Source organism: Actinomadura rayongensis, assembly GCF_009831215.1.
In the GTDB taxonomy this organism is placed as follows: domain Bacteria; phylum Actinomycetota; class Actinomycetes; order Streptosporangiales; family Streptosporangiaceae; genus Spirillospora; species Spirillospora rayongensis.
Genome location: NZ_WUTW01000009.1, coordinates 1 through 55,895, shown reverse-complemented (window position 1 = coordinate 55,895; position 55,895 = coordinate 1). Strand labels below are relative to the sequence as shown.

The window sequence follows — 55,895 nt, the reverse complement described above, 5'->3', positions numbered from 1 at the left end:
GATCGTCAGGGAACGCGCGACGTAGGCGGCGACGGTCTTGCTCAGCGTGTCGAGCGAGGCCGCCGTGACCCGCGTGCCGGCCGACTGCTGGACGAGGAAGTAGGTGAGCGCGGCGGTGCAGGTCGCGGCGGCGGCGCGCGGCAGCGTGCAGACGATCCAGCGCGGCGCGGGCGTGCCCTGCTCGAACGACAGCGTGGTGAGCCCGACGCTGCCGCCCGGGACGGCGTTCTGAGCGGCGATCGAGATCGTGCCCGTCGCCGCGTAGAAGTCGGGCGCGCCGGTCGGGAGGTTCGTGGTCCCCTTTTCGCGCCGCGTGCAGCCGCCGCCGTACGCCGGGGCCCGGAGCTGGGATGCGATGCCGCCGAACACGCTGCACGCGATCTCCGTGCGCGGCGTGACGCCCCCGGCGGTGAACTGCGCCTGGACGCCCTCGCCGCTGTCGCTCCCGATCCACGCGCCCGTCCCGGCGGAGAGCCCCAGGTAGGAGTTGTCGCAGACGGCGGCCGGTCCGATCAGGTACTCGGCGACCGTCCCGTACATGCCCGCCGCGTACACGCGGGCGCGGGGCGGCAGGACGACCTGGCTCGGCAGGCGCACCGACGTCGGCGCGGGCTTCGGCTGCTGCGCCCCCTCCACCGTCTTCTCGCAGGGCTCGGCGGTGACCGTCCGGGTCGGCACGGCGATCGGCTGCAGCTCACCCGACGACGGCACGGTCAACTTCTTCAGCGTGGCGGTCAGGTCGGTGCGGTTGTCCACGAACGCCGGAGGGGTCCCGCCCGCCGACGCCAGCCGCGTCAGCGCCGCCTGCTCCTGCGGCGCGACCTTGTACCCGACGAACCGGAACTGCAGGTCCAGCCCGGCCTTCCGCGCCCGCGCCTCGATTGTGCGCCGCAGCGCGGCCGTGTCGGACGAGCACGCGTCGGCGCCGTGGCCCGTCACGACGACGATCCGGTTCCGCTTGGTGCCCCGCTGCGGGAACCGCCCGGTGAAGTCGTGGATCGCCGCGAGGACGCCGCCGCCGAGCGTGGCCCGTCCGGCGGGGACGATCCGGCGCACGGCGGCGCCGATCTTCGCCCCGTTGCCCGTCCCGCTCCTGACGAGCTGGGCCGTGGCGTGCGGATCGCCGCACGTCCCGCCGAACCGGCGCAGCGCGAGCGCGTCGTGATCGCCCGCGTTCTCCGCCACGGCCGCGACCGCGCCGCGCAGCGCGTCGAAGTCCGCCGCGTTCGTGGCCGAGGCGTCGACCAGCAGCGTCGTCCGGTACTCCGGCGCCATCGACCGGACGACGAAGAACCCGATCGCGGCGACGACCGCGAGGACCCCGGCGACCGACCCGGCGATGATGAGCCGGCGCCTCACGCGTACCCGTCCACAACGCCTCCCGGCCGCGCAGAAGGGCTTCAGCGTAACGACGCACGGCCCGGCGGACCGGCCCTGGCTGGAACCGGCCAGCCCGCGCCTCGGCGACGCTCCGTGATCGCCGTGTGTCGGCGGTGCGGGGCCGGGTACGGGCGCGGACGTGGGAGATTCCAGGGGCCTGGTCCTCAGCGCGGGCGCCCATGGCGGCGCGCTGTGGGAGGTCGGCATGATCATCGGCCTGCGCCGCGCCGGGGTGGACCTCGGGGCGGCGGACCTGATCGTCGGCACCTCGCAGGCCGCGTTCATGGCGACGCTGACCGCGCTGACGGACACGGCGGACGAACTGGAGCACGCCGTCCGGACGATCGGGGAGCGGCGCCAGCAGACGTACGTGCCCGAGGTCGAGGCGGACCAGTTCATGCACACGCTCTACACGGCGTCCGACACCTCGCCGTCCGCGCGGGAACGCCGACAGCGGCTGGGCGCGCTGGCCTGCGAGTCCGACACGGAACGGGCGGCACCGCGCCTGGACATCGCGATCGCCGGGCTGCCGTCCGACCGGTGGCCGGACGACCGCGACCTCGTCCTGCCCACGGTCGAGACCGAGAGCGGCGAGCGCGCCGTCTGGCGGCGCGCGGACGGGGTGCCGCTGCCGACGGCCCTGCGCGCGGCCTGCACGATCCCGACGGTGTTCCGCCCGGTCGAGATCGCCGGCCGTCACCACATGGACGGCATGGCCTACTCGCTCGCCAACGCCGACCTCGCCGCCGGGCACGACCGCGTCCTGGTCCTGCTGCCGCTGCGCCCCCTCCTCCCGGACGCCGTCGTGCGCCGCGAACTGGCCGCGCTGGACCCCGGCCGCACCACCGTGATCGGCCCCGACGCCGAGTCGGTGGAGGCCTTCAAGACGAGCCTGTTCGACCCGCGCATCTGGGTGACGTTCCTGGAGTTCGGCCAGCGGCAGGCCGCCGCCCGGGCCGCCGAGATCGCCGCCGCCTGGACCGGCTGAGCCCCGGGCCGTCCGACCGCCGGTGCGCGCCGCCCGGGAATATACCGGCCGGGGGTATCGTTCGGCCGGGCTGACGGTTCGACGCACCCCGGGAGGCACCATGAGCGACCACCATTCCCACGCGGCACCGGCGGCCGTGGGCGCGACGTGGGCGGCGGCGGCCCAGGCCACCTTGCACTGCCTCACCGGGTGCGCCATCGGCGAGGTGCTCGGCATGGTCCTCGGGACGCTGTTCGGCTGGTCGAACGTCCCGACCTTCGCGGCGGCGGTCGTCCTCGCGTTCGTCTTCGGCTACGGGCTGACGATGCGCGGCGTGCTCCGCGCGGGCCTGTCGGTGCGGGCCGCGCTGAAGGTCGCGCTGGCCGCCGACACCGTCTCGATCGCCGTGATGGAACTGCTCGACAACGCGACCGTCGTGGCGTTCCCCGGCGCGATGGACGCGGGACTCGGCGACGCGCTGTTCTGGATCTCGCTGGCCGTGGCCTTCCTGATCGCCTTCCTGCTCACCACGCCCGTCAACCGCTGGATGATCGGACGCGGCAAGGGCCACGCGGTCGTCCACCGGTACCACCACTAGGGGAGCGGCCGGGCGCCCCGCAGGAACTGTTCGGTCGCGGTCTCCACGAGGCCGTCCCGCATCTCCGGCGGGACGACGTCGCCGTTGACGAGCGCGGCGATGCCCTGGAGCGTCGCGAACAGGATGAGCCCGGCCTGCTCGGGCTCGCCCGCCTGCAACGCGCCCTCCGCCTGCCCCTGCACGATCAGCTCGTTGACCAGCGCGAACGCCCCCTCGGCCGCCCGGGCGACCCGCTCCCCGCCCGGCCGGTGCTTGCTGCGGAACATCAGTTCCAGGAGCGCGGCGTTCTCGGTGGCGAAGCGCGTGTAGGCCGTCGCGACGGCCTGGAGCCGCACGGCGAAATCGTCGGCCGTGTCGGCGAGCGCGGCGCGCAGCACGGTGTCGAGCCGGGCGAACCCGGTTTCGGCGAGGGCGTCGAGCAGCGCCCGGCGGTCCGGGAAGTGGCGGCGCGGCGCGGCGTGGCTGACGCCGAGTTCCCGGGCCAGGTCGCGCAACGACAGCCCGTCGACGCCGTCCTCCCGCAGTCGGCGCTCGGCCGCCTGGAGCAGGCCGGCACGGAGATGTCCGTGGTGGTAGGGCCGCTCACCGGTTTCTGGCACGCGGCACATCGTAGCAAGATGTTTCCGTTGCCAACTTTGTTGTCACCGTCTACTTTGTAGCTCATGACTACATTCAGCGTTTCCGACGTCCCGTCCCTCGACGGCCGCACGGTCGTCGTCACCGGCGCGAACAGCGGGCTGGGCCGCGCCACCGCCCGGGTCCTGGCCGCCAGGGGCGCGCGCGTCATCCTGGCCGTGCGCGACACCGCCAAGGGCCGGGAGGCCGCCGCCGCGATGCCGGGCGCCACCGAGGTGCGGCGGCTCGACCTCGCCGACCTGGCCTCGGTCCGCGCGTTCGCGGCGGACGTCACCGAGTCGGTCGACCTGCTGATCAACAACGCGGGCGTCATGATCCCGCCGTTCTCCCGCACGGCGGACGGCTTCGAGCTGCAGTTCGGCACCAACCACCTCGGCCACTTCGCGCTCACGAACCTGCTGCTGCCCCGGATCACGGGACGGGTCGTGACCGTCTCGTCCAACGCCCACCGGACCGGGACGATCGACTTCGACGACCTCAACTGGGAGCGCAGGCCGTACCGACCGATGGCCGCGTACGCGCAGTCCAAGCTCGCCAACCTGCTGTTCACGTCCGAACTGCAGCGGCGGCTCGCCGGCTCGCCGGTCATCGCGACCGCCGCGCATCCCGGCCTCGCGGCGACCGACCTGCTGCGTCCGGACGGCCGCAACCGCGTGCGCCACCTCGCCGAGAAGGCGGCGGTCCGGCTGCTCGCCCAGAGCGACGAGGCCGGCGCGCTGCCGACGCTCTACGCGGCCGTCGCCGACGTCCCGGGCGACGGCTACGCTGGCCCGCGCGGCTTCCTGGGGTGGCGCGGCAGGCCCAAGCTCGTCGGACGCTCGGCGAAGGCCCGCGACGCCGAGGCCGCCCGCCGCCTCTGGACCGTCTCGGAGGAACTGACGGGCGTCACGTCGCCCCTGACCGTCTGAGACGCCCGGCGCCGACAGGTTGGTACGAGAGTTCGCCGAAAAGCCGTCCATGCGTGGTTGCGTTCTGTCATCCTGTGAACACAGGAGGTTCGATGGTCGCTGGGCTGCCACGGCATGTGGCCTGCGTGATGGACGGCAACGGACGCTGGGCCGAGCAGCGCGGGCGGACCCGGACGGAGGGCCACCGCGTCGCGGAGGGCTCCGTCATCGACGTCATCGAGACGTCCCACGCGTGCGGCATCGAGTGGCTGACCCTGTACGCGTTCTCGACGGAGAACTGGACGCGTCCCGACGCGGAGGTCGCGTTCCTCATGCGGCTGGTGCAGCGGGCGCTGCGCAGGCACGCGCCGTCGCTGCACCTGCGCGGGATCCGCTGCCGCTTCCTCGGCGGCGACGACCCGCGGATCCCGCGGTCCCTCGCCCGCGACATCGCCGAGCTCGCCGAGCTGACCAGCGGGAACACGCGGATGACGCTGACCGTCGCGTTCGACCACGGCGGCCGGGACGCGATCGTCCGCGCGGCGCGGACGCTGGTGCGCGACGGCCTCACCGAGGACGCCGTCACCGAGGAGGCGCTGGCCGCGCGGTTCCAGCACCCCGACACCCCGGACGTCGACCTCGTGATCCGGACGTCCGGCGAGCAGCGCGTCTCGAACTTCATGCTCTGGCAGATCGCCTACGCCGAATGGATGTTCCCCCCGACCCTGTGGCCCGACTTCCGGGCCGCGGAGTACCGCGCGTGCCTGGAGGAGTACCGGCGGCGCAAGCGCCGGTACGGAGGTCTCGGCCGCTTCGACGCGATGGAGATGATCTGACGTGACGGAACCCCTCGACCACGAACAGCGGATCGCGCTCGTGCGCACGTTCGGCACCGGGTCGCTGCTGCGGAAGCTGACCAGCGAGCTGCGCTGGGGCCTGGCCGCCACCCGCGCCACCGTCCTGGAGGCCGCGCATCCCCAGGTGGGCGGCGCCCTGCTCGACCACTCGACGTTCGTCGCGCACCCGTGGCGGCGGCTGTTCAACACGATCACCAGCGTCGACCGCCTCGTGGACGAGGACGTCGCCGTCCAGCTGCGCGAGGTCGACCGGCTCAACCGGCTGCACGCCCGCATCACCGGGACCGACGAGCAGGGCCGCCCCTACAGCGCCCTCGACGCCGACGCCCGCGCCTGGGTGATCGCCACCCTGTACGACTCGACGGTCGAGGTCTGCCGCCTCACCGGAACGCCGCTCACCGCCAAGGAGGAGGCGCAGCTGTACGAGGAGTACAAGGCGGTGCTGACCGTCCTCCAGGGCCGGGACGACCTGCTGCCGCCGACGCTGCGGGAGTTCCGCGCGTACTTCGACGCGATGGTCGCCGAGCGCCTGGAGGACAACGCGGCGGTCCGGTCCATCGTCGACGGGCTGTTCGCGACGGTCCCGGCGCCGCCGCTGCTGCGGGCCCGGCCCGCGCTCTGGGCCGTCGCGCGGGCGATGGTCAGCCCGGTCGCGTCGGCCGTCACGCTCGCCGCGCTCCCCGAGACCTACCGTTCCAAGCACGGCTTCGCGGTTCCGTTCGGCGCGGACGCGCTCATGCGCGGCGGCTACTTCGGCGTGGGCGTGATCACGCTGCTGCTCCCGCCGTCGATCGGGCGCACCAGCCTGCTGATCGACCTCCTGGACCCGTCCCGCGAGTCCACGCTCGGCCCGATCAAGATGATGGGCCTGCTGATGGAGCAGGCCGCCAAGGCGCAGGCGCTGCTGCGCCCGCGGCACCGGGCCCCCGCGTCCCGGGACGCCGACCGGCTGTTCCACGAGGTCCTCGACCAGACCGGCGACGGGCGCCTGACCTGGCCGGACCTCGCCGCGATGGCCCGGGAGATCGCCACCCGGCTCGACCTCGACGAGCCCGCCGAGACCCGCCTGTTCGGCGCGTTCGCTGCCTGGTGGCGGGAACTGCTCACCGCGATGGACGCCGACGGGGACGAGGTCGTCACGCGCGAAGAGTTCGCGGCGGGCGCCGCCGGCCTGTCCGGACCGGCGCTGGCCCACGTCGCCGAGGTGCTGTTCGAGACGGCCGACAAGGACGGCAGCGGCACGATCTCGGCCGAGGAGTACCGCCTGCTGTTCCGCTCGGGCTTCCAGCGGGACGTGGAGACCACCGCGACCGGCGACATCACCGCGGGCGCGTTCGTCGCGGAGTTCCTGTCCTTCATGACGGGCCGGACGCCGTCGTCGGCCTGCGACAACCTCCTGGCCACCGCCTGACGCCTGGCCGGATGCTGCCGCGCGGACGCGTCGGGCGGGCCGCCCGTGCCCGTCGCCGTCCGTGCGTTGTCCCCGCGCTGATCACCTTCGCGCGAGCGGCACGACGCGTCCGCACGGCCGCACGATCGTTTTGCGCTCCGGTTTGGTGAGCGAGAACTCCCTCGAAATTGACGCAATCGCCAGATGGTCACATCTGCGCTGCTCCGGAGCCACCTCATCCATGCCCGACCGGATCCGATCTTCGCCTTACCGTCTGTTCGGGCGGTTGCGGAAGCCGCCTCCGGATGGCCGGAACGTGTCGTAGCGAGGGAGTTTCCTGTGGCGGACGTCGATCTCGGATTAGCCAGCGACTGGGACGAGGGGGACACCCACGGCCGCGTGCGGCTGCGGGACAACCAGGTCTACCCGAACACGCAGAAGAAGGACGTGGTCGTCAGCTCGCCCTGCAGCATCGAGCTGAGCGTCAACACCAACTACTCGACCTCGCAGGAGGCCGACAAGGTCATCTTCACGACCTACCACGGGACCGAGAAGAAGATCATCGCGATCCTGGACTCCAACGGCGACCTGTACGTCGCCGGCCGGGTGATCCAGCAGGCCGGGAACCTGTCGTACACCTAGACCGGACCGGTCCCGCGGGGCGCCCTTCGCCGCGAAGGGCGCCCCGCGCGCTTCGTCGGCCAACTTTCCGGCCCGGCGGCGTGTCTCACCCTCCGTGCAGTCCCGACGAGAGGAGTTCCCGGATGACGCGTCGAGTCCGTGTGCCGGTGGTGACCGCCCTGCTGCTGGCGGGCTCGGTCGTATCGGCCGCGCCCGCGTCCGCCGTCATCGGCGGGTCGAGGAGCACGTACGCGCCGTGGGCCGTGCGGATGCTCATCGACGGGAAACCGGCCTGCACCGGGACGGCGATCACGCGGCAATGGATCCTCAGCGCGTCCCACTGCTTCTACGAGCAGGCGCAGCCGGTCCGTGACAAGCGGATCTCCTTCCGGGTGGGCGACCTCGACATGCGCAAGGGCGTCACGGTCCGTCCGGTCGGCAGGCGGGTGGGGAGCGCGCACGCCGACATGATGCTCATCAAGGTGGCGCCGATGAACGTCCCGACGGTGCGCCTGGCCACGGCGCACGTCCGTCGCGGTCAGCTCGTGCGGCAGTACGGCTGGGGCGCCACATGCACGACGGACGAGAACGCCTGCCAGTCGCCCGTCCTGAAGCAGTCGACGCTGCGGGTGGTGCGGCCGGACGACCCCCGGTGCAAGGGCTACACCGCCCCGGGAGGCCCGGACTTCTGCATGGAGAAGGTGTCCGGGATCCCCGCCGGCGGCGACTCCGGCGGCCCGGTGACGAGCATCGGGCCGCGCGGCACCGAGGTCCTGCTCGGCGTGTTCGACGGCTCCGACCGGGAGCGGACCGCCGAGGCCGGGGAGATCGTCCAGCAGCTCGCCTGGATCCGCGCGGTAGTCCGGCGGTAGCCCCCGCCGCACGAGGCGTGCCGCAGGGCTCAGGCGTCCAGGGGGCGGTGCTTGGCGAGGCGTGCCGCGATGAGGGCGCCCGTGCGGGCCGTCACCGGTTCGCCGGCGGCCAGGCCGAGCCGGTCGGCGAGGTCGCGCAGGTGCAGGTCGACGGTCGTCTCGACCAGGACGGCGACGGTGTCGGCGGCGGTGCGGGCCTTCGTCCAGGCGGTCGCGGCCGTCACGGCGGCGATGAGCAGGGCGGGCCACCACCACGGGGCCAGCACGAGGTAGAGCAGCGACCAGCCGAACAGCAGCGCGGCGCGTTCGTAGGCGTCCTGCGCCGCCGCGACGTCGGCGCGCAGCGGCTCGGACGCCAGGCTCCACAGGTGCGGCCACGCGCTGTCCAGGCCGAACCCGTACGTCGTCCGGACGCGTTCGGCGGCGGCACGGAGCCGGTCGGCGATCCACGTCGGACGGTCGGGCTCGACCAGGCAGACGGCGTCCCGGCGGTCGGTCGCGCGCCGCGCGGCGACGGCGTGGCGGGCGGCGGAGTGCGGCGCGGCGTGGCGGGCGGCGGAGTGCGGCGCGGCGTCGTACTCGCGCGCCGCGGCCTTTACCGCCTCGTCGGCGGCGAACCAGCGGCGACGGCGCCACGCGCGCAGCAGCGACCAGGGGAGACGGCGCCCGGGAAGGTTCCAGAGCCGCCGGACGGCGTTCCCCGCCGCCGTCGCCGCGAGCCCCGCCGCGGCCGAGCCGATGAGCACGCCCGCGGCTGCGACGAGCACGGCCCCGGTGCTGCGGGCGGCGGGCTGGGCGGCGAGCGCGTCCAGCCAGTGCGCCAGCCGCCGCGCCGACAGGGCGTGGGTCTGGCCGAGCCGGGCCGCGAGCGCGACGGCGCCGAGGAACAGCAGCCCCGGGCCGAGCAGCGCCGTGACCCACCGGTCGGCGAGCTTGGCGCCGATCGCGCCGAGGAAGGCGGTCACGTCGGCAGGCGCACCAGGTCCAGCGCCCGTTCGCGGAAGGAGCACTCGTGGGGCCCGGACGGCGCCGGACGCGTCTCGACCCGGCTGCAGATCCGCCCCGGGCACATCCACACGTCGAGGCCCGTGCTCGGCGCGATGTCGATGCGGGGCAGCGCGCGGTGCGTGCCGCCGAGCCCGTCCAGGACGGTGTCGGCGGCGGCTTCGAGGGCGTCCAGGTCGGCCTCCAGCGCGGCGCGGTCGAACGATCCGGACGCCACTGCCGCGCGAATGCGGTCGAGCGCGTCGGACACCGCGAGGTCGCGCGCCAGGTCGTCCAGCGCCCCGCCGCGCGCGTAGCGGCACAGCCGCTCGATCCGTGCCGCCAAGCCCATCGCGGTGCCTTTCGCGGGTGTGAACGGCGATCCCGGCCAGCCTAGGCACCTTCGGACGCGCCGGGCCGGTTTTGACCGGATGCTGCCGTTCGAAGCGCGCACCGCATCGCACGAGCGACGATGTGCGCATGACCGCCGACGAGACCGACCGGCTGCGCGCGGCCGTCGCCGCGGGCCGGACGGCGCTCGCCGCGATCGAAGGCCCCGGACGGCGCCGGTACCTCGCCGAACTCGGCGACGACCTGGCGCTGCTCGCGGCTCAGACGAAGGACGCGGCGCTGGCGGACGAGGCCGTCCGGACGCGGGAGGCGGCGCTCGACGCCGTGCCCGAGCAGGACGACACCGAACGCGTCACCTATCTCGACGGGCTCGCCACGGTCCTCGGCGTCGCCTACGAGGTCGGCGACGATCCCGCGCTGCTGGCGCGGTCGGTGGAGGTGCAGCGCGCGGCCGTCCGCGCCGCCCCCGACGACGCGCGGCGCGAGAACCTGCGGACCAGCCTGCGGGACCTGTGGGACCACCGCCCCGACGCCGCGCTGCTGGAGGAGGCGGTCGCCCTCGGACGCATCCTGCCGGCCACGACCGAGTCCCGCGCGGACCTCTGCCTCGACCTGGTGAAACTGTTCGACATGACCGGCCGGGAGGAACTGCTGCCCGAAGCGGTCGCGGCGGGCCGCGAGGCACTGGGCGCCCCGCCGGACGACGGGATGCGCACCTGGGCGCTTTTCGCGCAGGGCCAGGCGCTGATGCGGCTCTACCAGCGGCGTCCGGACCCCGCGACGCTGGCGGAGTTCACCAAGGTCAGCCGGGAGTGGGTCACCGCCACGGCGGACGATCCCGACGGCCACGCCCAGGCTCAGACCGCTTACGCGACCGCCCTCGTGCGCGTCCACGAACGCACCGGCGACCCGGACGCGGCCCGCACCGCGCTGGAGACGGCCCAGGCGGCGGCAGCGCACCCGACCGACGACGCCTTCCTGCGGGCCTGGGCACTCGACGCGCTCGGGAGCGCCCGGTTCCGGATGTTCATCGCTGCGGACGATCCGGACGAGCTGCGCGCGGCCGTCACCGCCCAGAACGAGGCGCTGGCCCTGGCGGCCGGGAAGGACATTCTGCGCGCCCAGGTCCTCACCAACCTCGGGCTGGCGCTGATGACGCTCTACGGACGGCTCGGCGATCTGGACGTCCTGCGCCAGGCCGTCGCGGTGGCCCGGGAGTCGGTGGCCGCGACCCGGGTCGCCGTCGTCGAGCGCCACCTCGTCCTCGGGCATCTCAGCGGCATGCTCCAGCTCCTCGCCCGGCGGACCGGTGACCTCGCGACCGTGCGCGAGGCGATCACGGTGGCGCGCGCGGCGGTCGCCGTCACGACGGCCGCGCACAGCGACCGCGCCGTCTGCCTCCTGCGGCTCGGCGACGCCCTCGACCTGCTGTACGACCGGACCATGGTCCCCGCCACCGGCCGGGAGGTGATCGCCGTGCGGCGCGCGGCGGTCGCGGCGCTGCCGGACGAGCACCCGGCCGCGGGCTTCGTGCGGGCCGGGCTCTGCTCGGCCCTCGCCCGGCACGCCCGGCGGACGGGCGACGCCGCCGCCCTGGCCGAGTCCATCGCGGTCGGCCGCGCCGCCGTGGCCGCCCTGCGCCCGGGAACGAGCGCGGCCGACCTCGCCGAGCACCATCTCGCGTCCGCGCTGGTCACCGACTACGAGCGGGGCGGGGACCGGACGCGCCTGGACGAGGCGCTGCGCGGATACGAACGGGTCCTGGCGTCGCCCGACGCGCCCGTCGCCGACTGGTCGATCGCGGGCCGCGCACTGGCGGTGGCCGCGCTCACCGCCGGCGACCCCGGCAAGGCCCTCGCGGCGATCGAGCGGGTGGTCGAGGTCGTGCCGCGGCTGGCGTCCCGGGACCTGCGCTCGTCCGACCGCGCGCACCGGCTGGGCGAGCTGGCCGGCACCCCGTCGATCGCGGCCCGCGCGGCGATCGCCGCCGGCCGTCCCGAGCGGGCGGTGGAACTGCTGGAGCAGTCGCGCGGCGTGCTGCTGACCGAGGAGACGAGCGCGGCGGGCGAGATCGCGCGCCTGCGCCGCACCGACCCCGAACTCGGCGCGGCGGCCGAACGGCTGTTCGCCGACCTCGCGCGGCTGGACGGAGCGGACGCCGCGACCGCCTTCGACGCCGCCGAGGACCGGCGCGTCGCCCGGGAACGCTGGGACGGCCTGCTGCGCCGCGTCCGGGACCGTCCCGGCCTGGCCGGCTTCCTGCTGCCGCCGTCGATCGGGACGCTGGCGTCCGCGGCCGAGGACGGGCCGGTCGTCATGGTGACCGCCCTCGGCGACGCGCTCGTGCTCACCGGCGGGTCGGTCCGCCACGTCCCGCTGCCGGACGCCCCGGAGCACGAGGTGATCGCCCGCACGAACGCGTTCCTGCGCGCCCGCCGCCGCGCCCAGGACCCCACCGAGCCGCTGCGCGCCCGGCGGGCCGCGCAGACGACGGTGCACCGCACGCTCGAATGGCTCTGGGACGCGATCGCCGCCCCGATCCTGGACGACCTCGGATACACGGCTCCGCCCACCGGGCGCTGGCCCCGCGTGTGGTGGTCCCCGGTCGGCAGCCTGAGTTCGCTCCCGCTGCACGCGGCCGGGTACCACGGGGACGTCGTCGACGGGACGCCGCAGCCGCGCACGGTCCTGGATCGCGTCGTGTCGTCCTACACGCCGTCCGTCGAGGCTCTCCTGCACGCGCGGCGGCCGGTGCCGGACACGGCGCCGCGCGCGCTCATCGTCGCGGTGCCCGATCTGCCCGCCACGCCGCCGCTGGACGGCATCCGCGCCGAGATCGCCGACCTCGCCCGGCTGCTCGGCGACGCGGACGTCCTCGACGGGCCGGCCGCGACGGGCCGGGCGCTGCTGGACGCGCTGCCCGCCCACCCGGTCGTCCATCTGGCCTGCCACGGGATCAGCGACTGGACGTCCCCGTTCGAGGGCCGGCTGCTGCTGCACGGCCACGCCATGACCGTCGCGGCGCTGCGCGGTCGTCAGCTCCCGGACGCGCGGCTCGCGTTCCTGTCGGCCTGCGAGACGTCCGACGCGGCGCCGCGGATGCTGGACGAGGCGATCCACCTCACCGGGGCGTTCCAGCTCGCCGGGTATCGGCACGTCGTCGGGACGCTGTGGCCGGTGAACGACGGGGCCGCCCACCAGATCGCCACCGACGTCTACGACCGGCTGACCGGCCACGGGACCCGCCCGCCCGACGTCGGCGCGACCGCTCTGGCGCTGCACCACGCCGTCCGGCGCCGCCGCGTCCACGACGGACGGCTGCGGGCGCCGACGCAGTGGGCCGCGCACCTGCACACGGGCGCATGACCGGGCACGAGACGCCGGCGGAGGAGATCCTCGCCGCGTTCCCCGAGCCGGGCACCACGGACGTCGTCGCGCTGGTCGTCCGCGCCGGCGTGCACCGCGACGCGGGCCGCCACGCCGACGCGCTGCGCGACCTGGACCGCGCGATCGACGTCGAGCCGGACAACACGTGGGCGCTCGCGACCAGGGCCGCCGCCCTGCGCGCCCTCGGCCGCGACGCCGACGCGCTGCGCGACCTGGACCGGGTCCTCGCGCTCGACCCGGACGACGCGTGGGCGCTGTCGGAGCGCGGCGAACTGCGGGCGGAGAACGGCGATTCCGACCACGACCGCGCCGTCGCGCTGCACCCCCGGTCGGCGTGGGCGCTCGCCCATCGCGGCGCCGGGCACCGCCGCGCCGGCCGCGACGCCGACGCGCTCGCCGACCTGGACGCGGCGGTATCCCTCGCGGCCGACTGGCACTGGCCCTACGGCGAGCGCGCGCGGGCGCACCACGCGCGGGGCCGCCACGAGGACGCGCTGCGCGACCTGGACGACGCCGTGCGGATCAAGCCGGACGACGCGCTGAACATGGCGCTGCGCGGCCAGGTCCACCGCGAGCTGGGCCGCCACGCCGACGCGCTCGCCGACCTCGACCGCGCGCTCGCCCGCACCCCCGGCGACGCCGGGATCGTCGGCGGCCGGGGCCGGACGTGGAACGCGCTCGGCCGCCCCGACCGCGCGCTCGCCGACTTCGACCACGCGCTCCGCCTCGCGCCCGACCTGGTCTGGGTCCGCTACGAGCGCGCCGCGACCCACGTCCGCGCGGAACGCGACGACGCGGCCCTGCCCGACTACGACCACGTCCTGCGGCTCGACCCGGACCACCTGGCGTCGCTGCTCGACCGCGGCAGCGTGCACCTGCGGCGCGGCCGGTTCGCCGCGGCGCTGGCCGACCACGAGCGGGCCGTGCGGCTCGCGCCCGCCTCCGCCCAGGCCCGCGCGCGACGCGGGGAGACGCTGCTGCTGGCGGGACGTCCCGACGACGCGCTGGCGGACCTGGACCGCGCGATCGACCTCGGGGACGCCTCCGACGCGACCCTCGCCTGCCGCGCGGAGGCGTGCCGCCTGCTCGGCCGGCATGAGGAGGCACTGCGCGACTTCGACCGGGCGCTCGCGCTGCGCGACGACGTCGGCTGGGTCCACGGCGCGCGCGGCCTCGCGCTCTGGGAGACGCGCCGTCCGGCCGAGGCCGTCGCCGGCTTCGACCGCTGCATCGCCCTGAACCCGACCCTGTACTGGGCGTTCGGCGTCCGGGGCGAGTGCCGCCGCCTGCTCGGCGACGACGAAGGCTCGCTCACCGACTTCGGACGCGCGCTGGAGCTGAACGCCGAGTACCCGTTCGCGTTCGGCTCGCGCGGCCAGGCCCGCACGGTCCTCGGCCGCTTCCCCGACGCGCTGGCCGACTTCGAGCGCGCTCGCGAACTCGACCCCGACGCCGCATGGATCATCAGGGAGCACGGCCGGTGCCGTCTCGTCGCCGGAGACCCCGGCGGTTCCCTGGCCGATCTCGACGCCGCCGTCGGCCTGCTGCCGGACTACGGCGAAGCGCTCGTGGACCGCGCGCTGGCCCGGCTGCTGTTCGGCGACCGTCCCGGCGCCGCCGCCGACCTCACGGCCGCCGCCGCGCTGCTCGACACGACCCCGCTCGACGACGTCGCCGCGTTCAACCTGCTCGTCGTCCACGCCGCCGCCGGGGACCGGGCCGCCGCGGAACGCCTGCTGGACGACGCCGCCGGGCGGCCCGTCCACGCCCCGCGACGGCGCGCCGTCCAGAGCCTGCGCGTTCTGGCGACCGCGCCGGGCGTGGACGAGCCGTGGATCACATCCCTGATCGTCCGCCTGGCCTGAGCGCGGGCCTCACACGGTGAGGGGCGTGCCGTTCCTCCACACGGCGCGGGTCTTGAGCGTGTCGCCGATGGTGGTCGTCGGGTCGCCGTCGACCAGGAGCAGGTCGGCGCGCAGCCCTTCGGCGATGCCTCCGCGGTCGGTCAGGTGGAAACGGCGCGCGGTCGTCGCGGTGGCCGCGCGGAGCGCCTGGACGGGCGTGAGCCCGGCGCGCACGAGGTACTGGAGTTCGTGGTGGACGCTCGCGCCGTGGGCGAGGCCGCCGAGGAACGGCAGGGGCAGGGACGCGTCCGTCCCGGCCAGGATGTCGACGCCGGCGTCGGCGAGCGCCTTGACCGAGGCGAGCACGTCGTCCAGGACGCCCTGGGGGTAGTGGCCGAAGCTGGAGCGCAGCGCCTTGTCCCAGGCGGGGTCCAGCCGCACGGCGACGCGCGGGTCGTCGGCCAGCTCACTGCCGTCGATGCCCATCATGGACGCGTTGAGCACGACGCACGGCACCACGAAGACGCCCGCGTCCCTGATCAGCGCGATGATCTCGTCGGTGTGGGGGCGGTCCATGAACAGGTGGGCCAGCCCGTCGATGCCCGCCTCGACGGCCATGCGGGTGGCGTCGATCGTCAGGGCGTGGGCGATGGTGAGCATCCCGTGCCGCTTGGCCTCGGCGACCCCGGCGTTCAGCGTGGCCTGGTCCAGCATCGGCAGCCCGGGGTGGCCTTCGACGGTGCCGTCGTCGACCATGAACTTGATGTAGTCCGCGCCCTGCTCGATCAGCTTCGGGACGAACGCGACCGCCTCCTCGGGCGTCGAGGAGAACGGCATCAGCGGCGGCCGGCCGGACCGGGCGCCCGGCGGAGGCCCGGGCCGGAAGTCCTCGGGGAACAGCTCGCTCGGGTGGCCGCCCGGGGGAGTGATGGCGAAGCCGGACGAGCGGACGTCGGCGACCGAGTCGTCGGCGCTGATGTCCGCCCGGTTGTTCCGGGTGTTGGTGCCCTGCATCTCCAGTTCGGTCGTGACGCCGAAGCGCAGCGCCAGGGCCAGCGACTCGCGCTGGGTGTGGACATGGGCGTCGATCAGGCCGGGCAGCAGGGTCGCGCCCCGCGCGTCATGGATCCGGGCTCCGGCCGGCGGCTCGCCGCCGACCTGCGTGATGCGCCCGCCGTCGAGGACGACGGTGGTGACGCCGAGCGGCGTCTCTCCGTCGAAGACCCGGGCGCCGGTGATCGCTGTCGGGGACATGAGGGCTCCTTCGTTCGTCGTCCCCTCCAGGGTACATAGCTTTGGGTATGCATATGTCATTCGAATGACATATGTGGCCGTCTAGAATGGGCGACATGCCGCATCCGCACGACGCCAGCACCGAAGCCCTGCTCGACCAGGTCGGACCCGCGCTGTCCCGGCTGCGCCGCCGCACCGCGCGCGATCGCGGCGACCTCACCCGCAACCTGGTCCTCAACGTCGTCGCCGACGCCGCCGGGGAGATGACCGTGGGCGGCGTCGCCGCCGAGATGGGCGTCACGCAGCCGGTCGCCAGCCGCACCATCGCGGCGTGCATCGCCGACGGCCTCCTGCGCCGGGCCGCCTCCCAGGAGGACGGGCGGCGGATCGTCCTGCGCCTCACCCCCGAAGGCGAGGCCGAACGCCGTCGCTTCGCCGCCGCGCAGCGGGCCGCCTTCGAGGCCATCACCGCCGCGTGGGACGCCGACGACCGGGAGCGCTTCGCCCGTTACCTCGTCCGCTACGGCCAGGACGCCGCCGACTGGGCCGCCGGGCGGCGCGTCTAGGGTCAGCCGAAAGCGCGGCGGTACGCGGCGGGACTGACGCCGGTGGTCTTCTTGAACCGTTCGCGGAACGCGGTGGGCGAGCGGAATCCGACCTGCGCGCCGACGCGTTCGACGGAATGCCGCGTGGCCTCCAGAAGGTGCTGCGCCCGGCGGATGCGCGCGCGATGGAGCCACTGAAGCGGGGTGGTTCCGGTCTGCTCGCGGAAATGCCGGATCAGGGTCCGGGTGCTCGTTCCGGCATGGGCGGCGATGTCGGCCAGGGAAAGGTCGGAGTTCAGGTTCTCCTGCAGCCAGACCAGCAGCGGTTCGAGCGACGACCCGTGGGGAGCGGGCGGGTGGTCGTGGACGATGAACTGCGCCTGCCCGCCCTCGCGCTCCAGCGGCATGACCGACAGCCGGGCGGCGTCGGCCGCGACGGCCGAGCCGTAGTCGCGGCGGATCATGTGCAGGCACAGGTCCAGGCCCGCGGCGGCGCCGGCGGACGTGAGGATCTGGCCGTTGTCGACGTACAGGACGTCCGCGTCCACCTCGACGTTCGGATAGGCGGCGGCCAGGAGACCGGCCGCGGCCCAGTGCGTGGTGGCCCGCAGGCCGTCGAGGAGCCCGGTGGCGGCCAGCGGGAACGTGCCCGAGCAGATGGACGCGATGCGCGTGCCGTTCGCGGCGGCCTCGCGCAACGCGGCGCGGACCTCGGGAGCGGGCGGCGTCGCGGGGTCGGCGGTGCCGGGGACGATGATCGTGTCCGCGTCCGCGAGGCCGTCCAGCCCCCAGGGCGCGCGCACGGCGAAGGCCCCGGCGGCGACCTCCGGCCGCTCGGCGCAGACGCGGATGCGGTAGCCGGGCCGCCCGTCGGGGAGCCGGGTGCGCGAGAAGACCTCGATCGGGGTGGACAGATCGAAGGGGATCACCTGGTCCAGCGCGAGGACGGCGACGGTGTGCATGTCCAGAACGTACCGCTGCGCCGGGGTGATTTCCCGGCGCACGCGACGCTTTTCGGCAGGTCGCAGCTTTCTCCGGGCCCTTGGCATTTTCCCGTTGGAAGGTGTCGCTCACGCCACTGGGGGACGCGATGGCGCCCGGTTAGCGTCGGGATCGATTCCGGCACGCCTCCCGAAAGGACTTCTTCATGCGCGTTCAGATCGTCCTGTTCGACGGCTTCGATCCGCTCGACGCCGTCGCCCCCTACGAGGTCCTGTACGCCGGCGGGACCGCGTCCGGCGGCGCGGTGACCGTGGAACTCGTCACCGCCGAGGGACCGCGTCCGGTGGCCGCCGGGATCGGCGGTCTGGTCCTCCAGGCCACCGCCGCCCTGGACCCCGACCGCGCGGACCTGATCCTGGTCCCCGGCGCCGCGGGCCGCCTGGAGGAAGGGGAGGAGGGACCGGACGAACTCGTCCACGTCCTGCTCGCGCGCGCCCTGGAGACCGAACTGCCCGCGCTGCTGAAAGCGGCGAAGGACGACCCCGGCGTGACGCTCGCCAGCGTGTGCGGCGGCTCGATCCTCCTGGCCCTCGCCGGCCTGCTGGAAGGCCGCCGCGCCACGACCCACCACTCGGGCCTGGACGTCCTCGCCACCACCGGAGTCCACGCCGTCGACGCCCGCGTCGTCGACGACGGCGACCTGGTCACCGCCGCGGGCGTCACCTCCGGCCTCGACCTCGGCCTCCACCTTCTGGAACGCGAGGTCGGTCCCCAGATCGCCCACGCCGTCGAGACGCTTTTCGCCCACGAACGCCGCGGCATCGTCTGGCGCGACCAGGGCCCCGCGCCCGCCACGTTCTGACGCGCGTCGTCCGTCTGCGGGCGGACGCGGGGCGTTCGCTCCGCCCGCGGGCGGAGGCGGAAGACCGGACCCTGGCCGGATCCCCGCCGCCGCGCGCGTCCCTAGCGTCGTCGGGGAGATCCGGCGCGGCGTGCGGCGGACGCGATCAGACGGGTGGTCTCGGCGGTGGCGGATGTCAGGGCGGGCGTGCTCGCGGTGGTCATGGCGGCCGGATCGCCGGGGGCGTGTCCTCCGGCGAAGGCGCCGCTGACGGTGCGCGTCGACTCGGGGTGGCTGCGGGGCGTGGAGAAGGGGGATTCGCGGCAGTTCCTCGGCGTCCCGTACGCCGCGCCGCCGACCGGCGCGCTGCGCTGGACGCTGCCCCGGCGGGCCCGTCCCTGGCAAGGCGTGCGGGACGCCGGACGGCCGGGCGACGACTGCGTCCAGCCCGCGCGGAAGCCTCCGGCGCCGTCCAGCGAGGACTGCCTCTACCTCAACGTCACCACCCCGCGCGGACGGCGCGGCGGCCTTCCGGTCATGGTGTGGTGGCACGGCGGCGGCTTCACGCAGGGCAGCGGCAAGGACTACGACGCCCGGCGCCTGGCCGAGCAGGGCAATGTCATCGTCGTGACGGTGAACTACCGGCTCGGGATCTTCGGCTACCTCGGGCTCCCCGGGCTGCGCGGATCGGGCGACTTCGGGTTCGCCGACCAGATCGCGGCGGTGGAGTGGGCGCGGCGCAACGCCCCGGCGTTCGGCGGGGACCCGCGCAACATCACCGTGTTCGGCCAGTCGGCGGGCGCGATGTCGGCGTGCGCGCTGCTCACCTCGCCCAAGGCCCGGGGCCTCGTCGCCAAGGCGATCGTCTCGTCGGGATCGTGCGATGTGCGCTGGCCCGTCGGCGGCCTGTTCCCCGGAACGCCCGCCGAAAGGCCCTATGTCTCCCTCGCCCGGTCGCGGGACGACGGCCTGGCCGCCGCGAAGGAGCTCGGCTGTCGCACGGACGTCCTGGCGTGCCTGCGGCGCAAGACCTCCGCCGAACTGCTCCCGCAGTCGCCGTCCTTCGCCGACCATCTCGCCTACGGCACCGAACTGCTGCCCGAGGACCCGGCGGCGGCCCTGCGGAAGGGCGCGTTCGCCCGCGTCCCCGTCATGATCGGCGGCACCCGCGACGAGGCCCGCGCGTTCGTCGGCGGCGCCCTCGCCTACGACCCGACGCTGATCACGCCCGCGACGTATCCGCGGCTGCTGCGGCGGGCGTTCGGTGCTCACGCGGACGCCGTCGCCGCCCGGTACCCGCTCGCGCGCTACCCGTCCGCCGGGCTGGCGTGGGCGGCCGTCCTCACCGACGCGTCGTGGGCCTGCCCGGCGCTCTCCGCCGCCCGGCGGCTCGGCGCCTACTCCTACGAGTTCGCCGACGAGAACGCGCCGAACGTCAACGGGCTGCACGTCCCCGACGTCCCGCAGGGCGCGGCGCACGCCACCGACCTGCCGTACCTGTTCGACCTCGGCGGACGGGACCTGCTCGGCACGCCCGACCGCGTGGGCCTGGCCCGGACGATGATCGGCTACTGGACCGCCTTCGCCCGCACCGGCGACCCGAACCATCGCGGGGCGCCGACGTGGCGGTCCGGCACGCTGAGCCTCGCACCGCACGCCGTCCGCACCGTGGACGCCGCCGCCGAGCACCAATGCCGCTTCTGGGGCTGACGCCGGGCGTCCGGCTCGTTGCGCTGCTAGCGTCACTGACTGTGCCGGATCGGTTCGAAGCGACGCTCTCGCCGCGGTGGCGCACGGTCCTCGTGGGATGCGCGCTCGCGCTGCTGGCCCCGGTCGTCCTCCTCACGCCCGACGGGGTTCCCGCGTCCGCCGGACGGGCCGCGCTGATCGCCCTGATCGCGGTGCAGGCGGGCGCCGTCTGGTGGATGGGCGAGCGTCCCGGGGTCGTGACGGCGGTCGAGCTGGTCGCCGGGGCCGGCGTCCAGTTCCTCGCGCCCGAGATCGGTCCGGGGATCGCGCTGGTGGTCGTGAGCACGTTCGCCTGGCTGCGTCCGGCGCGCGAGTCCCTCTGGGGGGCGGTGGCGGCGCTGGTGCTGACGACCGTCCCGCCGTGGGCGTCCGGGCACGGCCGGGGCACGCTGCTGTGGGCCGCCGCCGCGCTGCTGGCCTGGAGCTGGGGCGCGCTCGGACGGTCGCGTTCCGCGCGCCGGGCGGCCGAGGCGCGGCGCGTCGTGCTGGAGGAGCGCGCCCGCATCGCCCGCGAACTGCACGACATCCTCGCGCACACGGTCTCGGTCATGGTCGTCCAGGCGGCGGCGGCCGACGACGTGTTCGACGCGAACCCGGCGCGGGCGCGGCAGGCGCTGCGCGATCTGGAGTCGTCCGGGCGGCGGGCGCTGACGGAGGTCCGGCGGTTCCTGCGCACCGTCCGCGCCCTGGAGCCCGAACCCGACGCGGACGCCTTCGCGCCCCAGCCCGGCCTGGCCGACCTCGACGTGCTGACCAGGCCGCTCGCGGCTGCGGGACTGGACGTCCGGCTGCACGCCGAGGGGCTGGACGACCGGACGCTGCCGGCGGGCGTCCAACTGTCGGCGTACCGGATCGTGCAGGAATCGCTCACCAACGTCCTGCGGCACGCCCGCGCCCGGACGGCCGACATCACGCTCGACGCCACCGGCCGCCACCTCGTCGTGGAGGTCCGCGACGACGGCGGCGGGCGTCCGTCCGGCGCGGGCGGCGGCCAGGGCATCGCGGGGATGCGCGAACGGGCCGCGCTGGCGGGCGGATCGCTGGACGCGGGCCCCGATCCGGCCGGCGGGTTCCGCGTCCGCGCCCTGCTGCCGCTGGAGGAGACGTCGTGACCATCCGCGTGCTCGTCGCCGACGACCAGGCCCTCGTCCGGGCCGGCTTCAGCATGATCATCGACGCCCGGGAGGACCTGGCGGTCGTCGGGGAGGCCGAGGACGGCGCGCAGGCCGTCGAGCAGGCGGCCCGGCTCCGTCCCGACGTCGTGCTGATGGACGTGCGGATGCCCGGCGTCGACGGCATCACCGCCACCCGGCGGATCGTCGCCGCGCCCGACCCGCCGAAGGTCGTCATCCTGACCACGTTCGACCTGGACGAGCCGCTGTACGCCGCGCTGCGCGCCGGGGCGAGCGGCTTCCTGCTGAAGGACGTGCGCCCGCCCGAACTGGCCGACGCGATCCGGGTCGTCGCGCGCGGCGAGGCGCTGCTGGCCCCGACCGTGACGCGCCGGCTCCTGGACTGGTTCGTGGCCGTCCAGCCGAGCGAACCGGTCGCGCCGGAGCGGCTGGCGGCGCTGACCGATCGCGAGGTCGAAGTGCTGACGCTCATCGCCAGGGCAGCCACCAACACCGAGATCGCCGCCTACCTGGTCGTGGCCGAGGCGACCGTGAAGACCCACGTCTCGGCGATCCTGCGCAAGCTCGGCGCCCGCGACCGCGTCCAGGCCGTCGTGATGGCGTACGACCTCGGGCTGGTCCGGCCCCGTCCCTCCGCCTGAGGTCGTACCCGCAGGACCCGCCGCGCGGCCGAGGCCGGGCGGATTCCGTCCGCCTAGGCTCGTTTCGAGAAGCCGGAGAAAAGCGGGAGGATCGCATGTTCAGGTCGCGTCGGGTGCGCAAGAACGACGTTTGGGAAGGTGTCGTCACCGGCAAATCGCGCAATGCGCCGGACGGCTCGAATCTCTACCACTATGTCGAGGTCGCGCTCAACGACGGCGGCACCAAAAAGATCCGCGTCGCGCGCGCCCTGTGGGACGCGCTGACGCCCGGCGACGGAATCGTCAAGCGGACGGGATCCGACCCCGAGCGGAAATGACGGCCGCTCCGTCGGCGGACGAGCGGCGTCGGCCCGCCTAGACTTCCCCCATGTCGATGAGCACCGATGGCCGGACGGATCGCCGCGGGCTGCTCATCGACGCCGCCGCGCAGTTGTTCGCCGAGCGCCCCTACGACGAGGTCACCACGACCGAGATCGCCAGGCGCGCCGGGGTGGCCTACGGGCTGATCGCGCACCACTTCGCCAACAAACGCGGCCTGTACCTCGCCACCGTCCGGGCCGCCGCCGACCGCCTGCGGGCCGTCCACGAGGCCCCGCCGGCGGGCGACACCCCCGCGGCGCGACTGCGCGACGCGCTCACCCGCCACATCGCGCACATCGAGGCGAACGCCGGGGGATACCTCACGCTCACGCACAGCGCCCAAGGGACGGACGTCGAGGTGCGCGGCATCATCGAGGAGTACCGGTGGCAGGGCGCGCTGCGCGTGCTCGCCGCCGTGGGCGTGACCGAGCCCGTCCGTCCCGCCCTGCGCACCGCCATGCGCGGCTGGGTCGCGTATCTCAACGAGATCATCGTGGACCACCTGCGCCACCGCGAACTCAGCCGAGACGACCTTGCCGGGCTGGCGATCGCCTCCCTCGCCGCGTCCGTTCGCGCCGCGCACGCCGTGGATCCGGCGATCGGCATCGACCTTGAGCTCGTCGACCGGATCCACCCGCCGGTGAGCGCGATCGGCACCGCTCGTCAGGACGGGTGAGGGAGGCCGCCGGTCAGTCGTCGACCCAGTGGTTGTCGTGCAGCAGGAAGAACTCTTCGCGTTCCTGTTCGCTCATGTCGGCGAGACCGGCGCTCAGCCCTTCGAAATAGCCCTCGCGCGGCGCTCCGGGAGCGAACAGCAGCAGCAGGGACGCCGGTTCGTCGGTGCTGTTGTGGAAGGCGTGCAGGCCCCCGATCGGGACGTACAGGAAATCGCCGGGCGTGGCGTCGATCCAGCGCTCACCGTTGAAGAGGTTCACCGTCCCCGAAAGGACGAAGAAGGACTCCGACATCGTGCGGTGGAAATGGGTGCGCGGCCCGCGCCCGAGCGGCGGCATGTCGATCCGGTAGAGCCCGAACTCTCCGCCCGTACTGGCGCCCGTGGCCAGATAATGGGTGCGCTGGCTCTGGCTCGCGCCGGTGACGCCCCCGTCGACGCCGCCCGAGACCAGGTCCGGCTCGGTGTCGGCGGGCCGGAATCTCGCGTTGACCAGACCCGTCGTGCCGCCGTAGCGGGACGGGGGATAGGCCATGAAGGACATGTCTCGACCTCTTCGTGCGTAGTGAACGGTCTGATGAAACCCCGCGGTTCATTCCCCCGCGCGGGGACGCGTGAATCGTCCAGGCTGCCGCCGACGGTGATGCGGGCGACGCCCAGCCGTGCCCGTTCGGCGACCGTCCTCGGCTCGCCGGTGAGGCCCGCGACGATGTTCAGGGGAGCCGGGATGCGGGCGGCGAGCGCGGCGATGGCGTCCGGGCGACCGCGTCGGCCACATCGGCGGCGTCCGGGCCGTAGCCGGCCTCCAGGTCGGCGGCGACCGGACGGCCGGTCGCCCCGACGATCTGCGCGAGCCGGTCCAGCATCGCGGCGCGGCTCAGGGCTCCGTCCGGGACGCCGTGGCTGAAGGCGATGCCCGCGCTGGTGGTCGCCAGGACGGGAAACCCCGCCTGCTCCATGACGCGGGCCGAGCCGCCGTCCCACACGTTCGGGATGACGAGCGGAACGGTCCCGTGGTGCAGCGCCAGGAATGCGGCGGCCTGTGCGCGGCGTCGTTCTTCGGTCATGGTCACAACTCTAGGAACAGATGCCCCAGAACCTGCAATCAGCACCGACAGTCCGGGGCCATAGGCGTCCCGGCCGCGGCCCGCCCATGAGCATCATTAATCGCCGAGCCACCAAGCACCAACATAGACCGCTCCATACCGAGAGTCCGCGAACGATCGTTTACGACCCCCATTCACTTGGTGAGTAATTGTCGGCGAACATTCGTCGCACACTACATGGCCTGGTGCCCGTAACTGCTCTACAAAGGAGTCCCCGCGCACCCACCCCGCCATCAGGAGAATCGGTGAAAATCCGCTCCATCCTGCCCACCTCAGCGCTGGCAGCATGCGCCGTCATCGCGATGACGGCCACCACAGCGTCGGCAGCGACCACCACCATCCGCCAAGAGACCGCCACCGGTGCCCCCTACTCGGGGAACTGGCAGGTCTCCACCGTCGGCCCCGTGAAATTCGGGATCACCTTCCTCGGCCTGAACGTGACCGGCACGTGCGACAACGCCAACCTCAAAGGCACGATCACGTCAGCCGGCAACGGCGCCCTGACGGCCGCGTCGATCGGCGCCTGCACGACGTCCAACGGCCTCTCGTCCCCGCCCACCGACCTGGGCGACCTCCCCGGCAACACCGGCCACGTCACCTACGCGCCCGTCAGCGGCGGACGCGACGGCACCCTCGCCATCGACGGCGACCTGACCTTCAAACTCGAAGGCGACTTCCTCTTCGCCCACCGCGTCTGCTACTACGGCTTCCGCACGAACAACACCCCCGGCCTCTCCTTCGACATCTACAACCGCGACAACCCCAACCGCCCGCTCCCCAACGACGACGCCCAGGGCAAGTCCACCAACATCACCCTGGTCAAACTCACCGGAAGCGACGGCCTCTGCCCCAACAACGGCACCCTCAACGCGTCCGCCATCGCCCGCGGCGAAAGCACCCCCGGCTCAGGCACCTTCGACCGCAAGCTCTACCTGACCCCCTAACCCGCTGACACCCGTTCCCGCTTCCGCGGCCATCCCCCAGATGACCGCGGAAGCGGGAAACGACCGCGCGCGTCAGAGGATTGCGTCGAGAAAAACAGAGCGAGCGCCCGATGTCTCGGGCGGCGAGTTCGGATTCGAAAGGCCGGAGTACATCGGCGTTGCAACGTCCTTGCCGCCGAATTGCCGACATCACGCGCCGTGCGACATCAATGCGCTGAGATTCGTTCGAGCCCTCCGGCGGATCGACGCCCATGCCGGAGAGTGCTGCCCCCGGCGAGCTGCTGCAGCGGATCCGCCGGCTCGCCAACGCCGCCGAGGGCGCCGGGGCGAGGAGCCCGCGGACAGCTGCTGGCGCCGAGATTGACCGACGGTGCGGCTGTAGGGGTGCTGGCCGAGGTCCCCGGCGGCTTGACGGGTGCCGGGGCGGTCCTCGCAGGTGCCGCATGAGCCCTGTCTGTGTTCGGGATGTTGCCGATGCCGCCTGGTTCTGTGCTCAAATAGACATTGTCATCTATCTGCTCCTGGCCTCCGCACTGGAAGGTTCTGATGGCATCGACGTACTACAAGCACGCCCTGCTCGCGACGCTGACCGGGTTCTCCCTGGTCGCCGCCCTGCCGTCGTCGGCGGTGGCCGCCGGGCCGATCGAGGACGTGTGCGCCGGGCCGATCGGCGAGCTGAAGAACATTCAGGCCCAGATCCGGGTGCACAACGCCAAGCCGCGGGTGAGCACGGACCGCGCCTACGTCAACGCCCACAACGCCGAGGCGAGGCAACTCAACGCCGCGCAGGCGCAGGCCATCTCGCGGGTGCGGCAGTGCGTCAGTGCGTTCTCCCAGGTCATGCGCAACCATCCGCAGTCGACGTTCCCCAATCCCAACCCCAGTCAGATCGCCCGGCTGTCGGATGCGACCAAGAAGCTGACCGACACGCAGCGGCAGGCGGTCACCCGCTGGAATCCCAAGACCTACGACTTCCTCGACTACGGGCCGGGGAAGAAGGCGATGACGACCCGGGTGGACAGGATCCCGCCGGACTTCCCGCCCTCCATCCGGTCCGTCATCCGGCCCATCTACCAGGCACTCGACAAGACCCGGCCCGCCATTCCCCGGACCAGCGTCCTCCAGGGCAAACTGCCCCCGAGGATCGGCGGGCCCGACCCCGCTTACGGCAACGGGAGGCCCGTCACGGGCGTGGCCTTCGACCACATCATTCCGCTCCGCCGCTTGGTGACCATGCGGAACTTCCTCAAGCTGACGCCGGAGGACATGTGGCGGGTGGCCAATTCGCCGGCGAACTCGCAGTGGCTGTCCAAGACGGCCAACAGCTCCAAGCTGTCGGGCAGCTCGGCCTTCATCTCGGGCGCCGACCCCACATGGCTCCGCGAGCAGGCACAGCTCAGGGAGAGGGCCGAGAGCGAAGTCCAGCAGCTCATCGAGGCGCTTCTGAAGACCCAGAAAGGCTGAGCCGATGGAACCCGACGGACACCGGCGACCCGGCCCGCAGCACCCCTGGCAGCAACCCGGCCCGCAACAGCCCTGGCCGCAGCGACCGCGACCCCGGCGGCCGAACCCTGCCGTTGTGGTGCCCCTCGCATTGGTCGCCCTGGTCGGCGTCGTAGTCGCTGGCTATCTCGTCGTCGCCGGCCTGAACAGTGCCGGCGGTGAGAAGGACGAGATTCGCAAGACGGTCAAGGAGTTCGCCGGCGCCGTTGATCGCAACGACAACGTCACCCTGTTGTCGATGCTCTGCCCGCAGGAGGCTGCCGGAGTCGCCGACGATATCGACGCGCCGGACGGCCGCGGCGACCCGAACGCCAAACCGATCCCGATCAAGGTCGACGACGTCAAGATCAACGGCAATGTCGCCGAAGTGCGCGTGACCCGCCCGCGGCAGAAGCCCGCGACGCTGTTCCTCCGCAAGGAAAAGGGCGTCTGGAAACTCTGCGACACCGAGCGCTACAACAAGGCGAACTAGCCGGGCGCGCATCAAGCCGAGACGCTCGCGGGGGAGACGAGGTGCTTGGTGGCCGAGATCGTGCTGCGCCTGGTCGTCCGGCCACTGACGCGCGATGACCTGCCGGAGTGCGGCTGGACGCATGAGACAGGGTATTGGCGAACCGGAAATCGCTGACGTTCTCGTGCCGATTCAGGGATTGCAGGGGCCGGAGCGGTTCAGGGGAACTTGAGTTCACATTTCGATCGGCTCTGTCTGGCAGGTGACTTGTCGGGCGTGGACGGCGCGTGTATAAGCGAGAAAAGACGCTTTGCGCTTTTGCTGTGGCCGGGTCGGTGTTTCGGCTGAGTCGAGGCAGGGATTCGGCTAATTCTCAGTGAGGGGAGCATCGGTATGTCGTCCGCGCCCGATCGCCAGTGTCCCGTTCTCGATCCGACAGGTCGTGCGTTGCACGCGGAGGCGGCTGCGTTACGCGCCGAGGGGCCGGCGGTGCTCGTCGAGCTGCCGGGGCCCGTCCACGCCTGGTCGGTCACCCGGCACAGCGTCATTCAAGCGCTGACCGGCGATCCCCGCGTCTCGCGCGACGCCCGGCGGCACTGGCCCGGTCTGGCCGAGGTGCCCGCGGGCTGGCCGCTCGGACCCATCGCTCTGCAGGACAACTTCTTCAACAGGTACGGCGAGGAGCACCGCGCGTCCCGGCGCCGCATGGCCCCGTCGTTCTCGCCGCGGCGGGTCGAGCGGATGCGTCCGCAGGTCCAGGCGACCGCGGACCTGCTGGTCGAGCGCCTCGCCGCCCTGCCGCCCGGGGCGACCGCCGACGTCCGGCGGGAACTGGCGCTGCCGCTGACCATGACCGTCATCTGCGACCTGTTCGGCGTCCCCGACCACCTGCGGGAAAAGCTCGGCATCGCGATCGACGCCGTTCTGGACCCGTCGGTCGATCCGGAACGCGGGCTGGCCATTCAAGCCGAACTCCACGAGCGGCTCACCGAGCTGATGCGGTACAAGAAAGGGCATCCGGCGGCCGATCTGACCAGCGACCTGCTCCTGCCGTCCGCGCCCGACCAGGAGCCGATCCCGGACCCCGTTCTACTGGACACCCTCTTCCTCATGATCGGCGCGGGTTACGAGACCGCCGTCAACCTCATCACCAGCGCCGTCCAAGCCCTTCTCGTCCACCCCGAATACCTGACCCTAATCCAGGACGGGACCATCGGATGGGAGGACGTCGTCGAGGAGACCCTTCGCGTCGACGGCCCCGTCATGTACGTTCCGCTGCGTTACGCCGTCGAGGACATCGATCTCGGCGAGGGCGTCGTCATCAAAAAGGGCGACCCGATCATCATCGGCTTCGGCGCGGCCGGACGCGATCCCGAACGGCACCCCGACGGTCCGGACCGCTTCGACCCCGCCCGCACCGACAAGGAACATCTCGCGTTCGGCCACGGCCCCCACTTCTGCCTCGGCGCGCACCTCGCACGCTTGGAGGCGAACGTCGCCCTGACCACATTGTTCGGGCGGCTACCCGACCTCGCTCTCGCCAATCCCGGGGAACAGTCCGCCCGCATCCGGTCCTTCATCGTCACCGGCCCGGTGAATCTGGCGGTCGTTCCCCGTCCGGCATGACGTCCGGCTCTGAGATCGCCCAAGGCGTTCACGTGAGGACGGTCAGGAGTTCGGCGTAGAGCGCGGCCGGGTCCAGGTCGGGGACGGGACGGAGCGTCGCGTCGCGGAGGCCGGCGGTCGGACGCGACGCGGCGGCCAGGCAGGAGTCCAGCTTGGTGAGCTGTTCCTCCTCTGTGAGCGTCGGCTTCGTCGATTCCGTGACGGCGGTCCGGACGGTGCCGTCGTGCAGCGTGACCGTGACCCGGCAGAGTTGCGCCCCGGGGAAGGCCGCGTCGGCTTCGGGGTCTCCGGTGAACTCGATGCGGTCCACGAGGGACAACAGGCCGGGGTCGGTGAGCGCGTCGGGCGTGAGGTCGCCGAGGCCGACGCCCAGGCCGCCGCCCCCGCGCAGCGCCACGGCCACGGTGAACGGTCCGGAGAACCGGGCCTCGTAGGGCGTCGCGGGCCGTCGTTTGGCGGCGAGCGGTTCGGCGATCGTCCGCAGCGTCGGCGTGGGGACGCCGACGACGACCGTCGCGATGTCCGAGGCCCGCAGCCCTGCCCGGCGCAGCCGGACGGCCAGGTCGATCGCCGGATGCGTGAACCCGTTGGTCGGATAGGGCTTGAGGTGCGTGGTCTCCATCCGCCAGCCGTCCCCCGTCAGGAGCGGCGGGACGTCGCCGGTGACGCCGGTGAAGGCGTGCCGGAACCCGAAGCGTCCTTCGATCGCGGTCGGCGGCGCGGTGAGCCCGGCGCGGGCCGTCAGCGCGGCCGTGATCCCGGACGAGGCCGCCCACCCCGCGTGCACCGGCTTGATCCGGCCGCCGGTGCGGTTGCTCTCCAGGATGCCGCCGGCGAAACTGCACGCGATGCCGATCGCGTGCGCCAGCTCCTCGGCGGAGAGGCCGTACAGCAGCCCCGCCGCGGCGGCGGCCCCCATCGGCGCGCACACGCCGGTGGGATGGAAGCCGCGCTCGAACAGCCGTGAATTGCCCTCGCCCACAACGACCGCCAGCTCACCGAACCACAGCGCGACCTCGTCGGCGAGGGCGATCGCGGTGAGCGTCCGGACGCCGTCCGCGCCCGTCGACGCCGCGACCGCGAGCGCGGCGGGCACCGAGACGCAGCTCGGGTGGACGAGACTCGGAACCTGCGCGTTGTCGAAGTCCAGGGCGTGCGCCGCGGTGCCGAGCACCAGCGCCGCGTCCCGCGCCGTCGCGGTGCCGACCGCGCCGAGCACGGACGTGACGGCGGCGTCCCCGCAAGCGGCGGCGGCCACGCCCACGGTGTCGATCAGGTGCGCGCGGGCGCGGGCGAGCACGCGCGGCGGCGGGCTCGCCGCCGCGTCGACGATCTCCCGCGCGAGCACGGCCGGGCGCCCGCTCACGCCGGGACCGATCCGAACGCGACGGCGAGCGGCCGGACCGGCGACCCGGTGGCCCCGACGATCTTGAGCGGGATCGCGACGAAGAGGAACTCGCGCACGCCCCGCGCGGCCAGCCCCTCCAGATCCATCACCTCGATGATGTGCACCCCTCGTTCCACGAGCAGCACGCCGTGCGCGGGCAGCCGCGAGTGGCCGGCCCCGGGCGCGATGCGGTCGGTCGCGGTCGTGTCGCTGCCCACCGCGCGCACGCCCTGGTCGGCGAGCCACCGGGCGGCGGACTCGGTGATGCCCGGGACGCCGGTCGCGGCGCCGAGGTAGGCGGCGGCGTCGCCGTAGAGCTGCGGCCAGCCCGACCGCACCAGCACCACGTCCCCCGGACGGATCGCGAGCGGCCCGAGCGCGGCGGCGACGTCCCGCTCGGTGATCCCGTACCCCGGCTCCAGCCGGGACACGCCCTTGAGAGCTGGGACGTCGGCGAGGAGGCCCCGGGTCAGGAACGGCGCGACGGTCTCGACGCCGTGCACGGTGAACCGGCCGCCGACCGAGGCGGCCAGCGCGTCGTGCCCGCCGAACAGCCGTCCGTCCCGCGCGGCGTGGCTGAACGCGTCCAGGTGCGTGCCGACGTGGCCGCCGGTGACGATCAGCTCGTTCGCGCCGCTGCCGCCGTCCGGCCCCACCCGGTCGCCGTGCCGCCGGATCAGCGCCATGCGGAAGCCCGGATGGTTGGGCGAGCACGGCATCCCGGCCTCCAGCGGCTGCCCGAGGTCGAAGACGTCCGCCGTGCCGAGCGCGTCGAACAGGTCCGCGAGATCGACGGCCATGTCAGATCACTCCGTTCTCGCGCAGCGCCTCGCGCCGCGCGTCGTCGTAGCCGAGGCCGGTCAGCACGGCGTCGGTGTCGGCGCCCTTGGCACGGCCCGCGAACCGGATCCGGCCGGGCGTGTCCTGGAGCCGGAACGGGACGTTGACCATCGCGACGGAGCCGAGTTCGTCGTCGGGGACGTCCACGACCGTGCCGAGCGCGGCGTACTGCTCGTCCGCGACGATGTCGGCCGCGCTGTAGACGGGCGCGACCGCCGCCTGCGCCTCCTCGAACGCGGCGGTCACCTCGGCGGCGGTGCGCGCGGCGATCCACGAGCCGACGGCCGCGTCCAGCTCCTCGACGTGCGCGACGCGGCCCGCCCCCGAGGAGAACCACGGCTCGTCCACCAGCTCGGGCCGCCCGACGAGACGCATCACCCGCTCGGCGATGCTCTGCGCGCTGGTCGAGATCGCCAGCCACCGGCCGTCGCGCGTGCGGTACACGTTGCGCGGCGCGTTGTGGACCGACCGGCTGCCGTTGCGCTCCTCGACCACGCCCAGTTCCCGGAACAGCGTCACCTGCGGGCCGACGACCTGGAGGATCGGCTCGATGATCGCCAGATCCACGACCTGGCCGCGTCCGGTCGCGCGGCGGGCGTGCAGCGCGGCGCTGATCGCGAACGCGCCGGTGAGCGCCGCGATGCCGTCGGCGAGCCCGAACGGCGGCAGGGTCGGCGGCCCGTCCGGCGCGCCCGTGGAGTAGGCGAACCCGCTCATCGCCTCGGCGAGCGTGCCGAAGCCGGGACGCCGCGCCGACGGTCCGAACTGCCCGAACCCCGTGACGCGGACGAAGATCAGCCCGGGGTTGACGGCCCGCAGCTCGTCCCAGCCGAGCCCCCAGCGCTCCATCGTGCCGGGCCGGAAGTTCTCCACGAGCACGTCGGCCTCGGCGGCGAGCGCGAGCAGGATGTCGCGCCCGGCCGGGACGCCGAGGTTCAGCGTCATCGCGCGCTTGTTGCGGGCGACGACCTTCCACCACAGGCTGACGCCGTCCTTGCTGTAGCCGTGCCGCCGCACCGGGTCGCCGGCGGACGGGTGCTCGATCTTCAGGACGTCCGCGCCGTAGTCGGCGAGCAGGGTGGCGGCCCCGGGACCGGCGAAGAGGGTGGCGGCGTCGATGACCTTGAGGCCGGTGAACGGCCCGGCGGGAGGGGTGGGTTCCACGTGATGTCCTTCGCTGTGGTGGGTCAGTGGCCGAGGCGGCGCAGGAAGCTCCGCGTCCGTTCCTCGGCGGGGGAGTCGAAGATCTGGCCGGGCGGCCCGCACTCGACGACGGAGCCGCCGTCCAGGAAGGCGACGCGGTGGGAGACCGCCCGCGCGAACTCCATCTCGTGCGTGACGACGAGCATCGTCATCCCGCCGGCGGCGAGGTCGCGCAGGACGTCGAGCACCTCGCCGACGCGCTCGGGGTCGAGGGCCGACGTGGGCTCGTCGAAGAGCATCAGCCGGGGCTCCATCATCAGCGCCCGCGCGATGCCGACCCGCTGCTGCTCGCCGCCGGACAGACGCCGCGGGTACGCGGCGGCCTTCCCGGCGAGCCCGACCCGTTCGAGGGCGGCGCGGGCGCGGGTCTCGGCGGTCGCGGCGTCGACGCCGCGGACCTTGCGCGGGGCGAGCGTCAGGTTGTCGAGGACGCGCAGGTGCGGGAACAGGTTGAAGCCCTGGAAGACCATGCCGATGTCGCTGCGCTGCGCGGCGATCTCGCGCGGCGACAGCTCCCGCAGCCGCGCGCCCGTGCGCCGGTAGCCGACGAGGTGCCCGGCGACCGACACCTCGCCGCTGTCGATGGGCTCCAGATGGTTGACGCAGCGCAGGAAGGTGGACTTGCCGCTGCCCGACGGCCCGATGAGGCAGACGACCTCGCCCTCGTCCACCGTGAGGTCGAAGTGGGACAGGACGGTCTGGCGTCCGTAGCTCTTGGACACGTCGCGCGCCACCAGCATCGGTTCGCTCATCGGGCGGCCCTCCGGTTCGACGGGACGACGAAGCGCGCGAGACCGGACCCGAGGCCCGCCAGCGCGTCCCGCCACAGCGGCGCGGGCGCGCCCCGCCGGGCGGACCGGCCGAAGCGGCGCTCCAGCCCGCGCTGGAGCAGCGTGAGCAGCAGGGTGAGGATCAGGTACCAGATCGTCGCGGTGAGCAGGAGCGGGATCGGCTGGTAGGTGCGTCCGTAGATCGTCTCGACCGTGTAGAGCAGGTCGGACAGCGAGATGACGCTGACGAGCGCGGTCGCCTTGAGCGTGATCACGAGGATGTTGGCCAGCGACGGGATGATCACCGGGATCGCCTGCGGCAGCACGATCCAGCGGAAGATCGCCGGACCGCGCAGCCCGAGCGCCCGCGCGGCCTCGGTCTGGCCCGGCTCGACGGACCGGATCCCCGCGCGGACGGTCTCGGCGACGAACGCGCTGCCCTCCAGGCCGAGCCCGACCAGGGCCGCGACCCAGGGCGTCATGAACGCGTTGACGTTCCCGGAGACGAACTCCGGGCCGAACGGCACGCCGAGCGAGAGCCGCGGGTAGAGCGCGGAGATGTTGAACCAGAACAGGAGCTGGACGAGCAGCGGCACGCTCCGCAGGACCCACACGTAGACCCCGGCGACGCCCGCGAGCAGCGGGCCGCCCGACATCTGGAGCGCCGCGACGGCCGTCCCGAGGACGATCGAGATGATCATCGTGCCCGCCGTCAGCTCGATCGTCACCCGCAGGCCGCGCAGGACGTCGGCGGAGGTGAAGTAGTGGCGGACGACGTCCCACTGGAGGTTGGGGTTGGTGACGAGGCCGTGCGCGAACATCGCGGCGAGCACCAGGATCACCGCGAGCGCGAGCCAGCGGAACGGGTGCCGCCGGGGCAGGCGCCGCGGCACGCCGCCGGCGGCCGGGGGAGCGGCCGTGACGGCGCTGGAACGGATGTCGGTCATCGGTCCTCCGTTCCGGCGGCGCGGGCGAGGACGTCCTCGGCGGCGCGGACCGCGGCGAGGTCGGCGATCTCGCCGTCCGCGGTCCGCCAGGCCGCGGTGCCGCGCGTCCCGGCGTCCGCCGCGGCGGCCAGGACGGCGCGGGCCTCGGCGATCTCGGCCGGGTCGGGGGCGAAGACCGCGTTGACCACGGGAACCTGGCGCGGGTGGACCACCGAGCGCCCGAAGAACCCGAGGTCCTTGCCGCGCAGCGTGTCGGCCCGGAGCGCGTCGAGGTCGTCGAGGGAGCGGAACACGCTGAGGGACGGCGCGGGGAGCCCGGCGGCGCGGGCGGCGAGCAGGACCCGGAAGCGCGCCGCGTCCATGATCGCCGGATGGCCGGAGCCGAGGTCGCGGGACAGATCGCCCTCGCCGAGCAGCAGCGCGCGCACCGACGGCGCGCAGCCCGCCAGCTCGAAGCACCGCCGCAGCCCGAGCGCGGACTCGACCAGCAGGTGCAGGTCGACCCCCGGCAGCAGGTCGGCGGCCCGCCGGACCTCGCCGGGGTCCTCGGTCTTCGGCAGCCGGACGGCCGTGAGTGGCAGGCCGGACAGGGCGCGCAGATCGTCCGCGCCCGGCCCCGGCAGCGCGTTGACCCGGACGGCGACGGGCTTGTGGCCCGGCGCGGCGAGCACGTCGCCGAGCGTCCCGGCGAGCAGGTCCCGCGCCGCCGCCTTGCCGGCGGCGGGCACCGAGTCCTCCAGGTCGATCACGACGGCGTCGGCGTCGCCGGACAGCGCCTTGGCGACGCGGTGCGGCTGCGCGGCCGGGACGTACAGCCAGCTTCGGATCCCGTTCATGCGGCGAGCCTCTGCGTGCTGCCGTTGATGCGGATCAGGGCGCCGTCGAGCTTGGCGTCCGGCACGCCGTGGGCGTCGAAGGGGGCGGCGTAGGCGCCGTCCTTGGCCATCGCCTGGAAGGCCGCGAGGAACGCTTCGGCGAGCGGCCGGTTCGCGGCGGACGTCCCCGGGCCGAGCAGCGTGTTCCGGAAGCCGGGCAGCGTGGCCGCGTCCGGGAAGTCGACGGCGGCGATCTTCCCGCCGGAGGCGCGCGCGGCGATCTGGTTGGCCGACCGGTCGTCCAGGACGACGTCCACGCGCCCGCTGCGCAGCGCGAGCCCCATCGAGTTGGAGTCGGGGAAGAAGGCGGCGCGGATCCGCGCCTTTCCGGCCTTGCCGCAGACGCCGTCGAGCAGGCCGATCGTCTCGTTGGCGACGGTGCCCTGCTGGAGCCCGACGCGCCGTCCGCACACGTAGGTGATCGACGTGGCGGACTTGGCGGCGGACGCGGGGACGAGCCCGCCGGCGTGGCTCTGCACGAGGTCGACGGTGGCGGCGGCCGGCTGCCGCTCCACGAAGTCGCCGCGCTGGCTGGCGAGGTCGAACTTGCCCGACGCGAGCCCCGCGACGATCGCCGAGGACGCGACCTGCACGAACTTCGGGGTGAGGCCGAGCCGCGCGGACGCCGTGCGCAGCAGCTCGATGTTGATCCCGGAGACCTTGCCGCCGCTCTCGATGACGCTGAACGGCGGCGACTGCACGACGGCGACCGTGATCGTCCGCTTCGCCGCGAACGGCGCGGGGACGAGCCTGCTCAGCGCCGGATCCGCCGTGGCGGTGGAGCCCGCCTTCTCGGATGTGCCGCACGCGGCGGCGGCCAGGCAGAGCACGGCCGCCGCGAGCGCGGGGGTCTTCCTTCGGAGGGTGGACGGCATCGGTGGTTCCTTCCGCGAGAGGCCGATCGCCTGACGCGTCGGACCTGGAGAGGGGGAAATCGGTGGGGTGCGGCTCAGCAGCTCATCCGGCGAGCTTCTGCGTGCTGCCGTTGATGCGGATCCGGTCGGCGGGCAGCTTGGCCTCGGCCACGCCGTACGCGTCGAAGCGGGCGGCGTACGTGCCGTCCGCGGCCATCGCGCGGAAGGCGGCGAGGAACGCCTCGGCGAGCGGCCGGTTCGCGGCGGACGTCCCCGGGCCGAGCAGCGTGTCGTGGAAACCCGGCAGGTCGGCGTCGGGGAAGTCGACGGCGGCGATCGTCCCGCCGGAGGCGCGCGCCGCGACCTGGTTGCCCGCGCGGTCGTTCAGGACGATGTCGACCCGTCCGCTGCGCAGGGCGAGGGCCATCGCGTTGAAGTCGGGGAAGAAGCTCGGACGTCCGGCCGCCTTCCCCGCCTTCGCGCAGACGGCGTTGAGCAGGCCGATCGTCTCGTTGGCGATCGAGCCCTGCTGGAGCCCGACGCGCCGTCCGCAGACGTAGGAGATGGACGTGGCGGCCTTGACGGCGGACGCCGGGACCAGCCCGCCCGCGTGGCTGTGGACGAGGTCGATGGTGGCGGCGGCGCCCTGCCGCTCCACGTAGTCGCCGCGCTGGCCGGCCAGGTCGAACTTGCCCGACGCCAGCCCCGCGACGACGGCCGAGGACGCCACCGGAACGAACCTCGGGGTGAGGCCGAGCCGCGCGGACGCCGTCCGCAGCAGGTCCACGGTGATGCCGGAGACCTTGCCGCCGCCCTCGACGACGCTGAACGGCGGGGACTGGATCACCGCGACCGTGACGGCGCCCTTCGCGGTGAAGGACGCGGGGACGAGCCTGCGCAGCCCGGCGTCCGCCGCGGCGGGCGCGGACGAGCCGCCGGACGAGCCGCCGGAGGCGCCGCACGCGGCGGCGGTCAGGCAGAGCGCGGCAGCCGCCAGGGCGGCGGACGCGCGGGTGGTGGACGGCATCGGCGGGTTCCTTCCGCGAGGGGGTGGGATGAACGAGAAGGACTGAACTTGTTACCGTATGCCTTACGGTATTCGGCAGCGTAAGGTTGCCCCAGCACGCTGTCAAGGGTGGGTCGCACGGACCCAGCGAACAGTCGGGAGAGCCAGCAGTGGACGAGCCGTCAGAGATCCCCGCCCAGGCGACGAGCACCGGACGGCGGCGCGGCGGGCGCGGCGGACGGCGCCGGACGCTGACCGTCGAGCGGATCGTCGACGCCGCCATCGCCGTCGCCGAACGGGACGGGCTGGACCGGCTGAGCATGCCGCGCCTGGCGTCCGAGCTGGGCTGCGGCGTGATGACGCTGTACGGCTACGCCAAGGACAAGGACGAACTGCTCGGGCTGATGACCGCGCGGATGATCGAGCTGATGCCGCAACGTCCCGCGCCCGACGGCGACTGGGCCGACCACCTGCGCGCCCACGCGGTGGCGCTGCGCGACCAGATGGTCGCCCACCGCGCGCTGACCGAGCTGTTCGTGACCCACCGGTTCTGGAGCAGGCGGGTCGCGGAGTCGGTCGAGTCGCTGCTGACGGTGCTCACCGCGGCGGGCTGGCCGCTCGCCGAGGCGGTGCGCGCCTACCGGTCGGCGCACACCTACACCCTCGGCTTCGTCACCTACGAGCTGCAGCGCACCCGGCCGCACGAGGAGTACCGGCGGTGGTGGCGCCACGCGCTCGCCGACCTCCCGGCGGAGGAGTTCCCGCTCGTCCACGCCGCCGGCGAACTGATGCCGCAGGGCGCGCTCGAACCCCAGTTCCAGTGGGGTCTGGAGCGCGTCCTGGACGGCCTGCGCACCGAGTTCGCGGCGCTCGCCGGCGGCCCGTCAGACGGGTAGCCGGTGGCGGTCGAAGAACGCCGCCACGGTCTCCCCGTAGAACCGGTGCGCCTCCGGGTCGTCGCGGAACACGTGCGTCGCGCCCGGGACGACCACCAGCTCGGCCCCGTCGATCAGCCCCGCCAGCTCGCGGGCCAGCCGAGGCGCGCCGAGCTGGTCGCGCTCGCCGCACACCACCAGCGTGGGGCAGGCGATCCTGCCGAGCAGGGCGCGGGCGTCGTGCTCCAGGTTGGCGCGGACGAGCTTCAGGTGCGCGTCCCGCCGGTCGAGCATGCCGCCCGCCTGGTGCCGCGCGGACGCCGTCACGGTCTCCGCCGTGAACCGCTCGGGCGCGACCGTGAGCAGCGAGCCGAACAGCCGGTAGGGCAGCGGGTCGTCCAGCTGCCGCAGCAGCAGCATCAGCTCCTGCTGGGCGTGGTGGTACGGCTCGGGTCCCGCCCATCCGGCCGACAGGACCAGGTCGTGGACGAGGCCGGGCCGCCGGACGGCGAGATGCTGCGCGACGCACGCGCCCATCCCGCCCGTCCCGAGCACGTGCACGGGCCCGAGGCCGAGGTGGTCGGCGAGATCGGCGGCGTCGTCGGCGTACAGCTCGGTGGAGCCGGGACGGTCGTCGTCCCCGGACCCGCCGAGCCCCCGGTGGTCGTAGACGACGAACCGGTACGCGTCGCGGAGCACCGCCGGATGGTTGGCGAACCCGTTACCGGTGGCGAGGCCCCAGCCGCCGATCGCGAGGACGGGCTCGCCCGCGCCATGGACCTCGTAGCGGACGCGGCGGCCCCGGATCAGTTCGGTCGGCATCACCGGCTCCGCGCGCCGCGTGGTCCGGCGAGGGTCGCGGTCTCGTCCAGCTCGCCGTCGGCGATCCACACGCCGTACGCCGCCCGCGCCTGCTCCACGGACACGAAGCCCTCGCGGACGTCGCGCAGCACGGCGGCGGCCGGACGGTCCAGGGGATCGCCGAACCCGCCCCCGCCGCTGCTCTCCAGCCGCACCAGCTCGCCCGCGCGCACTGGAATGTCGCCGTGGACGCCCGGATACGTCTGCTCGGTGCCGTCCCGCCGCACGACGGTGACCTTCCCGAGCCCGCCGGGCAGCCCGCCGCCGACGCCGGGGGACGGGATCGCGGTGTTCCCGAGCCGCGGGCTGAACACCGCGTCGGCGAGCACGCGCAGCTCGCGCCGCACACCGCAGCCGCCGCGATGCAGGCCGGGGCCGCCCGAGTCGCGGCGGATCTCGTAGCGCTCGATCCGGACCGGCGTCTCCGGCTCCACCTGCTCGACCGGGTAGTTGCGCTGCGCGCCGCCGTAGATGACGTCCGCGCCGTCGCCGAACGGCCGCGCCCCGAGCCCGACGCCGAGCGTCTCGCCGAACGCCGACCGTCCGGCGCCGCCGTCGAACGCGAAGTGGCAGACGACGTAGCCGGGCATCGGCGCGGTCATCCGCCCGCCGTTGGCCTTCGCGAGCAGGGTGGCGAGGCAGCCCGCCACGGCGTTCTTCACCGCCGACCGCGAGTGCAGCGGCGCCGGGAAGTGCGGCTGGACGATGCTCCCGGGCCGGACCCGCAGCTCCGTGAGCGTGGACAGCGCCCCCTCGTTCATGCCGAGGTCGGCGTCGAAGACGAGCAGTTGCAGCGCCAGCAGGAGCCGCGCCCCCGGCAGGCTCGCCAGATAGTTCAGCGGGACGTCCACCTGGTCGTCGGAGCCGGTCAGGTCGAGGACGAGGTCGGCGCCGGACTTGGTGAGCACGGCGTGGACCCTGATCCGGTCGCGGCCCGCCGCCGTGCCGTCCACGAACTGCTCGGCCTCGTACCGGCCGTCGGGGATCTGCTCGTCCAGGACGGCCCGCGCCCGCCGCGCCGACGTCGCGATCGTCCAGGCGGCGGTCGCCGCGACCGCGTCCGCGCCCCACCGGTCCTGGAGCGCGCGCATGCGGTCGACGCCGAGGCGGCAGCCAGCCAGGAGCGCGCGCCAGTCGCCCCGGACGAGGTGCGGCGCGCGGGAGTTGCGGGTGAGCAGCGCCAGGAACCAGTCGTCCACCGCGCCGTCCGTGCCGACGCGCATGGGCGGGTAGGCGACGCCCTCGTTGAAGGTGTCGCGGGCGTCCATCGACGCGCTCCCGTACCGCAGCCCGCCGATGTCCTCCAGGTGGCCGTAGGCGACGGCGAAGCCCTCCAGCCGGCCCGCGCCGGAGTGGTACGGCATCAGGACCACGATGTCGGGCAGGTGCTGGACGGCCCCGTGCGAGCTGTACGGATCGTTGTAGAAGAACACGTCGCCGGGCGCGATGGAGTCCGCGTCGTACCGTTCCAGCACGGGACGGACGAGGCCCGCGCCGGAGTAGCTCGTCAGGGCGTGGACCATGCGGCCGTCACGGTCGTACAGCCCCATGAAGTAGTCCTTCTTGTCCTTGAAGCTCGGCGACATCGCGGCGCGTCCGATCAGCACCTCCATCTCCGCGACGATCGCCGTGAAGCCGTTCAGGATCACCTCGCGGGTGACCGGGTCGAGGGCGGGGGTCATGCGGAACGCTCCGGTTCGTCGGTGACGGTGATGGTCAGCGCGCCGTCGGCGGCGACGACGGCCGTCGCCCCCGGCGGGAGGATCGTGGTCGCGTCGTACTCCTGGACGACGGCGGGGCCGCGGACGGCGTCGCCGGGACGAAGGCCCGCGCGTTCGTGGATCGTCGCGGGCAGCCAGCCGTGGCCGTCGAAGTACAGGTCCCGCCGTCCGGGCCCGGCGGCGCTTTCGGCGGGTTCGGCGGCGGGCCGGTCCGCGTGCGCGAGCCGTCCGGACACGGCGAGCCGGGCGCGGACGATCTCGACGGGCGCGTCGGGCAGCCGGTACCGGTAGCGGGTCTCGTGGGCGTCGTGGAAGGCGGCGGCGACATCTTCGGTGGCCTCGATGATGAGCTCGTACCCCTGCCCTGCGTACCGGAGGTCCAGGTACCGGACGAGGTCGTGTCCCTCGGTGGCCGCGCCCGCGTCCAGCAGCTCCGCCGCCTGCCGCTCCAGGTCCGCGTAGGCCGCGTCGAGGTCGCCGGCCGCGCCGAGGGGCAGCGGACGCGGGAACGAGCGCACGAGATGGCGGCGGACGTCGGCGGCCAGCAGGCCCTCGGTCGTGAAGACGCCCGGCGCGGGCGGCACGAGCACGCGGGGCACGCGCAGCAGCCGGGCCACCTCGACGGCGTGCAGCCCGCCCGCGCCGCCGAACGGCAGCAGCGCGTAGTCGCGGGGGTCCCGGCCGCGCTCGGTGGAGATCCGCCGGATCGCGTCGGCCATCTGCGCGTTGGCGAGCCGGACCGTTCCAGCCGCCGCGGCCGTCACGTCGATGCCGAGCGGTTCGGCCAGCCGGGTCCGGATCGCCTCCCGTGCCGCCTCCCGCGCCAGCGTCAGCGCCCCGCCGGCGATGCGCTCGGGCAGCCAGCCGAGCACGAGCAGGGCGTCGGTCACCGTCGGCTCGGTCCCGCCCCGGCCGTAGCAGACCGGGCCGGGCCGCGCGCCCGCGCTGGCCGGGCCGACCGTGAACCGGCCGCCCGCCGCCCGCGCGATGCTGCCGCCGCCCGCGCCGACGGTGTTGACGTCCAGCACCGGCAGCGCGACGGGGAACGCGCCGATGTGCGCGTCCACGGTGAGGTCGACCGCGCCGTCGTCGGCGCACGCGACGTCGCTGCTGGTCCCGCCCACGTCCAGGGTGAGGATCCGGGACGCGCCGCGTCCGGCCGCGAACCGCGCCGCCCCCGCCGCGCCGCCCGCCGGGCCCGACAGGACGGTGGTGATGGGCAGCCGTCCGGCGTCCGCCGCGCCGAGCACGCCGCCGTCCGACGCCATGATGTAGAGCGGCGCCCGGACCCCGATGTCGGACAGATCCGACAGCAGGCCCGTCAGGTAGTCCGACACGGACGGCATCGTGTAGGCGTTCAGGACGGTCGCCGTCGACCGCTCGTACTCGCCCGCCTGCGGCAGCACCTCGTGCGAGCAGGTCACGTGGACGCCGGGCAGGCTCGTCCGGATCGCCTCGGCCAGCCGCCGCTCGTGCTCGGGGTGGGCGTACCCGTACAGCAGCGACACCGCGACGGCCGTCGGCTTCAGCGCGCGCAGCGCCGCCACCGCGGCGTCCTGCTCGGCCTCCGTCAGCGGGACGAGCACGGTGCCGTCCCAGGTCACGCGCTCGGCGACCTCGACGATCCGGTCCCGTCCGACCGGGCGGCGGGGCTTGAGCCAGCGGAAGGTGTTCCCGCTGCGGGGCGCGTCGTGCCGTCCGATCTCCAGGACGTCGCGGAACCCCGCCGTCACCACCGCCGCCGTGCCCGTCTCGGCGGCCTGGAGGATCGCGTTGGTGGACAGCGTCATGCCGTGCACGACGCGGTCCAGGGCGCCGACCGCGATGCCCGCGTCGGCGCACACGGCCTCCAGCCCCCGGACGAAGGCGCGGCGCGGCCCCTCGTCGGAGAGCACCTTCCTGACCCACCGGCGGCCCGTCGCCAGGTCCGCCAGCGTGACGTCGACGAAGGTGCCGCCCACGTCGACGGCCACCGCATGACTTCCGCGCACCGGCCCGGTCACCGCCGGACCCCGGCTTCGCACACCGCTCGACAGGGAGCGTTCCTCATAAGCATTCTATTACCGTAAGGCTTACGAATTATCCGGTCAAGACCTCCCGTCGGCCGGGGGAAGTACCGCCCCGCCTGCCGTGGGCGGACGACGCTCGCGGCAGGCGGGTTGCGGCGGGGTGTTAGAACGAGCCGCAGTTGCCCGTGACGGGCTTGTCCTGGAAGCGGTCGTTCATCCATGCGGCGGCCGTCGCGGGGGCGGTGACCGCGCCGGTGATGTGGGCGAACACCGGGGAGGCGATCAGCGCGCCGTCGAAGGTGACGTTGGCGCCCTTGGCGCACCAGTCCTTGGCGAGCTGCTTGCCGATCTCCTGCGGGATGACGTCGTCGAACGGGGAGTGCTGGATCTCCACCGGCATCGCGGGCTTGAGGGTGCCGATCCGGTTCTCGGCGACGATCTTGTCGAACGGCGCCTGGTCCAGGTAGTCGGCGATCGGGCGGCCGTCCCTGGTCAGCGACTTGGTCTGCATGAACATGTACTTGAGCATCCCGTCGAGGGTGCAGGTCTTCGCCGCCTCCTCGAACAGCTTCTTGCCCTGGTCGTTGGCCAGGCCGGGGATGTCGGCCTCGGGGTAGGAGGTCTGGATGCCGATCAGGGAGTAACCGGCGAACGCGGCGTACAGCGACCCGTCCAGGCTCTTGGCCAGCTTGGCCTTGTCGGCCGGGGGCGCCCCGGCATAGGCGCCCTTGATGTTCAGCTCGGGCGCATAAGTGGAGGCGAGTTCGGCGGCCGAGGCGGACGCCCCGCCGCCCTCGGAGTAGCCGACGATCCCGGCGGGGCCGTCGGCGGGCAGGCCGGCCGCGGGCAGCCGCTTGGCGGCGCGCAGCACGTCCAGGACGGTGTGCGCCTCCGACAGCCGCATCACGTACGGGTGGTCGCCGGGGGTGCCGAGGCCCTCGTAGTCGGTCTGGGCGACCGCGATGCCCTTGTCGAGCAGCCGGTCGATGTAGCCCTTCTGGAAGATCGCGACGATGTCGTTCTGCCCCTCGCCGGCCAGCGTCTTGGACGGAGCGCACTGGTCGCCCATGCCCGCGGTGAACGGGGCGTAGGCCACGACCGGGCGCGGGCCGGGGCCGCCCCAGGCCTTGGTCGGCACGAACACCGTGCCGGTCACCGGGATCGGCTGGTCCTTGGCGTCGCGGCTCAGGTACATGATCCGGGTCGCCGTGGAGTTGTCGTACCGCGACGGCTGCGACTTGATGATGTCGCCGGGGCTGCCCGCGGGCAGGGGCGCGGGCGGGGTGTAGAAGGCGTCGTCGGCGGACGCGGGCGCCGCCGGGACGCCGATGAGGGTCGCCGCGGCGAGCACGGCTACGGTGGTCAGCGCTTTCAGCTTCACGTGTGGGCTCCTCGAACGGGGCGGGTCGCCATCTGACTGCGTGCGATGTCAGATGATGTGACAAGAGACGATGTCAGATGGGGTCGGGCAGCGACATGCGGCTTTGAGAGAAAGGAAGAAGTGGGGCACTCAGATAAGTCACAAGGTCTTTCCGGCCGTCGCTACGGGGGCCTCGACGCCGAAGAACGGCGTGCCCGTCGCCGTGAGACGTTCCTGGAGGCCGCGCTGGAGATCTGCGGCACGGCGGGTCGCGCGGACCTGACGCTGCGGAACGTCTGCCGGCAGGCCGGGCTCACCGAGCGCTACTTCTACGAGTCGTTCAAGGACCGCGATGACCTGCTGTCGGCGCTGTACGACCAGCTGACGAGCAGAATCCTCGACACGACCTACGCCGCGGTCGCCGCCGCCCCGCCCACCCTCGCCGACCAGGCCCGCGCGGGCATGCACGCGTTCGTCCACGCCGTCGCCGACGACGTCAGGGAGGCCCGGATCGTCTTCGTCGAGGTCGTCGGCGCCACGCCCCGCCTGGAGGAGCAGCGCTACCGCGTCACCCGGGACTTCGCCCGCAACAACGCCGAACTCGCCGCCGTCCACCTCGGCGTCCCGGTCAACACCCGGCTTCTCACCGGCGCCATGGTCCTCACCGGCGGCGCCGCCCACACCATGGCCCAATGGGCTCTCGGCCACCTCGACTCCTCTCTCGACGAAATCGCCGACGTCATCACCGACCTGTTCATGACCGCCTACCGGCAGATCGAGGCCGAGATCGCGTCCACCTGACGAAGGGCCGCGCGGTGTTCCCGTTGCGGGGACGGGACCACCGCGCGGAGATTGCGGCCGGTCAGAAGGCGCGCTTGTTCAGGCCGATCAGCCAGTTCCAGAACTGCGTCCACCAGTCGCCGTCGGACGGCTGGGAGGGCGGGGTCGGCGTCGGGGCCGGTCCGGGGGACGCGGGCGTGCCGCCGCCGGTGAACAGCAGCCGGTTGGCCGATCCGCTGCCGGGGTTGCCGACGACGCCGGTGGTCGCGGCGGACGTCAGCGCGGAGCCGACCTGCTCGGGGGAGTAGCCGGGGTGCGCGGCCAGGACCAGCGCGGCGGCGCCCGTGACGTGCGGGGTGGCCATCGAGGTGCCCGACAGCGTGGCGGTGGCGGTTCTCCCGCCGATCCAGGTCGACGTGATCTGGTAGCCGGGCGCGAACAGGTCCAGGCACGAGCCGTAGTTGGAGAACGAGGCGCGGGCGTCGGTCGAGGTGGTCGCGCCGACGGTGAGCGCGCCCCGGGCGCGGGCCGGTGACGTGTTGCAGGCGTTGGCGTTGTCGTTGCCCGCGGCGACGGCGAAGGTGATGCCCGCGGTGACGGCGCGCTCCACGGCGGCGTCCAGCGCGGGGCTGGCGCTGCCGCCCAAACTCATGTTGGCGACGGCGGGTTTGGCGGCGTGGGCGGCCACCCAGTCGATGGCCTTGATGATGCCCGAGTTCGCTCCCCTCCCGTCGCAGCCCAGCACGCGGACGCCGACCAGCTTCACGCCCTTGGCGATCCCGTAAGCGGCGCCGCCGACCGTCCCGGCGACGTGCGTGCCGTGCCCGTTGCAGTCGTTGGCGTCGGTGTCGTTGTCGACGAAGTCGTAGCCGGAGCTGGCACGGCCGCCGAAGTCCGCGTGCGACGTCGAGAGACCGGTGTCGATGATGTAGGCCGTCACGTTGGACGCCTTGGTGCCGTAGGAGTAGCCGTGGTCGAGCGGCAGCCTCTTCTGGTCGGCGCGGTCCAGGCCCCACGACGGCGGGTTCGGCTGGACGTCGGACGCCGAGGAGATCGCGTCCTGCTCGACCGACGCGACGGCGGGGTCGGCCGCGAGCCGGCGCGCCTTCTCCGCGCTGAGATGCGCCTGGAAGCCGGTGACGGCGCTGGAGTAGACGAAGCCGACGCGTCCGGAGTACGCGTGCGTGAGCTGCTGCGCCCGGCCTCCCACGCCGTCCCGCCGCAGCGCCGGGGTGTCCTTGAGCGTGACGATGTAGCTGCCCTTGACGGGCCGCGCCGCCTGCGCGTTCACGATCGGTCCTTCCGCGACCGCGGGCGACACGGTCACGAGGGGAAGGACCAGCGCGCCGGCGGCGGCGATCGCGCAGCCGGCGAGGCGTGGTGCGTGCATCGGGGGGGTTCACCTTTCGCTCTGCGGGGCTCGGCGTGCCGCGAGGGGAGCCGCGGCACGTCTGGGAGACGGGGATCGCGCCCGCCGATTACAGCCGCGCGCACAAAAAGAACCTCGACCGGTGCTGAGCATGCGTGCCGGGCCGGGAAATTCCGCTCGGGCCGTAATCGGGCGGCCGGTTCGAGGTCTCCCTCTTCACGATGGCCGCCCCGCCGAAAGGAACGCTCATGCTCACGCGCACCAGATGTCTCACCGCCGTCGCCGGCGCAGGGATCCTGCTGTCAGTCGCTCACCCGGCGTCCGCATCGGTCGGCGGCGGCAACGTCTCCATCGGTTGGTCGATCCCCGGCACGCCCGCCCAGGGACTGACGAACATCACCTTCCCCATCGCCGCCAACCCCGCCACCGACCCGCGCGGCGGGACCTTCTTCGCGCAGCAGTACAACTTCCAGCACAACGTCATGGGGTACATCGGCCTGCAGCCGCGCGCGGACAAGAACGGCAAGCAGCGGCTGGACGCCCACTTCTCCCTCTTCGGCGACGGCGCCTCCACCACCGACGCCAACTGCCATCCGGGCGCCGACAACGGCGGCGGCGTCACGTGCGCGACCGAGTTCGACGCCGTCTACGGCCACACCTACGACCTCACCGTCACCCGCACCGCAACCGACACGTGGACGGGAACGGCGACCGACACCGTCACCGGCGCCAAGACCCACATCGGCACCTACAAGGTCCCGGCCGGAAGCGGCACCCTCACCGGCGGCCAGGCCGGCTTCGTCGAATACTTCGCCGGCGTCCCCAGCTGCGCCGAGATGCCCCGCGCCGACGTGACGTTCGGCGGCCCGACCAGCACGGACGCGGGCGGTCTGACCGGCACGACCAAGGCCGGCAAGGAGTACAGCGACTGCGTCGGCAAGGGCGACTACCGCGCGGTGCAAGTCGGCAACGGCGTCCGCCTCACCCGCGGCTTCCTGTCCACCCGTGACACGCTGATCTACAAGGCCACCGCCGGTGGACGCTGCATGGACGCCAGCGGCGACGGCGACGGCAGCGCGATCGTCGCCTACGACTGCCACGGCAACCAGAACCAGCGATGGCGCCCGCAGAGCGACCGCACACTGCGTTCGCTGGGTCAGTGCCTGGACGTGCGCGGGGCCTCCACCGCCGACGGCACCCCGATCATCCTGTGGCCCTGCCACGGCCGCCCCAACCAGCAATGGACCTTCAAGGACGGCGCCCTGATCGGCACCGGCTCGGGCAAATGCGCGGACGTCGGTTCGGGCAACAGGGGAACCGCCCTGGTCATCCGCACGTGCAACGGCAGCAGCGGACAGAAATGGTCCACCCTCCCCGGCTCCGCCGCCGTCTAAGGCCGGGATCGGCGCTGAACGGGTTCCTTCAGCGCCTTTCCGGGGGAAGCGGGTGCTGTTCTCCCCAGATGAGCATGGCGTGCAGCACGCTGCTGAGGCTGGTCCCGTGCTCGGTCAGCGCATAGACGACGCGCGGCGGGACCTCGGCGTGGACCGTGCGGGTGAGGATCGCCTGGTGCTCCAGGGAGCGGAGCCGGTCGGTGAGGGTCTTGGCGCTCGGCGTGCCGAGGGCCGCGCGGATCTCGCCGAACCGTTTGGGGCCGGTCAGCAGTTCCCGGACGATCAGCGTGGTCCATTTGCCGTCCAGAACGGTGAGCGTGCGCTCGATCCCGCATCCGGTGGATTGCGCGTTCGCCAGGTATTTCAGCTCGTCAGGGCCAATGGTTTCCATAGGGAAACAATATTACGTATTAGGTACTGCTTTCCGGGTGAAACTAGCGTCGCCGCCATGAATCGCTCAACGATCGTGGTCCACGGCGCGACAGGCGCCCAGGGCGCTCCCGTGGTGTCCCGCCTCCTGGCGGCCGGTCACCGGGTGCGGGCCGCAGTCCGTGACACCGGCTCGGCGCGGCTGCATCCGGACGCCGAGGCGGTCTTCGCCGACCTGTCGGACGTCCCTTCGCTGACCGCCGCTTACGCGGGTGCCGATGCCGTCGTCGTCCAGTTGCCGCTGGACTTCGCGTCCGGCCGTGCCGTGGCGCAGGCCGAGGCGGTCCTGCGCGCCCTGGAGGACGCGAAGGTCCCGCGGGCGGTGTTCAACGCCGGAGGCCCGGTGCCCGCGCAGCCGGTAGGCGTCCCGTTCGTGGACGCGCGCGTCCGTCTGGCCGCCCGTCTGCCCGAGACCGTGCCGTCGGCGACCGTCATCCGTCCGGCCGCCACCTACATGGAGAACCTGAACGCGCCCTGGTCGGCGGCCAGAGTCATGGCGGGCGAACTCGCCTACCCGCTGCCCGCCGACCTGGCGGTGCCCTGGCTCGCGCTGGATGACCTGGCCGCCGCCGTCGCGGACCTCGTGACCGCGCCGTCGCCGCCGCCGCTCCAGGTGGTGGCGGGCCCCGCCGCCCTGACCGGCGACCAGGCCGCCGCCGAACTCGCCGCCGCCCTCGGCCGTCCGGTCCGGTGGACGACCGTCGACGCCGCCGAGTACGAACGCATGCTCGCCCCGCATCTGGGCGGCGAGACCGCCGCCGGCATCGCCGCCGCCTACAGCCAGCCCCCGGCCGGAGCGTCCGCCCGCCCCGCGCCCGACCCGTCGACGATCCGCGTGGGCACCACCACGCTGCGGGAGTGGGCCGCCCGACGCGACTGGCCCGACCGCTGAACCGGAGCTTCAGATCGGCGTGTGCGCGGCGGCGCCCGACGTCAGGTTCCGCCGCGCCCATTCCTCGAAACTGGTGAGCGGGATCCCGAGGTCCCGGGCGTACTGCGGACGGGCCGGCTGGCCGACCACGTTCAGCCGGTCGTGCGCGGCGCCCATCGGGGGCATTCCGGCGGCCAGGGCCTCGGCCTCGGTCATGTCCGGCGCGGAGAGCGGCGTGGCCAGGGCGCGGGAGAGGACGTCGGCGATCTGCTCCATCGACAGGTAGTCGCTCGCCAGTTCGAGTTCGACGCGGTGGAAGCGTTCCGGCTCGGCGATCGCGGCGGCTGCCGCGCGTCCGATGTCGTCCACGGCCACCAGGGACAGCCGCGTCTCCGGCTTCAGGACGCTCACCAACCCGCCCTCGACGCCGCGCGGGAACAGGAAGCGGAGGGACGGGAGGAAGTTCTCCATGAAGAAGCCGGGCTTGAGCAGCGTCCAGCGCGGGAACCCGGCCGTGCGCAGCCGGTCCTGGATGGCGGTCTTGGCGCTGAGGGTGGGTTCGACCGCCGCCCAGCGCCCTTCGGCCCAGCCGGGGTCTCGGGTGTGCTGACCGGCCCCGGCGACGGACGTGTGCACGAACTGCGGCACCCCGGCGGCCCGCGCGCCCTCGATCAGGTTGACGCCCTGGGCGACCTCGCCGGCGAAGTCGAACCCGGACGCCGTCCGGCCGGGCATCTGCACGGAGAACACGGCGCGAGCGCCGGTCGCGGCCCGGACCACCGAGGCGCGGTCGTGCAGATCGCCGGTGACCAGCTCGGCGCCGAGCGCTTCGACGGCCCGGGCGCGCTCGGTGCCCGGGTCGCGCACCAGCGCGCGGACGGGGACGCCCGCCGCGAGCAGTGCGCGGGCGGTGGCGCCGCCCTGCCTCCCGGTCGCGCCGGTGACCAGGACGAACGCGGAACGTGACGGCATGACGGCCCTCCCCGAAGATAAACGGCGGGGCCCGCCGTTTATGGTGCCGCTAAGATATGGCGGACCCCGCCACTTAGCAAGCCCGGGAGACGCCGATGCCGGACCGTCGCCGCGCCGACGCCCGGCGCAACTACGCGCGGATCCTCGCGGTCGCCGAGGACGAGGTCGCCGTCCACGGCGCCGACGCGTCCCTGGAACAGATCGCCCGGATCGCCGGGGTCGGCTCGGCGACCGTCCGCCGGCACTTCCCCACCCGCCGGGCGCTGCTGACGGCGGTCTCCCGGGAACGGGTCGAGGCCCTGCGCGTCCGCGCCCACGACCTGGCCACCGAGGACGACGCCCGGGCCGCGCTGCTGGCCTGGCTGCACGACGTCCTGGCCTACTGCGTCGCCGCCCGCGGGCTCGCCGCCGCGCTGGCCTACGACAGCGCGGCCTCCGACCCCGTCCACGACAACGCCTGCGCCGCGACCCTCCAGGAGGCGGCGGCCCCGCTGCTCCGCCGCGCCGCGCAGGACGGCGCCGTGGACCCGGACGTGACGGTCGCCGACCTGATCACGCTGCTCGTCGGCATCGCCCTGGCCACCGAGCACGCGCCCGACCCGGCCGTCCGCGCCGACCGGCTGTTCCGCCTGGCCGTGGCGGGACTGGGCGCGCCGCGCGGCGGTGGTCGCCCAGGGACGTAGCGGCTACTTGGAGTCCAGTCGTCCCATCGGATGGGCGTCCGGGGCGAGGGCCGATCGCAGGGCCGTCCAGTCGGAGCCGTCGACGCCGAGGACGTGGCGCAGGTACGCGAGCGTGGCCTGCTGGACGAGGGCGACCCGCGCGGGGTTCTCGTCGGTGGTCTCGGTGACCTCGTCGCCGGAGATGCCGCCGAGGAAGTGTTCCGCGCCGAAGAGGGTGAGCAGGCTTTTCGGGCCGGGGCTGAGGGTGTAGGGGTCGGTGGTCCATTCAGGGCCCCGGGCGGACAGCAGCGTGAGATCGTCCTTGTCCCCGGCGACGACGAGGGCCGGTGCGGTGACGTGCGCGAAGTCCTGGTCGCGCAGCCAGGGAAGGTTCTCGATAGCGAACGGGGTCAGCTCGTCGCCGCCCTTCCCGGCCGTGGCGAGCAGGACGCCCGCCGTGACCCGCGCGTCGGACAGATCCTCCGCGACCCCGGTCTCCGGGTCGGTGACGCGCAGGCCCAGCAGGATCGCGGCGGTCTGGCCGCCGAACGAGTGCCCGGCGGCGGCGATCCGGCCCGGGTCCGGGCGCCCGGCCAGGCCGGGGACGGCCGCCGTCAGCAGGTCGAGGTCGTCCAGGATGCGCTTCATGTCCGAGACGCGGAACCGCCAGAACCGGTCCTTCCTGGGATCGTTTGCGGCGAGGTCCAGCCGCTTGGAGTCCAGATGGGTCGCCTGGATCACGACGAAGCCGTGGGAGGCCCAGTAGTCGGTCAGGGGCCGGTAGCCGTCGAGGGACGACCCGAACCCGTGGGCGAACAGGACGATCGGCAGGTCGCGTCCGGTGACCGGCGCGGTCACCCGCACGTGCAGATCCTCGCCTCGCTCCGGCGCGGGCAGGACGATCGGGCTGACCGAGACGATCGGCGTGACGTTCATGGAGTCCCCTTCATGTTCCGGTTCGTCCGTTACGCTAAAACCTGACGTTGACGTCAGAGGCAAGGGAAGTTCCGCACATCACCGGAGGGCGACCATGCGCATCGGGGAACTGGCCGACCGGACGGGCGTCAGCGTCCGGGCCCTGCGGTACTACGAAGAACAGGACCTGCTCACCGCCGAGCGCAGCCCCAGCGGCCAGCGCCACTACCCCGACGGCGCGGTCGAACGCGTCCGGCTGATCCAGCGCCTCTACACCGCAGGGCTGTCCAGCAAGACCATCGTCGACCTCCTGCCGTGCGTCGTCGACGGCAACGCCACCCCCGCCCTGCTCGACCGGCTCGCCGCGGAACGCGACAGCATCGACAGGCGGATCGCCGAGCTGGCCGACACACGCGACCGGCTCGACTCCGTCATCAACGGCGCCACCGCCAACATGCTCACCGGCCGACCATGCCCGGCGGCGGAAGCCGAGCAGCACGCGAGCGCAGCCTCAGCCCGAAGTTCCGCAGCCACGGCGCCGCGCACGACGTCACCAGGTTGACAGGCGAGGTCGTCAGCGAGCGTGCGCGTCGAGTTCGCCGGTGATCAGCGGCCAGTGGTGCGGGGTGATTCCGTGTCCGAGGTCGGGCACGGTGAGGAGCCGTGCGCCGGGGATCCGGGCGGCGAGGCGCCGTCCGGCCGTCGGCTTCACGAGCGGGTCGGCGAGCCCGCTGATCACCAGCGTCGGGTGCTTGATTTCAGCAAGTGAGAATTTCTGCTTGTCGCGCAGGGCGGTCGCCATCTGTCGGCGGCGCGCGAGCGGGTCGGGCGTTCTGCGGTCGAGGCACCGTTCGGCGGTTTCGCGCAGCCAGGTCTCGTCGAACGCGTGGAACCGGCCTTCGGTCAGCCGCATGACGTTCATGAGCATCCGGATCTGCTCGTCCCGGGACGTGCCGTAGCGCCGCAGAGCGCCGCGGAAGGGCCCGGGAAAGCGGATGTGGCGGAACATGCCGAAGCCCGCGTCGTCCATGGGCAGGCCGTTGACCAGTGTCAGCGTCCGGTAGCGCTGCGGGGAGCGGAGCGCGGCGAACTGGGCGAGCCCGGCGCCCATCGACAGTCCGAGAATGTGGGCGGAGTCCCACCCGATCGCGTCGAGGACGGCGTTCATGTCGTCGAGCATGTCGTCGCGGGTGTAGGCCTGCTTTCTGCCGGTGAAATGCGTCGACAGTCCGGCGTCCCGGTAGTCGAACCGGACGACCTGGAACCCGCCCCGGACAAGACCGTCGCAGAACCCGTCGGCCCACCAGATCATCTGTGCGTCGAGGCCGCCGGCGAGCAGCAGCGGCCGTCCCGCGTCCCCGAACACCTCGTAGGCGATCTCGACCTCTCCGTTGCGCGCCGTCCGCGTCTCCATCGGCCACCTCCTCGTTTTACAATGCACCTGCATGGTAACAGCTTGGCAATGCGAGTGCATTGCATAGAGGGAGGGCGGATGCCCAAGCAGGTGGACCACGAGGAGCGCCGCCGCGCGATCGCCGAGGCGGTCCTGGCTCTGCTGGCCGCGAAGGGAAGCGAGGGGGCCAGCCTGCGCACGGTGGCGGCCGAGGCCGGCGTGTCGATGGGCGCCGTCCAGCACTACTTCAAGACGAAGGACGAGATGATCCTGTTCGCCCTGGAGTACGGCAACGAGAACCTGGCCGTCCGCATGCGGCGGCGCATGGCCGAACACCCCGACGCCCCGGCCCGCGACCTCTACCGCTACTTCTTCACCCGGCTCCTCCCGCTGGACGAGGAGTCACGCCGCGGCGCCAGAGTCTGGATGGCCTTCCTGGCCCGCGCGGCGATCGACCCCGCGACCCAGAAGCTCGCCGCCGAGGCCTACGCGAACCTCACCGCGTTCGTCCGCACCCAACTGGCCGCCGTCGGCGTACCGGCAGAATCGCTCGACCGGGCCTCCCACCACCTGGTCGCCGTCCTGGAAGGCTTGCGCTACCCACTGCTCCTGGGCGCTCGCACCCCCGAAGAAACCCTGGCCGTCCTGGACGCCCAACTCGGCACCATTTTCGACGCCGACCCGAATGCGAGATTCGGTGTGTCCGGGTCCGGCGAAGGAACGGTGGGTTGAGGGGCGGCGCGGGACAATTGGTGTACGGCGGGTGCGCCGCCGGTCCTCAACGTTGTGAGGCAGACGTGATGGGTGCGGGCGGTGGTGACGTGACCGATGCGCGCACCGAGGTCACCCGGGACGACCCGGCGGCGTCGTGATCTGGCGCAGGAGCCGCCGTCCCCCCGACCGGGAGGCTGAGGCAGAACAGCCGGAGCGGCGGGTCGAGGCCGCAGGTGTCGGGGCGATCGCCGCCGGACGGGATGTGATCGACTCGCCCACGCACGTGGGCGATGTGTATCAGGCGGTTCCGCTGCCGCGCGCCGATGAGGTGGCCCCGCCGCCGTGGGTAGCCCCAGCGCTGCCGGCGCGTACGGGGGTGTTCGTGGGTCGGGGCGGGAAGTTGGCCGAGCTGGATTCGGCGTTGCGGGGTCCGGGTGGTGCGGTGGTGCAGGCGGTGCACGGGTTGGGCGGGGTGGGCAAGAGTGCGCTGGCCGCGCACTGGGCGCACCGCCATGCCACCGAGCACACGCTGACCTGGTGGATCACCGCCGACGCCCCGGCGAACCTCACCGAGGGCCTGGCCGGGCTGGCGGGGATGCTGGTCCCGGACATGACCCGCACCGCCCCCGTGGCCGTCCCGTTGGAAGACCGGGCGGCGTGGGCGCGGCGCTGGCTCGCCGCCCACACCGACTGGCTGGTGGTCCTGGACAACGTCACCGATGCCGTTGATGTGGCCGGGCTGGTGACCGGCGCCCCGGGCGGCCGGTTCCTGATCACCAGCCGCCTGCGCGAAGGCTGGCACGACCTGGGTGCGGCGCTGATCGAGCTGGACGTGCTGAGCCCGCCCGAAGCACACGAACTCCTGACCGAAATCGTCACCGCTGGCCGACCCGACGCCGACCTCACCGGGACCGCCGCGCTGTGCGACGAACTGGGGTACCTGCCACTGGCGGTCAAACAAGCCGCTGCCTTCATCCGCCAGACACGCCTGTCCCCGGACGGCTATTTGGAGTTGCTGCGCGCCGACCCGGCCGTGGTCTACGACCGGGCCGCGCGCGGCAGCGACGCCGAACGGACCATCGCCCGGATCTGGCGCCTCACCCTCGACCACCTCTCGCCGCTGGCGGGAGAACTACTGCGCGTTCTGGCCTGGTGGGCACCACAAGACATCCCCCGGACCCTGCTCGCCCCGCTGGCTGGACCTGCCCTTCTGGCCGCGGCGCTGGGCGACCTGGCCGCCTACAGCATGATCACCCTCAACACCGAGACGATCACCCTGCACCGCCTGGTCCAAGCCGTCGCCCGCACCCCCGACCCCCACGTAGATGGCGACTCCCACCGCCAACCCGCCGACGTCCACATTGCCTGCCACGCGGCCACCGCACTGCTCGACCAAGCCCGCCCCGCCGACCCCGCCGACCCGGCCGGATGGCCTACTTGGCGCACACTCATTCCCCACGTGGACGCCCTCGCCCAACACGCCCCACCCGACACCGACACCCCCACCACCGCCCGACTACTCAACCACGCCGCCAACTTTCTGCAAGACCAAGGCGAGCTGGCACGCGCCATCGACTACTACGAGCGCGCACTGAACTGTGATCTGCGCCTGAACGGCCCCGACCACCGCAACACTTTCACCAGCCGCAACAACCTTGCCGACGCCTACCGGGCGGCGGGGGATCTGCGCCGGGCGGTTCCGTTGTACGAGGCGACCCTGGCCGACTGGGAGCGGGTGTTGGGCGGTGACCACCCCGACACCCTGACTTCCCGCAACAACCTCGCCAGCGCCTACCAGGCGGCAGGAGATCTGGGACGGGCGATCCCGCTGCACGAGGCCACCCTGACAAACCGGGAGCGGGTGCTGGGCGGTGACCACCCCGACACGCTGATCTCCCGCAACAACCTCGCCCACGCGTACGAGGTAGTGGGCGATCTGCGCCGGGCGGTTCCGTTGTACGAGGCGACCCTGGTCGACTGCGAGCGGGTGTTGGGCGGCGACCACCCCGACACGTTGTCCTCCCGCAACAACCTGGCCCACGCCTACGAGTCGGCGGGGGACCTGCGCCGGGCGGTTCCGTTGTACGAGGCGACCCTGGTCGACTGCGAGCGGGTGTTGGGCGGCGACCACCCCGACACGTTGTCCTCCCGCAACAACCTGGCCCACGCCTACGAGTCGGCGGGGGACCTGCGCCGGGCGGTTCCGTTGTACGAAGCCACCCTGGCCGACTGCGAGCGGGTGCTGGGCAGCGACCACCCCAACACCCTGACTTCCCGCAACAACCTCGCCCACGCCTACCAGGCGGCCGGAGACCTGGACACGGCGATCCCGCTGTTCGAAGCGACTTTGGCTGACTCCGAGCGGGTGCTCTCGGGCGACCACCCCAACACCCTGACCTCTCGCAACAACCTCGCTGGCGCCTACCAGTCGGTTGGACACCTGGGCCGGGCGATCCCGCTGTATGAGGCGACCCTGGCCGACCGCGAACGGGTGTTGGGCGCCGACCATCCCAACACCCTGTCCTCCCGCAACAACCTTGCCCACGCCTACCAGGCGGCCGGAGACCTGGACAGGGCGGTCCCGCTGTACGAGTCGACCTTGGCCGACTGCGAGCGGATGCTGGGCGGCGACCATCCACTCACCGAAACCGTGCGGGCGAATCTGGAGGCCGTCCGCCGGTAGGTCGCCTGGGAAGTGGCTCAGGCGGGTTGGTCACTCCGGCCGCGCCGTGGGCGTGTTACGGCACCAGCACGATCTTGCCGACGTGCGCGCCTGCGTCCAGGGCGGCGTGCGCGTCGGCTGCTTCGGTCAGTGGGTAGCGGGCGCCGATCACGGGAGCGATCTGCCCGCGCGCGGCGAAGTCCAGGACGAGTTCCTGCTCCCGCCGCGTGGCCGCGCGTGTGCCGAGGATATCGAGGTGCTTGGAGAAGATGTCGTTGATGTGGAGTTCGATGGTTCGGCCGCCCATGATGGCTGAGAGGACGATGCGTCCGCCGAGTCGTGCGGCTTGGATGGCCAGGGGGACCATGGGGCCGCCGACGTTGTCCAGGACGGTGTCGACGCCGGTGCCGCCGGTGTGTGCGCGGATTTGGGCGGCGGCGTCGGGGTCTTTGTAGTTCACGACGGCGTCCGCGCCGGCGTCCAGGACTGCTTGGGTTTTGTCGGG

Annotated in this window: 54 protein-coding genes (1 of these 54 running past the window's edge); 28 read left to right on the top strand and 26 right to left on the bottom strand. The window is 73.3% G+C overall.

What is annotated here, in order from left to right; all coding sequences use genetic code 11:
• Positions 1-1,359, bottom strand: partial view of a vWA domain-containing protein gene (locus tag GQ466_RS28005; protein WP_161106068.1) — the 5' portion only. It extends 15 nt beyond the left edge of the window; 1,359 of the gene's 1,374 nt are visible here — the first part of the coding sequence; its start codon is at positions 1,357-1,359; its stop codon lies off the left edge, out of view.
• Between the two features lie 160 nt (positions 1,360-1,519).
• On the opposite strand from GQ466_RS28005, the gene GQ466_RS28000 reads away from it, so the two are divergent.
• Complete coding sequence (locus GQ466_RS28000; RefSeq protein ID WP_161106067.1) at positions 1,520-2,368, top strand: patatin-like phospholipase family protein; 849 nt, start codon at positions 1,520-1,522, stop codon at positions 2,366-2,368.
• Positions 2,369-2,468: 100 nt separating this feature from the next.
• Positions 2,469-2,945 (top strand): DUF4396 domain-containing protein, encoded by a 477-nt coding sequence (locus GQ466_RS27995; RefSeq protein WP_161106066.1) that lies wholly within the window; start codon positions 2,469-2,471, stop codon positions 2,943-2,945.
• Here GQ466_RS27995 and GQ466_RS27990 read toward each other — a convergent pair.
• Positions 2,942-3,544: a TetR/AcrR family transcriptional regulator gene (locus tag GQ466_RS27990; RefSeq protein ID WP_337193654.1), complete on the bottom strand. Its 603-nt coding sequence runs from the start codon at positions 3,542-3,544 to the stop codon at positions 2,942-2,944. The genes GQ466_RS27995 and GQ466_RS27990 overlap by 4 nt on opposite strands.
• A 63-nt stretch (positions 3,545-3,607) precedes the next feature.
• Here GQ466_RS27990 and GQ466_RS27985 point away from each other — a divergent pair, with 63 nt between their 5' ends.
• The 5 genes from GQ466_RS27985 (at position 3,608) to GQ466_RS27965 (ending at position 8,208) form a co-directional block, all read left to right on the top strand.
• Positions 3,608-4,489: an oxidoreductase gene (locus GQ466_RS27985; RefSeq protein WP_161106064.1), complete on the top strand. Its 882-nt coding sequence runs from the start codon at positions 3,608-3,610 to the stop codon at positions 4,487-4,489.
• Positions 4,490-4,581: 92 nt separating this feature from the next.
• Positions 4,582-5,304: a polyprenyl diphosphate synthase gene (gene uppS / locus GQ466_RS27980; RefSeq protein WP_161106063.1), complete on the top strand. Its 723-nt coding sequence runs from the start codon at positions 4,582-4,584 to the stop codon at positions 5,302-5,304.
• Between the two features lies 1 nt (position 5,305).
• On the top strand, positions 5,306-6,736 hold the full coding sequence (locus GQ466_RS27975; protein WP_337193653.1) for an oxygenase MpaB family protein: 1,431 nt from the start codon (positions 5,306-5,308) through the stop codon (positions 6,734-6,736).
• Positions 6,737-7,054: 318 nt separating this feature from the next.
• Positions 7,055-7,357, top strand: coding sequence for a DUF6342 family protein (locus GQ466_RS27970; RefSeq protein ID WP_161106062.1), 303 nt, complete (start codon positions 7,055-7,057; stop codon positions 7,355-7,357).
• A 122-nt stretch (positions 7,358-7,479) separates the two neighbouring features.
• Positions 7,480-8,208 (top strand): S1 family peptidase, encoded by a 729-nt coding sequence (locus GQ466_RS27965; protein WP_161106061.1) that lies wholly within the window; start codon positions 7,480-7,482, stop codon positions 8,206-8,208.
• 29 nt (positions 8,209-8,237) lie between these two features.
• Here the strand turns inward: GQ466_RS27965 and GQ466_RS27960 are convergent, their stop codons facing one another.
• The gene (locus tag GQ466_RS27960) at positions 8,238-9,173 is read right to left on the bottom strand and encodes a hypothetical protein (protein WP_161106060.1); all 936 of its coding nucleotides are present in this window, start codon (positions 9,171-9,173) and stop codon (positions 8,238-8,240) included.
• The gene (locus tag GQ466_RS27955; protein ID WP_161106059.1) at positions 9,170-9,544 is read right to left on the bottom strand and encodes a hypothetical protein; all 375 of its coding nucleotides are present in this window, start codon (positions 9,542-9,544) and stop codon (positions 9,170-9,172) included. Before GQ466_RS27955 ends, GQ466_RS27960 begins: the two co-directional genes overlap by 4 nt.
• Before the next feature lie 128 nt (positions 9,545-9,672).
• Between GQ466_RS27955 and GQ466_RS27950 the strand changes: the two genes are divergently transcribed.
• Together GQ466_RS27950 and GQ466_RS27945 are read left to right on the top strand one after the other, a co-directional pair.
• Entirely contained in the window at positions 9,673-12,909 is a 3,237-nt protein-coding gene (locus GQ466_RS27950; RefSeq protein WP_161106058.1) for a CHAT domain-containing protein, read from the top strand.
• Positions 12,906-14,795: a tetratricopeptide repeat protein gene (locus GQ466_RS27945; RefSeq protein WP_161106057.1), complete on the top strand. Its 1,890-nt coding sequence runs from the start codon at positions 12,906-12,908 to the stop codon at positions 14,793-14,795. The genes GQ466_RS27950 and GQ466_RS27945 overlap by 4 nt, the downstream gene beginning before the upstream one ends.
• Before the next feature lie 9 nt (positions 14,796-14,804).
• Here GQ466_RS27945 and GQ466_RS27940 read toward each other — a convergent pair whose 3' ends face one another.
• Positions 14,805-16,028 carry an amidohydrolase family protein gene (locus GQ466_RS27940; RefSeq protein ID WP_161106056.1) on the bottom strand — a complete coding sequence of 408 codons (1,224 nt, stop codon included), beginning with the start codon at positions 16,026-16,028 and terminating at the stop codon, positions 14,805-14,807.
• Positions 16,029-16,123: 95 nt separating this feature from the next.
• On the opposite strand from GQ466_RS27940, the gene GQ466_RS27935 reads away from it, so the two are divergent.
• Positions 16,124-16,573, top strand: a complete 450-nt coding sequence (locus GQ466_RS27935) for a MarR family winged helix-turn-helix transcriptional regulator (RefSeq protein ID WP_161106055.1) — start codon at positions 16,124-16,126, stop codon at positions 16,571-16,573.
• Between the two features lie 2 nt (positions 16,574-16,575).
• On the opposite strand, the gene GQ466_RS27930 is transcribed toward GQ466_RS27935, so the two are convergent.
• Positions 16,576-17,514, bottom strand: a complete 939-nt coding sequence (locus GQ466_RS27930) for a GlxA family transcriptional regulator (protein ID WP_161106054.1) — start codon at positions 17,512-17,514, stop codon at positions 16,576-16,578.
• Positions 17,515-17,699: 185 nt separating this feature from the next.
• Here GQ466_RS27930 and GQ466_RS27925 point away from each other — a divergent pair, with 185 nt between their 5' ends.
• The 6 genes from GQ466_RS27925 to GQ466_RS27900 all read left to right on the top strand — a co-directional run bounded on the left by GQ466_RS27925 (position 17,700) and on the right by GQ466_RS27900 (position 22,894).
• On the top strand, positions 17,700-18,356 hold the full coding sequence (locus GQ466_RS27925) for a DJ-1/PfpI family protein (protein ID WP_161106053.1): 657 nt from the start codon (positions 17,700-17,702) through the stop codon (positions 18,354-18,356).
• Positions 18,357-18,521: 165 nt separating this feature from the next.
• Positions 18,522-20,045 (top strand): carboxylesterase family protein, encoded by a 1,524-nt coding sequence (locus GQ466_RS27920; protein ID WP_202421244.1) that lies wholly within the window; start codon positions 18,522-18,524, stop codon positions 20,043-20,045.
• A 41-nt stretch (positions 20,046-20,086) separates the two neighbouring features.
• Positions 20,087-21,196, top strand: coding sequence for a histidine kinase (locus GQ466_RS32515; RefSeq protein WP_202421243.1), 1,110 nt, complete (start codon positions 20,087-20,089; stop codon positions 21,194-21,196).
• The gene (locus GQ466_RS27910) at positions 21,193-21,858 is read left to right on the top strand and encodes a response regulator (RefSeq protein WP_161106051.1); all 666 of its coding nucleotides are present in this window, start codon (positions 21,193-21,195) and stop codon (positions 21,856-21,858) included. Before GQ466_RS32515 ends, GQ466_RS27910 begins: the two co-directional genes overlap by 4 nt.
• A gap of 113 nt (positions 21,859-21,971) precedes the next feature.
• On the top strand, positions 21,972-22,175 hold the full coding sequence (locus GQ466_RS27905) for a DUF7489 domain-containing protein (protein WP_202421242.1): 204 nt from the start codon (positions 21,972-21,974) through the stop codon (positions 22,173-22,175).
• A 50-nt stretch (positions 22,176-22,225) separates the two neighbouring features.
• Positions 22,226-22,894 (top strand): TetR/AcrR family transcriptional regulator, encoded by a 669-nt coding sequence (locus GQ466_RS27900; RefSeq protein ID WP_161106049.1) that lies wholly within the window; start codon positions 22,226-22,228, stop codon positions 22,892-22,894.
• Positions 22,895-22,907: 13 nt separating this feature from the next.
• Here GQ466_RS27900 and GQ466_RS27895 read toward each other — a convergent pair whose 3' ends face one another.
• Together GQ466_RS27895 and GQ466_RS27890 are read right to left on the bottom strand one after the other, a co-directional pair.
• Positions 22,908-23,435: a cupin domain-containing protein gene (locus GQ466_RS27895; protein WP_202421241.1), complete on the bottom strand. Its 528-nt coding sequence runs from the start codon at positions 23,433-23,435 to the stop codon at positions 22,908-22,910.
• 169 nt (positions 23,436-23,604) lie between these two features.
• On the bottom strand, positions 23,605-23,958 hold the full coding sequence (locus tag GQ466_RS27890; RefSeq protein WP_161106048.1) for an isocitrate lyase/phosphoenolpyruvate mutase family protein: 354 nt from the start codon (positions 23,956-23,958) through the stop codon (positions 23,605-23,607).
• Between the two features lie 284 nt (positions 23,959-24,242).
• Between GQ466_RS27890 and GQ466_RS27885 the strand changes: the two genes are divergently transcribed.
• The 4 genes from GQ466_RS27885 to GQ466_RS27870 all read left to right on the top strand — a co-directional run bounded on the left by GQ466_RS27885 (position 24,243) and on the right by GQ466_RS27870 (position 28,521).
• Positions 24,243-24,941 (top strand): hypothetical protein, encoded by a 699-nt coding sequence (locus tag GQ466_RS27885; RefSeq protein ID WP_161106047.1) that lies wholly within the window; start codon positions 24,243-24,245, stop codon positions 24,939-24,941.
• A gap of 546 nt (positions 24,942-25,487) precedes the next feature.
• Complete coding sequence (locus GQ466_RS27880; protein ID WP_161106046.1) at positions 25,488-26,405, top strand: hypothetical protein; 918 nt, start codon at positions 25,488-25,490, stop codon at positions 26,403-26,405.
• Positions 26,406-26,520: 115 nt separating this feature from the next.
• A complete protein-coding gene (locus tag GQ466_RS27875; RefSeq protein ID WP_161106045.1) occupies positions 26,521-26,916 on the top strand; it encodes an Rv0361 family membrane protein in 396 nt (131 codons plus the stop codon).
• Positions 26,917-27,384: 468 nt separating this feature from the next.
• Positions 27,385-28,521: a cytochrome P450 family protein gene (locus tag GQ466_RS27870; protein WP_337193652.1), complete on the top strand. Its 1,137-nt coding sequence runs from the start codon at positions 27,385-27,387 to the stop codon at positions 28,519-28,521.
• A 28-nt stretch (positions 28,522-28,549) separates the two neighbouring features.
• Here the strand turns inward: GQ466_RS27870 and GQ466_RS33010 are convergent, their stop codons facing one another.
• From GQ466_RS33010 to GQ466_RS27830, 8 genes are all read right to left on the bottom strand, one after another.
• A complete protein-coding gene (locus GQ466_RS33010; protein WP_161106043.1) occupies positions 28,550-29,887 on the bottom strand; it encodes an MmgE/PrpD family protein in 1,338 nt (445 codons plus the stop codon).
• Positions 29,884-30,708: a cyclase family protein gene (locus GQ466_RS27860; protein ID WP_161106042.1), complete on the bottom strand. Its 825-nt coding sequence runs from the start codon at positions 30,706-30,708 to the stop codon at positions 29,884-29,886. Before GQ466_RS27860 ends, GQ466_RS33010 begins: the two co-directional genes overlap by 4 nt.
• A gap of 1 nt (position 30,709) precedes the next feature.
• Positions 30,710-31,912 (bottom strand): CoA transferase, encoded by a 1,203-nt coding sequence (locus tag GQ466_RS27855; protein WP_161106041.1) that lies wholly within the window; start codon positions 31,910-31,912, stop codon positions 30,710-30,712.
• A 23-nt stretch (positions 31,913-31,935) separates the two neighbouring features.
• The gene (locus GQ466_RS27850) at positions 31,936-32,703 is read right to left on the bottom strand and encodes an amino acid ABC transporter ATP-binding protein (protein WP_272918117.1); all 768 of its coding nucleotides are present in this window, start codon (positions 32,701-32,703) and stop codon (positions 31,936-31,938) included.
• Positions 32,700-33,668, bottom strand: a complete 969-nt coding sequence (locus GQ466_RS27845) for an amino acid ABC transporter permease (RefSeq protein ID WP_161106040.1) — start codon at positions 33,666-33,668, stop codon at positions 32,700-32,702. The genes GQ466_RS27850 and GQ466_RS27845 overlap by 4 nt, the downstream gene beginning before the upstream one ends.
• Positions 33,665-34,504, bottom strand: a complete 840-nt coding sequence (locus GQ466_RS27840; protein WP_161106039.1) for an HpcH/HpaI aldolase/citrate lyase family protein — start codon at positions 34,502-34,504, stop codon at positions 33,665-33,667. The genes GQ466_RS27845 and GQ466_RS27840 overlap by 4 nt, the downstream gene beginning before the upstream one ends.
• Positions 34,501-35,418 carry a transporter substrate-binding domain-containing protein gene (locus GQ466_RS27835; RefSeq protein ID WP_161106038.1) on the bottom strand — a complete coding sequence of 306 codons (918 nt, stop codon included), beginning with the start codon at positions 35,416-35,418 and terminating at the stop codon, positions 34,501-34,503. The genes GQ466_RS27840 and GQ466_RS27835 overlap by 4 nt, the downstream gene beginning before the upstream one ends.
• An 82-nt stretch (positions 35,419-35,500) precedes the next feature.
• Positions 35,501-36,424, bottom strand: coding sequence for a transporter substrate-binding domain-containing protein (locus tag GQ466_RS27830; protein ID WP_161106037.1), 924 nt, complete (start codon positions 36,422-36,424; stop codon positions 35,501-35,503).
• 149 nt (positions 36,425-36,573) lie between these two features.
• Here GQ466_RS27830 and GQ466_RS27825 point away from each other — a divergent pair, with 149 nt between their 5' ends.
• Positions 36,574-37,299, top strand: a complete 726-nt coding sequence (locus GQ466_RS27825; protein ID WP_161106036.1) for a TetR/AcrR family transcriptional regulator C-terminal domain-containing protein — start codon at positions 36,574-36,576, stop codon at positions 37,297-37,299.
• On the opposite strand, the gene GQ466_RS27820 is transcribed toward GQ466_RS27825, so the two are convergent.
• The 4 genes from GQ466_RS27820 to GQ466_RS27805 form a co-directional block, all read right to left on the bottom strand.
• Positions 37,288-38,100 carry an alpha/beta fold hydrolase gene (locus tag GQ466_RS27820; RefSeq protein WP_161106035.1) on the bottom strand — a complete coding sequence of 271 codons (813 nt, stop codon included), beginning with the start codon at positions 38,098-38,100 and terminating at the stop codon, positions 37,288-37,290. The genes GQ466_RS27825 and GQ466_RS27820 overlap by 12 nt on opposite strands.
• Positions 38,100-39,821 (bottom strand): hydantoinase B/oxoprolinase family protein, encoded by a 1,722-nt coding sequence (locus GQ466_RS27815; protein WP_161106034.1) that lies wholly within the window; start codon positions 39,819-39,821, stop codon positions 38,100-38,102. The genes GQ466_RS27820 and GQ466_RS27815 overlap by 1 nt, the downstream gene beginning before the upstream one ends.
• Positions 39,818-41,833: a hydantoinase/oxoprolinase family protein gene (locus tag GQ466_RS27810; protein ID WP_161106033.1), complete on the bottom strand. Its 2,016-nt coding sequence runs from the start codon at positions 41,831-41,833 to the stop codon at positions 39,818-39,820. The genes GQ466_RS27815 and GQ466_RS27810 overlap by 4 nt, the downstream gene beginning before the upstream one ends.
• 199 nt (positions 41,834-42,032) lie before the next feature.
• A complete protein-coding gene (locus GQ466_RS27805) occupies positions 42,033-43,250 on the bottom strand; it encodes a lipase family protein (protein WP_202421240.1) in 1,218 nt (405 codons plus the stop codon).
• A gap of 120 nt (positions 43,251-43,370) precedes the next feature.
• On the opposite strand from GQ466_RS27805, the gene GQ466_RS27800 reads away from it, so the two are divergent.
• Positions 43,371-44,030: a TetR family transcriptional regulator gene (locus GQ466_RS27800; protein WP_161106032.1), complete on the top strand. Its 660-nt coding sequence runs from the start codon at positions 43,371-43,373 to the stop codon at positions 44,028-44,030.
• 61 nt (positions 44,031-44,091) lie between these two features.
• On the opposite strand, the gene GQ466_RS27795 is transcribed toward GQ466_RS27800, so the two are convergent.
• Positions 44,092-45,399: a S8 family peptidase gene (locus tag GQ466_RS27795; protein ID WP_161106031.1), complete on the bottom strand. Its 1,308-nt coding sequence runs from the start codon at positions 45,397-45,399 to the stop codon at positions 44,092-44,094.
• Positions 45,400-45,626: 227 nt separating this feature from the next.
• Here GQ466_RS27795 and GQ466_RS27790 point away from each other — a divergent pair, with 227 nt between their 5' ends.
• Positions 45,627-46,772 (top strand): RICIN domain-containing protein, encoded by a 1,146-nt coding sequence (locus GQ466_RS27790; RefSeq protein ID WP_161106030.1) that lies wholly within the window; start codon positions 45,627-45,629, stop codon positions 46,770-46,772.
• Between the two features lie 28 nt (positions 46,773-46,800).
• Here GQ466_RS27790 and GQ466_RS27785 read toward each other — a convergent pair whose 3' ends face one another.
• Complete coding sequence (locus GQ466_RS27785; protein WP_161106029.1) at positions 46,801-47,163, bottom strand: winged helix-turn-helix transcriptional regulator; 363 nt, start codon at positions 47,161-47,163, stop codon at positions 46,801-46,803.
• Positions 47,164-47,220: 57 nt separating this feature from the next.
• On the opposite strand from GQ466_RS27785, the gene GQ466_RS27780 reads away from it, so the two are divergent.
• Positions 47,221-48,093 carry an NmrA family NAD(P)-binding protein gene (locus tag GQ466_RS27780; protein WP_161106028.1) on the top strand — a complete coding sequence of 291 codons (873 nt, stop codon included), beginning with the start codon at positions 47,221-47,223 and terminating at the stop codon, positions 48,091-48,093.
• Positions 48,094-48,102: 9 nt separating this feature from the next.
• On the opposite strand, the gene GQ466_RS27775 is transcribed toward GQ466_RS27780, so the two are convergent.
• A complete protein-coding gene (locus tag GQ466_RS27775; RefSeq protein ID WP_161106027.1) occupies positions 48,103-49,044 on the bottom strand; it encodes an NmrA family NAD(P)-binding protein in 942 nt (313 codons plus the stop codon).
• A 95-nt stretch (positions 49,045-49,139) separates the two neighbouring features.
• Between GQ466_RS27775 and GQ466_RS27770 the strand changes: the two genes are divergently transcribed.
• The gene (locus GQ466_RS27770; protein WP_161106026.1) at positions 49,140-49,727 is read left to right on the top strand and encodes a TetR/AcrR family transcriptional regulator; all 588 of its coding nucleotides are present in this window, start codon (positions 49,140-49,142) and stop codon (positions 49,725-49,727) included.
• Between the two features lie 3 nt (positions 49,728-49,730).
• On the opposite strand, the gene GQ466_RS27765 is transcribed toward GQ466_RS27770, so the two are convergent.
• The gene (locus tag GQ466_RS27765; protein ID WP_161106025.1) at positions 49,731-50,642 is read right to left on the bottom strand and encodes an alpha/beta hydrolase family protein; all 912 of its coding nucleotides are present in this window, start codon (positions 50,640-50,642) and stop codon (positions 49,731-49,733) included.
• 94 nt (positions 50,643-50,736) lie between these two features.
• On the opposite strand from GQ466_RS27765, the gene GQ466_RS27760 reads away from it, so the two are divergent.
• Positions 50,737-51,183 carry a MerR family transcriptional regulator gene (locus tag GQ466_RS27760; RefSeq protein ID WP_161106024.1) on the top strand — a complete coding sequence of 149 codons (447 nt, stop codon included), beginning with the start codon at positions 50,737-50,739 and terminating at the stop codon, positions 51,181-51,183.
• 12 nt (positions 51,184-51,195) lie between these two features.
• Here the strand turns inward: GQ466_RS27760 and GQ466_RS27755 are convergent, their stop codons facing one another.
• Positions 51,196-52,035, bottom strand: a complete 840-nt coding sequence (locus GQ466_RS27755; RefSeq protein WP_161106023.1) for an alpha/beta fold hydrolase — start codon at positions 52,033-52,035, stop codon at positions 51,196-51,198.
• A gap of 78 nt (positions 52,036-52,113) precedes the next feature.
• On the opposite strand from GQ466_RS27755, the gene GQ466_RS27750 reads away from it, so the two are divergent.
• Together GQ466_RS27750 and GQ466_RS31095 are read left to right on the top strand one after the other, a co-directional pair.
• The gene (locus tag GQ466_RS27750; protein WP_161106022.1) at positions 52,114-52,746 is read left to right on the top strand and encodes a TetR/AcrR family transcriptional regulator; all 633 of its coding nucleotides are present in this window, start codon (positions 52,114-52,116) and stop codon (positions 52,744-52,746) included.
• Positions 52,747-53,128: 382 nt separating this feature from the next.
• Positions 53,129-55,411 (top strand): tetratricopeptide repeat protein, encoded by a 2,283-nt coding sequence (locus tag GQ466_RS31095; RefSeq protein ID WP_202421239.1) that lies wholly within the window; start codon positions 53,129-53,131, stop codon positions 55,409-55,411.
• 55 nt (positions 55,412-55,466) lie between these two features.
• On the opposite strand, the gene GQ466_RS27740 is transcribed toward GQ466_RS31095, so the two are convergent.
• The coding region (locus GQ466_RS27740) for a zinc-binding dehydrogenase (RefSeq protein ID WP_161106021.1) at positions 55,467-55,895 on the bottom strand (429 nt) is incomplete at its 5' end.

What these genes read in the sequence shown, in the direction of transcription:
- GQ466_RS27795 (WP_161106031.1), bottom strand. Translation starts at nt 45,399, where the DNA reads ATGCACGCACCACGCCTCGCCGGCTGCGCGATCGCCGCCGCCGGCGCG.
- GQ466_RS27780 (WP_161106028.1), top strand. Translation starts at nt 47,221, where the DNA reads ATGAATCGCTCAACGATCGTGGTCCACGGCGCGACAGGCGCCCAGGGC.
- GQ466_RS27930 (WP_161106054.1), bottom strand. Translation starts at nt 17,514, where the DNA reads ATGCACACCGTCGCCGTCCTCGCGCTGGACCAGGTGATCCCCTTCGAT.
- GQ466_RS27995 (WP_161106066.1), top strand. Translation starts at nt 2,469, where the DNA reads ATGAGCGACCACCATTCCCACGCGGCACCGGCGGCCGTGGGCGCGACG.
- GQ466_RS27900 (WP_161106049.1), top strand. Translation starts at nt 22,226, where the DNA reads ATGTCGATGAGCACCGATGGCCGGACGGATCGCCGCGGGCTGCTCATC.
- uppS (WP_161106063.1), top strand. Translation starts at nt 4,582, where the DNA reads ATGGTCGCTGGGCTGCCACGGCATGTGGCCTGCGTGATGGACGGCAAC.
- GQ466_RS27945 (WP_161106057.1), top strand. Translation starts at nt 12,906, where the DNA reads ATGACCGGGCACGAGACGCCGGCGGAGGAGATCCTCGCCGCGTTCCCC.
- GQ466_RS27840 (WP_161106039.1), bottom strand. Translation starts at nt 34,504, where the DNA reads ATGAACGGGATCCGAAGCTGGCTGTACGTCCCGGCCGCGCAGCCGCAC.
- GQ466_RS27925 (WP_161106053.1), top strand. Translation starts at nt 17,700, where the DNA reads ATGCGCGTTCAGATCGTCCTGTTCGACGGCTTCGATCCGCTCGACGCC.
- GQ466_RS27985 (WP_161106064.1), top strand. Translation starts at nt 3,608, where the DNA reads ATGACTACATTCAGCGTTTCCGACGTCCCGTCCCTCGACGGCCGCACG.
- GQ466_RS27965 (WP_161106061.1), top strand. Translation starts at nt 7,480, where the DNA reads ATGACGCGTCGAGTCCGTGTGCCGGTGGTGACCGCCCTGCTGCTGGCG.
- GQ466_RS27835 (WP_161106038.1), bottom strand. Translation starts at nt 35,418, where the DNA reads ATGCCGTCCACCCTCCGAAGGAAGACCCCCGCGCTCGCGGCGGCCGTG.
- GQ466_RS27790 (WP_161106030.1), top strand. Translation starts at nt 45,627, where the DNA reads ATGCTCACGCGCACCAGATGTCTCACCGCCGTCGCCGGCGCAGGGATC.
- GQ466_RS27845 (WP_161106040.1), bottom strand. Translation starts at nt 33,668, where the DNA reads ATGACCGACATCCGTTCCAGCGCCGTCACGGCCGCTCCCCCGGCCGCC.
- GQ466_RS27785 (WP_161106029.1), bottom strand. Translation starts at nt 47,163, where the DNA reads ATGGAAACCATTGGCCCTGACGAGCTGAAATACCTGGCGAACGCGCAA.
- GQ466_RS27860 (WP_161106042.1), bottom strand. Translation starts at nt 30,708, where the DNA reads ATGGCCGTCGATCTCGCGGACCTGTTCGACGCGCTCGGCACGGCGGAC.
- GQ466_RS27895 (WP_202421241.1), bottom strand. Translation starts at nt 23,435, where the DNA reads ATGTCCTTCATGGCCTATCCCCCGTCCCGCTACGGCGGCACGACGGGT.
- GQ466_RS27820 (WP_161106035.1), bottom strand. Translation starts at nt 38,100, where the DNA reads ATGCCGACCGAACTGATCCGGGGCCGCCGCGTCCGCTACGAGGTCCAT.
- GQ466_RS27850 (WP_272918117.1), bottom strand. Translation starts at nt 32,703, where the DNA reads ATGAGCGAACCGATGCTGGTGGCGCGCGACGTGTCCAAGAGCTACGGA.
- GQ466_RS27880 (WP_161106046.1), top strand. Translation starts at nt 25,488, where the DNA reads ATGGCATCGACGTACTACAAGCACGCCCTGCTCGCGACGCTGACCGGG.
- GQ466_RS27765 (WP_161106025.1), bottom strand. Translation starts at nt 50,642, where the DNA reads ATGAACGTCACGCCGATCGTCTCGGTCAGCCCGATCGTCCTGCCCGCG.
- GQ466_RS27760 (WP_161106024.1), top strand. Translation starts at nt 50,737, where the DNA reads ATGCGCATCGGGGAACTGGCCGACCGGACGGGCGTCAGCGTCCGGGCC.
- GQ466_RS27830 (WP_161106037.1), bottom strand. Translation starts at nt 36,424, where the DNA reads ATGCCGTCCACCACCCGCGCGTCCGCCGCCCTGGCGGCTGCCGCGCTC.
- GQ466_RS27750 (WP_161106022.1), top strand. Translation starts at nt 52,114, where the DNA reads ATGCCCAAGCAGGTGGACCACGAGGAGCGCCGCCGCGCGATCGCCGAG.
- GQ466_RS27935 (WP_161106055.1), top strand. Translation starts at nt 16,124, where the DNA reads ATGCCGCATCCGCACGACGCCAGCACCGAAGCCCTGCTCGACCAGGTC.
- GQ466_RS27815 (WP_161106034.1), bottom strand. Translation starts at nt 39,821, where the DNA reads ATGACCCCCGCCCTCGACCCGGTCACCCGCGAGGTGATCCTGAACGGC.
- GQ466_RS27770 (WP_161106026.1), top strand. Translation starts at nt 49,140, where the DNA reads ATGCCGGACCGTCGCCGCGCCGACGCCCGGCGCAACTACGCGCGGATC.
- GQ466_RS27950 (WP_161106058.1), top strand. Translation starts at nt 9,673, where the DNA reads ATGACCGCCGACGAGACCGACCGGCTGCGCGCGGCCGTCGCCGCGGGC.
- GQ466_RS27940 (WP_161106056.1), bottom strand. Translation starts at nt 16,028, where the DNA reads ATGTCCCCGACAGCGATCACCGGCGCCCGGGTCTTCGACGGAGAGACG.
- GQ466_RS27890 (WP_161106048.1), bottom strand. Translation starts at nt 23,958, where the DNA reads ATGACCGAAGAACGACGCCGCGCACAGGCCGCCGCATTCCTGGCGCTG.
- GQ466_RS27775 (WP_161106027.1), bottom strand. Translation starts at nt 49,044, where the DNA reads ATGCCGTCACGTTCCGCGTTCGTCCTGGTCACCGGCGCGACCGGGAGG.
- GQ466_RS27755 (WP_161106023.1), bottom strand. Translation starts at nt 52,035, where the DNA reads ATGGAGACGCGGACGGCGCGCAACGGAGAGGTCGAGATCGCCTACGAG.
- GQ466_RS27955 (WP_161106059.1), bottom strand. Translation starts at nt 9,544, where the DNA reads ATGGGCTTGGCGGCACGGATCGAGCGGCTGTGCCGCTACGCGCGCGGC.